63 protein-coding genes are annotated in these 44,653 nt (G+C 39.3%); 11 read left to right on the forward strand and 52 right to left on the reverse strand.

Annotated elements, in window-relative coordinates; all coding sequences use genetic code 11:
* The first annotated feature begins 132 nt into the window (after positions 1–132).
* The 3 genes from moaC to CYP05_RS02325 are packed head-to-tail and all read left to right on the forward strand — an operon-like array spanning position 133 to position 2,098.
* Positions 133–609 carry a cyclic pyranopterin monophosphate synthase MoaC gene (moaC, locus tag CYP05_RS02315; protein ID WP_180996194.1) on the forward strand — a complete coding sequence of 159 codons (477 nt, stop codon included), beginning with the start codon at positions 133–135 and terminating at the stop codon, positions 607–609.
* Entirely contained in the window at positions 584–850 is a 267-nt protein-coding gene (locus tag CYP05_RS02320) for an HP0495 family protein (RefSeq protein WP_009295275.1), read from the forward strand. Before moaC ends, CYP05_RS02320 begins: the two co-directional genes overlap by 26 nt.
* Positions 851–859: 9 nt before the next feature.
* Positions 860–2,098, forward strand: a complete 1,239-nt coding sequence (locus CYP05_RS02325) for a hypothetical protein (protein ID WP_103641877.1) — start codon at positions 860–862, stop codon at positions 2,096–2,098.
* A gap of 68 nt (positions 2,099–2,166) precedes the next feature.
* Here CYP05_RS02325 and CYP05_RS02330 read toward each other — a convergent pair whose 3' ends face one another.
* From CYP05_RS02330 to rpsJ, 43 genes are all read right to left on the reverse strand, one after another.
* Entirely contained in the window at positions 2,167–2,961 is a 795-nt protein-coding gene (locus CYP05_RS02330; RefSeq protein ID WP_002941660.1) for an undecaprenyl-diphosphate phosphatase, read from the reverse strand.
* A 57-nt stretch (positions 2,962–3,018) separates the two neighbouring features.
* Positions 3,019–4,929, reverse strand: coding sequence for a transketolase (gene tkt / locus CYP05_RS02335; protein ID WP_103641878.1), 1,911 nt, complete (start codon positions 4,927–4,929; stop codon positions 3,019–3,021).
* Between the two features lie 132 nt (positions 4,930–5,061).
* The gene (locus CYP05_RS02340) at positions 5,062–5,961 is read right to left on the reverse strand and encodes a polyprenyl synthetase family protein (RefSeq protein ID WP_103641879.1); all 900 of its coding nucleotides are present in this window, start codon (positions 5,959–5,961) and stop codon (positions 5,062–5,064) included.
* Positions 5,958–7,067, reverse strand: coding sequence for a DUF7488 domain-containing protein (locus CYP05_RS02345; RefSeq protein WP_103641880.1), 1,110 nt, complete (start codon positions 7,065–7,067; stop codon positions 5,958–5,960). Before CYP05_RS02345 ends, CYP05_RS02340 begins: the two co-directional genes overlap by 4 nt.
* Positions 7,064–7,378: a YbaB/EbfC family nucleoid-associated protein gene (locus CYP05_RS02350; protein ID WP_002941513.1), complete on the reverse strand. Its 315-nt coding sequence runs from the start codon at positions 7,376–7,378 to the stop codon at positions 7,064–7,066. The genes CYP05_RS02345 and CYP05_RS02350 overlap by 4 nt, the downstream gene beginning before the upstream one ends.
* A 3-nt stretch (positions 7,379–7,381) precedes the next feature.
* Positions 7,382–7,729 (reverse strand): aspartate 1-decarboxylase, encoded by a 348-nt coding sequence (gene panD, locus CYP05_RS02355; protein WP_002941539.1) that lies wholly within the window; start codon positions 7,727–7,729, stop codon positions 7,382–7,384.
* Positions 7,730–7,731: 2 nt separating this feature from the next.
* The gene (locus tag CYP05_RS02360) at positions 7,732–9,015 is read right to left on the reverse strand and encodes a UDP-N-acetylmuramoyl-L-alanyl-D-glutamate--2,6-diaminopimelate ligase (RefSeq protein ID WP_103641881.1); all 1,284 of its coding nucleotides are present in this window, start codon (positions 9,013–9,015) and stop codon (positions 7,732–7,734) included.
* The gene (locus tag CYP05_RS02365) at positions 8,993–9,547 is read right to left on the reverse strand and encodes a hypothetical protein (protein WP_009295268.1); all 555 of its coding nucleotides are present in this window, start codon (positions 9,545–9,547) and stop codon (positions 8,993–8,995) included. The genes CYP05_RS02360 and CYP05_RS02365 overlap by 23 nt, the downstream gene beginning before the upstream one ends.
* On the reverse strand, positions 9,534–9,809 hold the full coding sequence (locus CYP05_RS02370; RefSeq protein ID WP_009295267.1) for a NifU family protein: 276 nt from the start codon (positions 9,807–9,809) through the stop codon (positions 9,534–9,536). The genes CYP05_RS02365 and CYP05_RS02370 overlap by 14 nt, the downstream gene beginning before the upstream one ends.
* A 136-nt stretch (positions 9,810–9,945) precedes the next feature.
* Positions 9,946–10,866 (reverse strand): ABC transporter substrate-binding protein, encoded by a 921-nt coding sequence (locus tag CYP05_RS02375; RefSeq protein ID WP_103641882.1) that lies wholly within the window; start codon positions 10,864–10,866, stop codon positions 9,946–9,948.
* Between the two features lie 75 nt (positions 10,867–10,941).
* The gene (locus CYP05_RS02380; RefSeq protein ID WP_103641883.1) at positions 10,942–11,634 is read right to left on the reverse strand and encodes an ABC transporter ATP-binding protein; all 693 of its coding nucleotides are present in this window, start codon (positions 11,632–11,634) and stop codon (positions 10,942–10,944) included.
* Positions 11,631–12,380, reverse strand: coding sequence for an ABC transporter permease (locus tag CYP05_RS02385; RefSeq protein WP_103641884.1), 750 nt, complete (start codon positions 12,378–12,380; stop codon positions 11,631–11,633). The genes CYP05_RS02380 and CYP05_RS02385 overlap by 4 nt, the downstream gene beginning before the upstream one ends.
* Entirely contained in the window at positions 12,377–12,988 is a 612-nt protein-coding gene (locus CYP05_RS02390; protein ID WP_103641885.1) for a hypothetical protein, read from the reverse strand. Before CYP05_RS02390 ends, CYP05_RS02385 begins: the two co-directional genes overlap by 4 nt.
* Positions 12,989–13,091: 103 nt before the next feature.
* Entirely contained in the window at positions 13,092–14,078 is a 987-nt protein-coding gene (locus CYP05_RS02395; RefSeq protein ID WP_103641886.1) for a hypothetical protein, read from the reverse strand.
* Between the two features lie 853 nt (positions 14,079–14,931).
* Entirely contained in the window at positions 14,932–15,288 is a 357-nt protein-coding gene (gene rplQ / locus CYP05_RS02400) for a 50S ribosomal protein L17 (RefSeq protein ID WP_002941584.1), read from the reverse strand.
* Positions 15,289–15,299: 11 nt separating this feature from the next.
* Positions 15,300–16,316 (reverse strand): DNA-directed RNA polymerase subunit alpha, encoded by a 1,017-nt coding sequence (locus CYP05_RS02405; protein ID WP_002941564.1) that lies wholly within the window; start codon positions 16,314–16,316, stop codon positions 15,300–15,302.
* A 14-nt stretch (positions 16,317–16,330) separates the two neighbouring features.
* On the reverse strand, positions 16,331–16,957 hold the full coding sequence (gene rpsD, locus CYP05_RS02410; RefSeq protein WP_021084023.1) for a 30S ribosomal protein S4: 627 nt from the start codon (positions 16,955–16,957) through the stop codon (positions 16,331–16,333).
* Positions 16,958–16,982: 25 nt separating this feature from the next.
* Positions 16,983–17,375, reverse strand: coding sequence for a 30S ribosomal protein S11 (rpsK, locus tag CYP05_RS02415; protein WP_021092633.1), 393 nt, complete (start codon positions 17,373–17,375; stop codon positions 16,983–16,985).
* A 22-nt stretch (positions 17,376–17,397) separates the two neighbouring features.
* A complete protein-coding gene (gene rpsM / locus CYP05_RS02420) occupies positions 17,398–17,766 on the reverse strand; it encodes a 30S ribosomal protein S13 (RefSeq protein ID WP_012140556.1) in 369 nt (122 codons plus the stop codon).
* Positions 17,767–17,769: 3 nt separating this feature from the next.
* Positions 17,770–17,883: a 50S ribosomal protein L36 gene (rpmJ, locus tag CYP05_RS02425; protein ID WP_002941545.1), complete on the reverse strand. Its 114-nt coding sequence runs from the start codon at positions 17,881–17,883 to the stop codon at positions 17,770–17,772.
* Positions 17,884–18,072: 189 nt separating this feature from the next.
* Positions 18,073–18,291, reverse strand: a complete 219-nt coding sequence (infA, locus tag CYP05_RS02430; protein ID WP_002848031.1) for a translation initiation factor IF-1 — start codon at positions 18,289–18,291, stop codon at positions 18,073–18,075.
* 33 nt (positions 18,292–18,324) lie between these two features.
* Positions 18,325–19,083 carry a type I methionyl aminopeptidase gene (map, locus tag CYP05_RS02435; protein WP_103641887.1) on the reverse strand — a complete coding sequence of 253 codons (759 nt, stop codon included), beginning with the start codon at positions 19,081–19,083 and terminating at the stop codon, positions 18,325–18,327.
* Between the two features lies 1 nt (position 19,084).
* Positions 19,085–20,347, reverse strand: a complete 1,263-nt coding sequence (gene secY, locus CYP05_RS02440; RefSeq protein WP_009295263.1) for a preprotein translocase subunit SecY — start codon at positions 20,345–20,347, stop codon at positions 19,085–19,087.
* Complete coding sequence (gene rplO / locus CYP05_RS02445) at positions 20,347–20,748, reverse strand: 50S ribosomal protein L15 (RefSeq protein ID WP_002941506.1); 402 nt, start codon at positions 20,746–20,748, stop codon at positions 20,347–20,349. Before rplO ends, secY begins: the two co-directional genes overlap by 1 nt.
* A 15-nt stretch (positions 20,749–20,763) precedes the next feature.
* Positions 20,764–21,207: a 30S ribosomal protein S5 gene (gene rpsE / locus CYP05_RS02450; protein ID WP_002941646.1), complete on the reverse strand. Its 444-nt coding sequence runs from the start codon at positions 21,205–21,207 to the stop codon at positions 20,764–20,766.
* Positions 21,208–21,222: 15 nt separating this feature from the next.
* On the reverse strand, positions 21,223–21,579 hold the full coding sequence (gene rplR / locus CYP05_RS02455; protein ID WP_103641888.1) for a 50S ribosomal protein L18: 357 nt from the start codon (positions 21,577–21,579) through the stop codon (positions 21,223–21,225).
* 10 nt (positions 21,580–21,589) lie between these two features.
* Positions 21,590–22,126 carry a 50S ribosomal protein L6 gene (gene rplF, locus CYP05_RS02460; RefSeq protein WP_002941606.1) on the reverse strand — a complete coding sequence of 179 codons (537 nt, stop codon included), beginning with the start codon at positions 22,124–22,126 and terminating at the stop codon, positions 21,590–21,592.
* Positions 22,127–22,321: 195 nt separating this feature from the next.
* Entirely contained in the window at positions 22,322–22,717 is a 396-nt protein-coding gene (rpsH, locus tag CYP05_RS02465) for a 30S ribosomal protein S8 (protein ID WP_009295261.1), read from the reverse strand.
* Between the two features lie 9 nt (positions 22,718–22,726).
* The gene (locus tag CYP05_RS02470; protein ID WP_002941532.1) at positions 22,727–22,912 is read right to left on the reverse strand and encodes a type Z 30S ribosomal protein S14; all 186 of its coding nucleotides are present in this window, start codon (positions 22,910–22,912) and stop codon (positions 22,727–22,729) included.
* A 1-nt stretch (position 22,913) separates the two neighbouring features.
* Positions 22,914–23,459: a 50S ribosomal protein L5 gene (rplE, locus tag CYP05_RS02475; RefSeq protein WP_002941643.1), complete on the reverse strand. Its 546-nt coding sequence runs from the start codon at positions 23,457–23,459 to the stop codon at positions 22,914–22,916.
* A gap of 5 nt (positions 23,460–23,464) precedes the next feature.
* Positions 23,465–23,701 (reverse strand): 50S ribosomal protein L24, encoded by a 237-nt coding sequence (rplX, locus tag CYP05_RS02480; protein WP_103569885.1) that lies wholly within the window; start codon positions 23,699–23,701, stop codon positions 23,465–23,467.
* Entirely contained in the window at positions 23,701–24,069 is a 369-nt protein-coding gene (gene rplN, locus CYP05_RS02485; protein ID WP_002941516.1) for a 50S ribosomal protein L14, read from the reverse strand. The genes rplX and rplN overlap by 1 nt, the downstream gene beginning before the upstream one ends.
* The gene (rpsQ, locus tag CYP05_RS02490) at positions 24,069–24,320 is read right to left on the reverse strand and encodes a 30S ribosomal protein S17 (protein ID WP_103641889.1); all 252 of its coding nucleotides are present in this window, start codon (positions 24,318–24,320) and stop codon (positions 24,069–24,071) included. The genes rplN and rpsQ overlap by 1 nt, the downstream gene beginning before the upstream one ends.
* Position 24,321: 1 nt before the next feature.
* The gene (gene rpmC / locus CYP05_RS02495) at positions 24,322–24,516 is read right to left on the reverse strand and encodes a 50S ribosomal protein L29 (RefSeq protein WP_002941625.1); all 195 of its coding nucleotides are present in this window, start codon (positions 24,514–24,516) and stop codon (positions 24,322–24,324) included.
* On the reverse strand, positions 24,503–24,928 hold the full coding sequence (gene rplP, locus CYP05_RS02500) for a 50S ribosomal protein L16 (RefSeq protein WP_002941572.1): 426 nt from the start codon (positions 24,926–24,928) through the stop codon (positions 24,503–24,505). Before rplP ends, rpmC begins: the two co-directional genes overlap by 14 nt.
* A gap of 2 nt (positions 24,929–24,930) precedes the next feature.
* The gene (gene rpsC, locus CYP05_RS02505; protein WP_002941650.1) at positions 24,931–25,629 is read right to left on the reverse strand and encodes a 30S ribosomal protein S3; all 699 of its coding nucleotides are present in this window, start codon (positions 25,627–25,629) and stop codon (positions 24,931–24,933) included.
* Position 25,630: 1 nt separating this feature from the next.
* On the reverse strand, positions 25,631–25,963 hold the full coding sequence (rplV, locus tag CYP05_RS02510; protein ID WP_002941544.1) for a 50S ribosomal protein L22: 333 nt from the start codon (positions 25,961–25,963) through the stop codon (positions 25,631–25,633).
* Positions 25,964–25,974: 11 nt separating this feature from the next.
* Positions 25,975–26,256 carry a 30S ribosomal protein S19 gene (gene rpsS / locus CYP05_RS02515; protein ID WP_002941639.1) on the reverse strand — a complete coding sequence of 94 codons (282 nt, stop codon included), beginning with the start codon at positions 26,254–26,256 and terminating at the stop codon, positions 25,975–25,977.
* 2 nt (positions 26,257–26,258) lie between these two features.
* Positions 26,259–27,092 carry a 50S ribosomal protein L2 gene (gene rplB, locus CYP05_RS02520; RefSeq protein WP_002941522.1) on the reverse strand — a complete coding sequence of 278 codons (834 nt, stop codon included), beginning with the start codon at positions 27,090–27,092 and terminating at the stop codon, positions 26,259–26,261.
* A 1-nt stretch (position 27,093) separates the two neighbouring features.
* The gene (locus CYP05_RS02525; RefSeq protein ID WP_002941535.1) at positions 27,094–27,375 is read right to left on the reverse strand and encodes a 50S ribosomal protein L23; all 282 of its coding nucleotides are present in this window, start codon (positions 27,373–27,375) and stop codon (positions 27,094–27,096) included.
* Between the two features lies 1 nt (position 27,376).
* Complete coding sequence (gene rplD, locus CYP05_RS02530; protein ID WP_012140561.1) at positions 27,377–27,991, reverse strand: 50S ribosomal protein L4; 615 nt, start codon at positions 27,989–27,991, stop codon at positions 27,377–27,379.
* Positions 27,988–28,566 carry a 50S ribosomal protein L3 gene (gene rplC / locus CYP05_RS02535; RefSeq protein WP_002941563.1) on the reverse strand — a complete coding sequence of 193 codons (579 nt, stop codon included), beginning with the start codon at positions 28,564–28,566 and terminating at the stop codon, positions 27,988–27,990. Before rplC ends, rplD begins: the two co-directional genes overlap by 4 nt.
* A 20-nt stretch (positions 28,567–28,586) precedes the next feature.
* Complete coding sequence (gene rpsJ, locus CYP05_RS02540) at positions 28,587–28,895, reverse strand: 30S ribosomal protein S10 (protein ID WP_009295257.1); 309 nt, start codon at positions 28,893–28,895, stop codon at positions 28,587–28,589.
* Between the two features lie 363 nt (positions 28,896–29,258).
* Here rpsJ and CYP05_RS02545 point away from each other — a divergent pair, with 363 nt between their 5' ends.
* From CYP05_RS02545 to CYP05_RS02555, 3 genes are all read left to right on the forward strand, one after another.
* Positions 29,259–30,353, forward strand: a complete 1,095-nt coding sequence (locus tag CYP05_RS02545; RefSeq protein WP_103641890.1) for an ATP-binding protein — start codon at positions 29,259–29,261, stop codon at positions 30,351–30,353.
* An 80-nt stretch (positions 30,354–30,433) separates the two neighbouring features.
* Entirely contained in the window at positions 30,434–31,288 is an 855-nt protein-coding gene (locus CYP05_RS02550; protein WP_103641891.1) for an S-adenosylmethionine tRNA ribosyltransferase, read from the forward strand.
* The gene (locus CYP05_RS02555; protein ID WP_103641892.1) at positions 31,288–31,842 is read left to right on the forward strand and encodes a ribonuclease HII; all 555 of its coding nucleotides are present in this window, start codon (positions 31,288–31,290) and stop codon (positions 31,840–31,842) included. Before CYP05_RS02550 ends, CYP05_RS02555 begins: the two co-directional genes overlap by 1 nt.
* On the opposite strand, the gene CYP05_RS02560 is transcribed toward CYP05_RS02555, so the two are convergent.
* The 6 genes from CYP05_RS02560 to CYP05_RS02585 all read right to left on the reverse strand — a co-directional run bounded on the left by CYP05_RS02560 (position 31,834) and on the right by CYP05_RS02585 (position 36,479).
* Positions 31,834–33,411 carry a DUF4153 domain-containing protein gene (locus tag CYP05_RS02560; RefSeq protein WP_103641893.1) on the reverse strand — a complete coding sequence of 526 codons (1,578 nt, stop codon included), beginning with the start codon at positions 33,409–33,411 and terminating at the stop codon, positions 31,834–31,836. The two genes, CYP05_RS02555 and CYP05_RS02560, sit on opposite strands and share 9 nt — an antisense overlap.
* Before the next feature lie 92 nt (positions 33,412–33,503).
* A complete protein-coding gene (gene frr / locus CYP05_RS02565) occupies positions 33,504–34,061 on the reverse strand; it encodes a ribosome recycling factor (protein WP_002941557.1) in 558 nt (185 codons plus the stop codon).
* Positions 34,051–35,010, reverse strand: a complete 960-nt coding sequence (locus CYP05_RS02570) for a polysaccharide deacetylase family protein (RefSeq protein ID WP_103641894.1) — start codon at positions 35,008–35,010, stop codon at positions 34,051–34,053. The genes frr and CYP05_RS02570 overlap by 11 nt, the downstream gene beginning before the upstream one ends.
* A 2-nt stretch (positions 35,011–35,012) precedes the next feature.
* Positions 35,013–35,342 (reverse strand): preprotein translocase subunit SecG, encoded by a 330-nt coding sequence (gene secG / locus CYP05_RS02575; RefSeq protein ID WP_002941549.1) that lies wholly within the window; start codon positions 35,340–35,342, stop codon positions 35,013–35,015.
* Positions 35,343–35,404: 62 nt separating this feature from the next.
* Complete coding sequence (locus CYP05_RS02580) at positions 35,405–35,788, reverse strand: hypothetical protein (protein WP_002941503.1); 384 nt, start codon at positions 35,786–35,788, stop codon at positions 35,405–35,407.
* A complete protein-coding gene (locus CYP05_RS02585) occupies positions 35,781–36,479 on the reverse strand; it encodes a Bax inhibitor-1/YccA family protein (protein WP_002941542.1) in 699 nt (232 codons plus the stop codon). Before CYP05_RS02585 ends, CYP05_RS02580 begins: the two co-directional genes overlap by 8 nt.
* 171 nt (positions 36,480–36,650) lie before the next feature.
* Between CYP05_RS02585 and CYP05_RS02590 the strand changes: the two genes are divergently transcribed.
* From CYP05_RS02590 to CYP05_RS02605, 5 genes are all read left to right on the forward strand, one after another.
* Complete coding sequence (locus CYP05_RS02590) at positions 36,651–37,295, forward strand: carbonic anhydrase (protein WP_103641895.1); 645 nt, start codon at positions 36,651–36,653, stop codon at positions 37,293–37,295.
* Positions 37,288–39,132: a mechanosensitive ion channel family protein gene (locus tag CYP05_RS02595; protein WP_103641896.1), complete on the forward strand. Its 1,845-nt coding sequence runs from the start codon at positions 37,288–37,290 to the stop codon at positions 39,130–39,132. Before CYP05_RS02590 ends, CYP05_RS02595 begins: the two co-directional genes overlap by 8 nt.
* Positions 39,133–39,141: 9 nt before the next feature.
* Positions 39,142–39,300: a hypothetical protein gene (locus CYP05_RS09890; RefSeq protein WP_002941615.1), complete on the forward strand. Its 159-nt coding sequence runs from the start codon at positions 39,142–39,144 to the stop codon at positions 39,298–39,300.
* A gap of 45 nt (positions 39,301–39,345) precedes the next feature.
* Complete coding sequence (locus CYP05_RS02600; protein ID WP_103641897.1) at positions 39,346–40,443, forward strand: GGDEF domain-containing protein; 1,098 nt, start codon at positions 39,346–39,348, stop codon at positions 40,441–40,443.
* 79 nt (positions 40,444–40,522) lie between these two features.
* Positions 40,523–41,485, forward strand: coding sequence for a GGDEF domain-containing protein (locus CYP05_RS02605; protein WP_346311064.1), 963 nt, complete (start codon positions 40,523–40,525; stop codon positions 41,483–41,485).
* Between the two features lie 25 nt (positions 41,486–41,510).
* On the opposite strand, the gene CYP05_RS02610 is transcribed toward CYP05_RS02605, so the two are convergent.
* From CYP05_RS02610 to CYP05_RS02620, 3 genes are read right to left on the reverse strand one after another with little or no spacing between them, the layout of a single operon-like run.
* A complete protein-coding gene (locus CYP05_RS02610) occupies positions 41,511–42,794 on the reverse strand; it encodes a TRAP transporter large permease (RefSeq protein ID WP_009295244.1) in 1,284 nt (427 codons plus the stop codon).
* 10 nt (positions 42,795–42,804) lie between these two features.
* Complete coding sequence (locus CYP05_RS02615; protein ID WP_103641899.1) at positions 42,805–43,347, reverse strand: TRAP transporter small permease; 543 nt, start codon at positions 43,345–43,347, stop codon at positions 42,805–42,807.
* A complete protein-coding gene (locus tag CYP05_RS02620; RefSeq protein WP_002941552.1) occupies positions 43,347–44,339 on the reverse strand; it encodes a DctP family TRAP transporter solute-binding subunit in 993 nt (330 codons plus the stop codon). The genes CYP05_RS02615 and CYP05_RS02620 overlap by 1 nt, the downstream gene beginning before the upstream one ends.
* Positions 44,340–44,653: the final 314 nt, after the last annotated feature.

A 44,653-nucleotide genomic window follows, 5' to 3' on the forward strand; every position in this document is an offset into this window, starting at 1 on the left:
ATATTAAGAAATGAAAAATCGCTCTTGCGTTTTGAGCAAAGCTTATTTTTAGATTTTTGATATTTTTTTGCTTAAATTTACTGATAACTTAAATTTGCTTAAATAGGCTATAATCTGCCAAAAAAAGGAGAGATAATGCTAACGCATTTAGATGAAAAAGATCGTCCAAAGATGGTCGATGTAAGCCCAAAAGATCCAACTAAAAGAGTAGCAACTGCTAGCGGGATCATCAAAATGAGCAAAGATGCTTTTAAGGCGATCAAAGAAAATACCGGCAAAAAAGGCCCAGTCATCCAAACAGCCGTTGTCGCTGCGATAATGGGCGCTAAAAAGACAAGCGAGCTAATACCTATGTGCCATCCACTGGCCATTTTGGGTGTGGATTGTGACATCGAGGAGCTGCCTGAAATTTGCGCTTTTAAGCTTTATGTGAGCGTCAAGATAGAGGGCAAAACAGGCGTTGAGATGGAGGCGCTAACAGGCGTGAGCGTGGGACTTTTGACCATTTATGACATGGTAAAAGCCATAGATAAGGGCATGCAGATAGATAACATCGTGCTAGAGAGCAAAACAGGAGGCAAAAGTGGCGAATATATGCGATCTAAATAATAAAAAGGCAAAAATCGACTACCCAACACACTGGGAGTATAAAGTGATATTTGACGCTGGCGTAAATGCCGAAGAGAAGGTAAAAGAGATAGTAAAAGATAGAGAGTTTAAGCTAGTTTTTTCGAAATTTAGCAAAGATAAAAAATACGCTAGCTACGACCTAGCCGTGCTAGTTTTAAGCGAAGAAGAGAGGCTGGAGATTTTTTCAGCGCTAAAACACGAAGCAAAATACGTTTTATAAGGCAAAAATATGGATAAACTTGAGCAAAAATTACGTGATTATAAAGATAGTGAGGGGCTACTTACTAGCATAAAAGCTCTTTGCAACGACTTTTTTAAGGATGTCTCAGACAAAGACGAAAACACACTGCCTGATCTTTTAAAGCAAAAGATGAACGAGCTTTACGACAAGATGGATAAAGAGAGCCTCATAAATGCCAAAAATCTAAAAAGCGCTATGGAGGGGATAAATCAAGCTCTAGTTAGCGACGAAGAAAAGGAGCTTTATGAGCTATTTGATAAAAGAGATGAGATAAATAGAGCGATCGAAGCAAAGCGTGAAGAGATAAAAAATAGGCTAAAAATTTCATTTGAAGCGGCTGAAGAGGTCGTAAAAGATAGAAATTTTGGCGAAAAAGAGGAAATTTTAGAGCTTTTAAACAACGCGATCATTAGAGAAACGAGAATGCTTGGCATCTTAAAAGAGAGCGCTCAAATCGCCTTTTTAACAACACTTGAAGGCGCAAAAGATGTCGAAGAGACCGCTGGTGCGATAGCTAAAAACATGACCTACGCTGCGATAAGAGGCGGGGAGTTTAGCAAAGAGCGAATGTTTGAAATTTCAAAAAATATCATCAGTGCAGCTGGAAATTTAGCAAATGAGGGGCATATATTTGCAAAAGAGCTCATAAAAGGTGCGATAAATGGCACAAGAGACGGCATCTTAAGAGCTATTGAGAAGCTAAAAGATGAGGCGAAATTTGCTCCAGATGAGCTAAGGCTAAACTCACAGCTTTTAAATTTAAAAAACGTGGATGAAGAGTTTATAGCGCTTCTTAAAGAGCTTGAAAATGAATTTGATGGCGTAGCTAAAAGCGAGATCGAAAGCGTGATAAATAGCGAGCTTGACACAAATCTAGCAAAATTTAAACGCATAAGCGATCAAGCGATGGAGCAGATCAGCTCAAGGCTTGAAGAGCTAAAATCAAACGGCGTTGCAAAGCTTATGAGCGAGGCGAACAATAAATTTGAAGCTCTAAAGCAAGAGCTAAACGACAAGAGCAAAAAGCTAAAGCTAAATTTTGACGCAAACGATAAGCTTGAAGGCCTCAAACAAGATATCGCAGAGTTTGAGAAAAAGGCAAATGATAAACTTGAAGATATCAAACAGATGGATATAAAATCAGAAGCTAAGAAATTTGGCGACAGAGCCTATCAAGCCGCAAAAGACTTCATAAACGTCATAAAAAAAGATAAAAAAGAGGAGTAAATTTGCCAAACTTTTGGCAAATTTATCATTTTGGCTAGGTCTTAGCCTAGCCCTTTTATAACTTAAATTTATAAAAATAGATAGAGCAAAAACGCACCCAAGATCAAGCGGTAGATGACAAAAGGTAGCATCCTGATCCTTGAGATGATCCCCATAAATAGCTTCACACAGATATAAGCACTAACTGCACTTATGATGACGCCAAGGGCGATGTCGCTCCAAGGAAGCGCGTTTGGATCTTTTATAAGCTTGATGCTCTCAAGTCCGCCAGCTAGGATGATGACAGGTATCGAAAGTAAAAATGAGAAATTTGCACTGCCTTTGTGGCTAAATCCTAAAAAAAGTGCCGCTGTCATCGTTATGCCTGATCTTGAGACGCCAGGGATAAGCGCCACAGCCTGCGCTAAACCTATGATAAGAGCAAATTTTATGGTCATTTCGTATTCGCTTTTGTTTGTCGAGCGAAGATCAGCAAAGTAAAGTGCGATGCCAAAGATGATCGTAGTAACAGCGATCACAACGCCGCTTCTTGCGTACTCTTCGATCACGTTGTTAAACAAAAGCCCAAAGATGCCAACTGGGATAGTGGCAAATCCCACGCACCAGACAAGCAGGCTATCGCCCACCATCTTTCTTTGTGCTATCGAGGCAAAAAAGTCGCGAAGTAGCTTAAAAATCGTATCTTTAAAATAAAAAAGTATCGCGCTTAGCGTACCAACATGCACTGCCACGTCAAAAGCAAGCCCTTGATCTGGCCAGCCAAGTAGCTTTGGCACCAAGATGAGATGAGCCGAGCTAGATATCGGCAAAAACTCGCTTATGCCTTGCACCAAGGCTAAAACGATAACGTGAGAAATTTCCATAAAATGCCTTTTTGATTTTAGATTGCAGCTGGGGATTTTACTCCCCAAAGTTAAATTTTATATAAGTTCGCTAGCAAAATTTGCAAGCTTTTGCGGAGTAAATCCGAAGTGGTCAAATAGCTCATTTGCCTTGCCGCTAGCGCCAAAGCTGTTCATGCCATAAACCGCGTCAGCAAATTTATACCACTCGTAGCCAGTTGCTGCCTCAACTGCGATGATGGTTGTGTTTTTATCTAAAATTCTAGCAACATACTCAGCTGGCTGCTCGCAAAGTAGATCAAAACAAGGCGCTGATACGATGTTTGCACCGATACCTTGCTCAGCTAAAAGTGCGGCTGCTTTTACGCAGAGTGAGACCTCGCTGCCGCTTGCTATAAATGTAATCTTTGCATCTTTTGCCAAGCTTAAAAGATACGCTCCGTTGCTAACCTCGCCAAATTCGCCTTTTGCAAGTGGGTCAAGCCCTTGGCGGCTAAGCACAAATGCACTTGGAGCGTTTAAATTTAGAGCCACTTGCCAGCTAGCTGCGTTTTCGTTGCCATCAGCTGGGCGGAAAGTGTAGAAATTTGGCATCGCTCTAAATGTGCTAAGCTGCTCGATGGGCTGGTGTGTCGGACCATCTTCGCCAACGCCGATGCTATCGTGCGTGAAGACAAAAAAGTGCTTGATACCCATTAGCGCTGCTATCCTCGCACTTGGCTTTAGATAGTCGCTGAAGATGAAAAATGTCGCTGAAAATGGCAAGAAAAGGCCGTATCTGGCGATGCCGTTGTTGATAGCTGCCATGGCGTGTTCTCTGATGCCGTAGTGGATATTTTTGCCATTTGGGAAGTCGCCCATGCCCTTTAGCTCAGTCTTGTTTGAAGGAGCAAGATCTGCACTACCGCCTATAAAGCCAGGAAGTTTTTTAGCTATCTCATTTAAAATGACATGGTTTGTATCTCTTGTGGCTAGTTTTTTGTCGCTAAAGTCTGGAAATTCGATCTTGCTAAAGTCTGGGTTAAGAAGTGAGTTTAATAAATTTTTGCCTTCAATGCTTAACGCCTCAACCTTTTTGTTCCACATCGCCTCTTCAAGATCGCCCTTTTCAACTGCACCTCTAAATCTTAAAAGCACGTCCTCGTCGATAGCAAATTTCTTCTCAGGGTCAAAGCCGGCTGCGGCCTTTGCCTTTTTGATGATCTCTTCGCCAAGCGGTGCGCCGTGGCTGTGGTGGCTGCCTTCAAGCTCCATTGCGCCGCGTGCTATGTGTGTGTTTGCGATGATGAGATATGGCGACTCTTTCTCGCTTGCTTGCTCAAGTGCAAATTCGATCTGGTTGAAGTCGTGTCCGTCGATGCGTGCGACCTCCCAGCCCTGCGCCTCAAACCTCGCCTTGACATCCTCGCTAAATGCGATCGCTGTGTCGCCCTCGATCGTGATGTTGTTTGAGTCGTAGATGAGCACAAGGTTGTCTAGTCTTAAATTTCCTGCGATTGAACATGCCTCGTAGCTTATGCCCTCTTCAAGATCGCCGTCGCCGCAAAGGCAGTAAATTTTATGATCGATTATTTTATTATCTGGCTCATTTAGCACGTTTGCAGCGTATTTTTCTGCCATGGCAAGGCCAACTGCGTTTGCTACGCCTTGACCAAGTGGGCCAGTAGCCACCTCAACGCCTGGAGTGTGAATTTCTGGGTGTCCAGGGGTGTTTGAGCCAAGTTGGCGAAATTTCTTAAGCTCATCTAGGCTTAGATCGTAGCCGCATAGGTGCAAGAAGCTATAAACCAAGCTTGATGCGTGACCACCGCTAAAAACGAGCCTATCTCTGTTTAGCCATTTTGGATTTTTAGGGTTGTGTTTTAAAAAGTTGCTTAAAACCACCATGATATCGGCTAGGCCCATAGGAGCACCTGGGTGTCCGCTGTTAGCGTTTTGCACCATATCAGCGCACAAAAATCTTATAGTATCGGCTTGTTTTTTTAGCATATGATCTCCTTTTATTGCGTCAGATTATACAAAAAAGTGATTAAAACTTGCCTTGCATTTTTGCTCAAAATGTCTAAAAAGTGATATAAATTTTTTAAATTTTAGTAGTGAAAAGCTAGAAATTTCTAGCTTTTATCTAAGGTGTTTATCCGTAAGCTCTAAGATCATCTTTGCGATATTTGCATCTATCTGTTTTAGTGCCTCTTCTATCTCGCAAATTAGCTCATCTTTTTTCTTTTTTGCGCCAGATAGACCAAGTAAATTTGTAAATGAGTTTTTCGCTAGGTCGTTATGCACAGGCTTTCCAACGGCCGCCTCGTCGCTTGTAAGATCTATGATGTCATCTTGTATCTGAAAAGCAAGCCCAAGCTTTAGGCCGATATCATAAATTTTCTCACACACTATTTCGTCTAAATTTGCTATCACAGCACCCATTTTTAGGCTAGCAGCGATCAGCTTTGCGGTTTTATGGATGTGCAAAAAGACTAGCTCATCAAGGCTTAGCATCTTGCCAGAGAGACCAAATTTAGCCTTTGCCCTTTTGATATCCTCTTTGTTTGTATTTTCAAAAAAACAATCAAGCGCCTGACCTAGCACCATGCCGCTAACGCCAGCATTCTGGCTTAAAATTTCCACGCACTTTATACGAGTGTCAGCTGGCAACTTGGCACGTGAAATTTCATAAAAAGCATGCGTATTTAGCGCATCTCCTGCAAGTATGGCAGTAGTCTCGTCATATGTTACATGAAGCGTTGGCGTGCCGCGCCTTAGGCTTGCATTATCCATAGACGGCAGATCATCGTGGATAAGCGAGTATGTATGCATCATTTCAAGCCCTAAAGCCACTCTCATGGCCTTTTGCGTGAGGCTTTTATCCACGTTTTCGACCACGCCAAGAAGCAAAAGCGCCCTAAAGTGCTTGCCTCCAGCCTTTAGCATAACGCCAAGCGCCTCCTCGTAGTAAGGATGAAAGCTTGGTGCCTTTGGCAAATTTGCATTTAGAAATTTTATGAAGTCCTCAAGTAGGCTCATTTTGGCACTCTTGCAAAAAACTGAAAGTCATTTCTAGTAAATAAAAGCACGAAATTTTGTAGGTCGCTGATCTTTTCTAAAAGCTCCTCGCGGCTATTCACGCTCTCTTTGTTGTAGCCTAAAATTTTATCGCCTATCTTGATGCCAAAGATGTCGGCATTTGACTTTGGTTCGACCTTTGTAACTACTAAATTTTTATCAACCGTGATACCATAATCCACCAAAACTTTATCATCTAGCAAGCTCTCAGGCGACTTTGGCATGACGTTTAAATTTGGCAGATCAAGGCTTGAAGGAGCGTCAATGTCGAGGCTTTGGTTAAATTTCACATCCCCGCTTACTGGTACTTGAAAGAGTAGCTCTTGCCTATCACGCTTCACGATGATGTCAAGCTTTGCGCCCTTTGTAGCAAAAAGCACCATCTCATTTAGCTCTCTTAGGCTCTTTGGTTTTATGCCATTTACACTAACAAGCTCATCATCAACCATCATCATTTTGCCACGGCCCAAAGGATCAACAAGACCCACAAAAAATTTATCCTCTTTTTGTAAAAATTTCACGCCGATATCACCGTAATATACATCATCATAAGATACAAAGTGCTTTAGATAGCGATTTGGTATAAATTTATCAGCTCCAACAGCTATGCCTATCATCTTGCAACAAGGTGTGTTTATCTCGCCAGTCGCGTTATACTCGAAGCTTAACGTGTCAAAATCGCCTAAATTTTGCCCTAAAGACTTGATGTGACCCATGACGGTGTTGTTTGCATCATTTAAAATGCCAACCCAAGTGCTCTTTTTGATACGCTCTTCATTAGTCTCATCAGCCATCACGACAGGGCTTAGCTCCTTGCTAGAGCGGACTAAAAAGAGCTGCAAATATGGGTCAAATTTGACATATTCGCCAAGTGGAGCTCCCTCACTTTTTGGTACTGCGATCAAATTTTTAGTGATAGCCACACCAAAGTGTTTATTTACCGAGACGATCGAGTTTTTGTTCTTTTCAAAGCAGGCGTTAAAGTCCTCTTGCGTAGGCCTAGGATCGGCGTTTAGGCAAAGCGCTGATAGCAAAAAAGCAAGGGCAAATTTATAATTTAGTCTCATTTTATCCCCATCGAAGCAAGGCCACCAAGCATCCTTGAAGCGGTGTTTTTCTTATCGGCCTCAACTGATTTTAGCACGTCATTTACGGCGCTTATTAGCAAAATTTGCATACTCTCTTTATCTTCAAGCAAGCTATCATCTATGCTGATATCAAGTATCTCGCCGCTGCCGTTTGCTCTAACGCTCACCAGTCCGCCGCCGCTTTTTGCGCCAAATTCTTTATTTTTGCTCTCTTCTTCCATCTGCTTGGCCTGCTTTTGCACATCCTCAAGCATCTGCCCCATCTTTGAAAAGTCAAATCCCTCAAACATCGCCTACTCCTTTATGATCTCGTTTTTGTTATTTACATGCACGATGGTTGGCTTAAATTTCTTAGCCTTTTTAAATTTCATACTAGCATAAGCCACGATGATGACCACGTCGCCAACGCAGACCTTTCTAGCAGCCGCGCCGTTTAGGCAAATTTCGCCTTTTTTGCCCTTTATCACGTAGGTGGCAAATCTCTCACCGTTATTTACATCTAAAATTTCAACCTTTTGATTTTCTATCAAATTTGCAGCCTTTATAAGCTCCTCGCCGATACTGATCGAGCCAACATAGTTTAAATTTGCGTCTGTTACGACGGCTCTGTGGATCTTACTAGCTAAAATTTCTATATTCATTTTTACCTCTTTAAAAGCTCTTTTACTACTTCTTTGTCGCTAAATGGGTGCTTGACGCCCTTTATCTCCTGATATGGCTCGTCGCCTTTGCCGAGTATGACAAGCGCCCAGCCAGGCTCAAGCTTGCTAATGGCTAGCGCGATTGCCTCTTTGCGGTTGGCGTTTCTTATCAAATTTTCATTTTCGCTCATACCAGCGCAAATTTCATCGATTATGCTCTCTGGCTCTTCGCTTCTTGGATTGTCACTTGTGACTATGCAAATTCTTGCGTATTTTTGGGCTATCGCTCCCATTTTAGGGCGCTTTGTCCTATCTCTGTCGCCGCCTGCGCCAAATACTGCGATCAAATTTAGATGTCTAAGCGAGTTTAGCACCTTTTCTATGCCATCTGGCGTATGGGCAAAATCCACGATGACTAGCGGATCGGTGCTAACGACCTCCATCCTGCCACTCACGCCTTTAAATTTACTTATCGCCTTTGAAAGTGCGGCTGCGTCTGGGCGCTCTAGCAGGCAAACTGCGCCAAGTGCTGCGATTAGGTTGTAAAGATTAAACTCGCCTTGAAGGCTTGAGTCTATCTCCACATCGCCATTTGGCGTCTTGATAACTGCGTCTATGCCGTCCTTTAGCCCATAAACTATCGGTGCAAAGCTAGCTGGCTTTTTAATCGCGTATGTGTAGGCGTTTTTTGGGTTAAATTTAACTCCGCCATCGTCAATGTTTATGAGCTTTACGCTCTCATCGTCAAAAAAGCTTGATTTTACTCTCGCGTACTCCTCCATGCTCTTGTGGTAGTCGAGATGGTCTTGAGTTAAATTTGTAAAAATTTTTAGAGCAAATTTCAAGCTCTCTATGCGTTTTTGAGCGATCGCGTGCGAGCTAACCTCCATCACGAAGTACTCACAGCCATGCTCGCTGGCTGCTTTGAGGTATGAGAGCGTCTTTAAAATGGCACTTGTCGTAAGCGCCTTGTCATCTATCTGCTCGCCCTCTATAAATGCCCCTCTGGTGCCACTTAGCCCACATTTTTTACCTAAATTTCGCAAAGTTTCGTAGATAGCCGCAGCCGTTGTGGTCTTGCCATTGGTGCCTGTGATGCCAACTATTTTTAAGCTTTCATCGATCTTTAAAAGCTTTTTGCACTCTTCAAGGGTAATTATCTTAGCGCCCTTTTTTACCGCAGCTTCTGCAAATTTCGCATTTGCAGTGGTTTGCACAAAGTATGCACCCTGCTCGCACTCGTTTGAGTCATCTGTTATGAAGCTATTTTCTACTGATATTTTCATCGTTTTGTCTTTTTTGTATCTCTTTAAAAAGCTGATCTATACGCTCGTCGCCACCAAACATCACCGCCGCACTCTCAAGGTAGTTCATGCTCATGTCGATGAAGTCATTTTTTATCAAATTTCCTAAAAATTCCAAAAAATCGTCTTTGTTTGAAATCATGACCTTGGTTGAAAACATGATGTTTTCAAAGACCTTTTTAAAGCTGCCGTCCTTATAAACAGCCCTTTTAAAGTCCTCGTAGCTGATCGCGTCTTGCTCTTCAAAATACTCGCTCTCCTCGTCTCTGGACTCTAAAATTTTTAAAATTTCCTCCACGCCCTCGTCGTCTTCGCCAGCTCTTACTTTCGCCATATAGTAGTCAAACAAGAGCTTTGCCTCTTCGGCATTTTCCTCGCCAAGAGAGCAAATTTGTATCAAAAATAGTAAATTTTTCTCCTGCGTCTTTTCGTAGGCTAGTGAAAAGTAAAAGATCGCATCTTTAAATTTAGAGCGTTTGAAATATTTTATGCCTATTTTTTTATAATCTATCAATGTCAAATTCCTCGCCGATTGGGACATTTATGACCTCAAGCTCTGGATGAATGTCGATGCGAAGTTGCCTTTCGATGCCGTATTTTAGCGTGGTTGTGCTAGCAGCGCATCCGTGACAATGCCCTGTGAGTCTTACGTAAATTTTGCCGTTTTTTATGCCAAGTAGCTCCATGCCGCCGCCGTCATTTTCAAGCATAGGTAGCACCTTTTGCAGGCTCGCAGTCACTGGTTTTAAAAGCTCTTCATCACTAAATGGGATCATATTTTTTCCTTAAATTTTTTAGCTATTATAGCAGATAAAGTGCAAACAAACGTTTTCTGGGCTTTTACTGGGGGCGTTTTGGCTTTAAATTTTGGTGGTTTTTTGTGGAGAAAAAGGGCAAATTTGCCCTTTAAGTTTAGTTTAGTAGAAGTGATTTTATATCAATTTTATGCTCTATCATCTTGCTCTCAAGCATAAATTCTTGCGTAGCTTCAAGCGCTTTTATATCATCAGCCGTGATCTTTGAGCTAAAGTCATACTGAGGATACATACTCTTTACCGCCTCTATGCTAAGCCCGGTCTCTTCAGCTGTAAATTTAAGCGCCTCGTCCTCGTTTGCCTTGATGTAGGCCAAAATTTCATCCTGAGCCTTTTTAAATTTCTCAACTACATCTTTGTGCTTTTTATAAAACTCCCCGCTTGTTGCCGTGACGATAACTGGAGTGATGACGCCTTTGCCAGTTGTTACTACATTTAGGCCTGATTTTTGAGCGTTGTAGGCCGCTGGTCCTGCAAGAAGCGCTGCATCAACGCTGCCGTTTTCAAGTGCCGCTTGCGCAGCTGGAATGCCCATAGAGATGAACTCTACGTCGTTTATACCAAGTCCTCCAAGAGCTAGGTATCTCACCAAAAGCTCGTTTAGGATAGTGCCTTTTGGGCCTGCTACCTTTTTGCCTTTTAGATCTTTTGGCGACTTGATGTTTTTATCTTTAGAAAATATGACAAAGGCCTCTGGTGCCCTTGAATAGGCGCTTATGATCTTTATATCAGCCTTATTTGCCGCTGCAAGTATGACCGAAGTGCCACCCACGCAGTTTAAAAACTGGAGCGAATTTGAAGCGAGCGCTTGCGTTTGTTTCGCACCCGAGGTGATCTCGGAGTACTCGACTGGCACGCCAAAAGACTTCGCGTAAAAGCCTTTAAATTTATCGACGATCGAAGGGACGTTTAGCGGCGATTTGACGTAGGTCATGCCGATCTTATCTAAGCCCTCGCTTGCGTTTGCGACTAGACAAAGCAAAGAGGCCGCGCACAAAACCTTAAAAAACTTTCTCATACTTACTCCTTTTAAAAATTTTCAAGATTATATAATTTTTTGCTTCATTTTGGTTTTAATTATCATTTTATTTGCCTAAATTTCACTCAAAATTTTGCGTTTTATCGCTATTAGCTCCCCGCTTAGCAGATCTCTTGGCCTTGCTAAATTTGATAGCTCGTAGCTTGACTTTATCCCGCCCCTTTCAAGCAAGATGATCTCATCAGCTAAAAATAGCGCCTCGTCGATGTTGTGAGTGACGAAAAGGATAGTTTTACCAGCTTGTATTTTTAAAATTTCAGCCTGCATGCTAGCTCTAGTAAAGGCATCAAGCGCGGCAAATGGCTCGTCCATTAGGATCAAATTTGCCTCATACGCAAGCACCCTAGCAAGCGAAACGCGCGAGCTCATGCCACCAGAGAGCTGCGAAACTGCGGCAAATTTAAAGTCGCTAAGCCCTATCATCGATATCAAACTACCTATCTTTTCAGGCTCTATTTCATTCTTTTTAAGCGGGAAAACAATGTTTTCATAGACGTTTAGAAACGGCATGAGGCGGGGCTCTTGAAAGACAAAGCCGATCTTTGCTTGCTCTTTAAATTTTATCTCGCCAAGACTTACGCTCTCAAGGCCTGCTATAAGTCGCAAAAGCGTCGTTTTACCACAACCGCTTCTACCAAGTATGACGGTGATCTTATCTTTTTTTATGCTCAAATTTAGCTCTCTTAAAACGTCGATCCGCTTTTCGCCTATAAAAAAATGCTTGGATAAATTTGAAATTTCTATCATTTCTCACCTCGCAAAAGGCTAAATTTCGCTATCAAAAGCAAAAAGAGCCTATCTATGAGCACGCCGCAAATGCCTATCGTAAAAATGCCCACAAATATCCTATCCGCGCGTGAAAGCTCCTCTGCGTCAAGTATGAGATAGCCAAGACCGCTTGAAGCCGCTATCATCTCCGCTCCGATGATCGCACGCATGGCGTAGCCAAAGCCTATTCGCATACCGACAAAGATATCTTTTAGCGCGCTTTTTAAGATGATCTTGTAAAAAATTTCAAATTTACTAAAAGCAAAAATTTTGCCAACTTCGATGAGCTTTATATCGCAGCTCGTTAGCCCTTTTTGGATACTTAGAAACATCGGGAAAAACGAAGCTAGGATGATAATAATGATCTTTGGCGTCTCGTTTATACCAAACCAAAGCACCAAAATCGCGATCAAACTAAGCGGCGGGATGTTTCTAAAAAACTCCAGTATCCACTCGTAATAAACGCTGATCTTTGGCAAAAGTGCCGCTATACCGCCAAGCACGAGCGCTAAGGCAAACGAGAGACCATATCCTGCAAATATGCGCTTAAAGCTGATGATCGTATGTGTGGCAAGCTCGCCGCTTAGGCTCATGCTATACATCGTTTTTATCGTAGTTAGCGGACTTGGCAAGATATACGGCGTGAAAATTTCTAGCTCGCAAACGACCTGCCAGATGGCAAAGATCACTAGGATCAAAATACTCTTTTTAAAAACCTCCCTCACAGCCCATCTCCGTTGTGACAGCCGTTTTCGCAGTATAAAAGCTCAATGATCTGGTAGTTTTTAAGCTCGCTAAATTTATATGAAAGGGCGTTTTCTATCTTCTCTTTACTGCTAAGACTTAGTGTTTTTACGTCCAAATTTGCAAAAAATCCCGGCGGTATTGGACTTTGCTCGATGTTGCGCATCTTTAAATTTATAGCGTTTTGCTCCCTAAAGCTTCTCCATGTCAAAAATGTAGTTCGCTCCAAATTTAGCCCCCTGCCAAGCTCGGCTAAGTCCTCGCAGGGCGTCGTCACGTAAAGCCACTCATCCTCTTTTAGCTTTGCGCTAAGCTCGATGGCACTTTCTATTAAAATGGGGTTTAAATTTGAGATGAGATCGGCCTGCTCTTTGAAATTTGCCCTGATAAAATTTACAGCCCTCGGACAGCGACTATCAAAGACGAGCTCACTTTGTGCAAGAGCGTTTTTGTATGCGTTTTTTACGCTTTTAACGTGGTCTTTTTCGCACTCTAATACGCTAAAGCCTTTATCTTGCAAAATTTCTTTAAGTGCGGCAAAGTCGTAGATGTTTTTTACAACAGGATTTAACCAAACCACTTTTTTCATAAGAGCTCCCGTCAAATTTAAAAGCAAAATGTAATAATTAAAATCAAAATTGTATCACTTGAAAGTAAAAAGATGGCTTTGGAGGTTAAATTTATAAAAACAGCTAGACTTTTACGTCTAAATTTCGCTTTTTCTGGCTTTTCTCCATTAGCTTTAGTATATCTATGCCGTTTTTTTCAAGGCGCATCAGCTCCTTAAGATAGGCAAATTTCTCATCTTTATTGATATCGTAGGTCGCCAGCTTCTCGCTTCGGCCGATCACTGAGGCATAGACCTTGTTGCCGTCAAGCTTGTCCGTGTTTTGCACATTGTAAAGCGAGAGCACGCCCTCTATCACCTCTTTAAATTTCGCGCCGCTCTTCATGCCAGCCTTCATCAGCGTTAAAAATCTCTGCCTGCTCTCATCGTCAGTGAAATTTATACTTTGCATTGTCTCATATTCGATCGGTGGCTTGTTTGTGCTAGTTAGCATTGAGATAGCCTTCTTGCCTACCACCATACTCTCAACGCCGACCCTCTCGCCAAGATATTGCCTCAGCGCATAGTCCAGCCACCTATCTTTAAATTCTTCTACGCTCATGTCCTTATCAAGTATCTCAAAGCCCTCCACGTGGCTCTTGTGTCTAAGTCCGAGCAAGGTGCCGCTATCATCTTTTGATGTGTACTCTTTCGCGAAGAGATCGACGTTTGTTGGATAGTATCCGATGATCGATTCGTAAAGTCTTCCAAAACCAAGCGCCTCAGTCTGACTAACAAAACTTTTAAGCTCGTTTATCTCATCTTGGCTCATTTGCTTGTCGTATCCCATGAGTTTGCCCCAGATGCTTATCTTGCCATTGGCGGCTATGCCTGTAAGCGAGTTGTCTTTAGCAAATTTTAGTGGCTCGTCATCTTTGTTAAATTTACTCTCGCTTGTGCGACTTAAATTTATCTGCTCACTGCTTTGATTGGTGTTTTTGGCTAATTTTTGAGATGAGAAATTTAAGGAATTTTCGTCCGCACTGGGCTTACTACGGCTAGCGCTTTGCTCTCTAATGTTTTGAAAGCCGCTATATAAATTTACATTAGCTCCATTTACGCCACCTATCATCTCAAATCCTTTGTAAGATAGTTAAAACAAATATCGTCTCTTTTAGAGTAAAATTTAGAAATTTGTAGAGTTTGACTTGTAAATTTAGGCTGACTTGGGACTGGATAAATTTAGACATTTGAGAAGGCTGGAATTTAGAATTTACTTTGTAGAATTTGCATCTATCGGTTTTATTGTATCTGGTTTAGCTTTATCATATACAACTCTTTTGTCATACCATAGGCTATTTCGGATCAAATTTATCTCATCTTCTTGGCCACATTAGCCAAGCCCTTTTTGTAGTCTATTAAAATTTAGAATTTTGCAACTTTTTGGATTATAAATTTTAAATTTGTTTTTTTGAATAATTTAAATTTGAGATAGTTCGTATAGATAATTTGCCCTGCTTTTTTGCATTTTAAATATATAGCCCTTAATCCTAAAACATCGCAAATTGGCTTATAAATTTGATCCAGAAACACTCAAAATAACCCACTTAAAGCTAATATCACAAAAAAACAACGAAGTAAAATTTAAAAACTACTAGATCTAAATTTAGAAATTTATGGTGTTATCTTTGAAATTTAATAAATAAGTTGAGCTAGAACTTTAAAACCTCATTTCTGAGGTTTTTGGCATAAATAAAAAGCATCTGTTTGTTTTTTGTGCTTTAAAGCCGCTATAAATTTACTTACTCCAACTATTTTAACCTATCGCGCAGCTCATCTAAAAGCCACGAAATAAAATTTATAATGCTCCGACTTGTAAATTTGCCACAGTCCAAGATGGATAGATTTAAAACAAAATTTTTAAAAAAATAAACGTAAAAAGATAATTTTAGAAAAAAAAGAGAGCCAGATAGGCTCTCTGGAGATTATTCAGCTACTAGCTCTATATAAGCCATCTCAGCTGCGTCGCCTCTGCGAACGCGAGTTTTGATGATTCTTGTATAGCCACCGTTGCGCTCTTTAAATTTTGGAGCTACTTCAGTAACTAGCTTATTTGTAGTCTCTTTGTCTTGCAATGAAGCAAATACTGCTCTGTGAGCGTTAGAGTCGCCCTTTCTAGCTCTTGTTATCAGCTTTTCAACATAGCTTCTAAGCTCTTTTGCTTTTGGTAAAGTTGTCTCTATCTTTTCGCTTTTGATGATAGCTATCGCTAAATTCTTAAGCAATGCAGATCTATGAGATGACGTTCTACCAAGTTTGCGATATCCGTGTTTATGTCTCATCTATTGTCCTTTTATTCTTTTGCACTCATTTGTGATTTTAGCTCGGTTATTTTCTTTCTGAGTTGCTCTTTGCTATCTTTTAACACATCGACACCAACTGGATAGCCTATCTCTTCCATAACCGCTTTTATCTCTTCAAGAGATTTTTTACCTAAATTTTTAAGCTCTTTAAGCTCATTTTCGTCCATCAACGCAAGCTCACCGATAAATCTAATATCGGCCTTATCAAGGCAGTTAAAACTTCTAGCGCTTAAATTTAGATCTTCTACACTAGAAAGTAGCTTTGAGAACTCGCCGCTTGCACTTGAACTAGCAACTGGGGCGCTGACATCAATATCTAAAATTCCTTTAAATACTGACATTTGTTGATACATAGCTTCTAAACAATTTTTAAAAGCCTCTACTGGACCAACTTGACCATCTGTTGTTATCGTAAATACGATCTTCTCGTAGTCTGGGTCATCTTCAACCAAGACGTTTTGTATCTCATAAACTGCTTTTTTAACAGGTGTAAAGAAAGCGTCTAGTGCGATATACTCGTCTTCAATCTCTTCTCTGATCTCTTCACTAGGAACATATCCGATACCTTTTTGGATGATAACTGAGAAATTCAACTCAGCATCTTCGTTGATGGTTGCAAGATATGCGTCTGGATTAACGATCTCAACTAGGTCGTTATTTAGATCAGCTCCAGTTATCTCTTTTGGTCCTTTAAAGCTATACTCTATAACTTCACGCTCGCTGCCGCTTTTTAATTTAAATCTGATCTTCTTCAAATTTATAATAAAAAATGCCACGTCTTCAAGCATGCCGCGCATACTATCAAATTCGTGACTAACGCCTTTTATTTTTACACCGATAGGAGCAAAGCCTACTGTGCTTGTGTAAAGAAGACGGCGTAGTGGGTGAGCCAAAGTAACAGCATAACCTGCTTCAAAAGGATATGCTGTAATGTTAGCGACATTTTCGCTAACACTTTTAACTTCTATTTCAGTTGGCATATAAGCTGATGTAGTAATCTTTCTCATCTTTATACCCTCTATTATTTTGAGTAAAGCTCTACTATAAATCTTTCCTCAACAGGAATGATAACCTCTTCTCTTTCTGGATTTCTAGTGAAAATTCCAAATTTTTTCTCTTTTTCCACATCTACCCAAGCAACGATGCCAGTTTGAGCTGTAAGATCGATCGCGCGAATGATTTGTGGATTGTTTTTAGATTTCTCAGCAACTTCTACTTTAGAGCCTGGCTCCACTCTGTAAGATGGGATATCCACTCTCTTGCCATTTACTAAAATATGTCCGTGAGTTACAAGCTGGCGAGCAAAACGACGAGTCGTTGCAAAGCCCATTCTGTAAACAACATTGTCTAATCTTTGTTCTAATAGTTGAACCAAAAGAGCACCAGTGTTGCCCTCGCGGCGTGCTGCTTCTTGGAACAATCTTCTAAATTGTTTCTCTGAAACACCATACATAAATTTAGCTTTTTGCTTCTCGCGAAGTTGTAAGCCATATTCGCTTATTTTTGCTCTTCTTTGTCCATGTTGTCCTGGCGCATAAGGTCTTTTTTCTAAAGCACTTTTACCAGCAAGTCTTCTTTCGCCTTTTAACGCAAGAGACACACCAAGACGTCTTTCTAATTTTTCAACAGGTCCTGTATATCTAGCCATAATAATTTCTCCTAATTTTCTCTAATTATACGCGGCGGCGTTTTGGCGGTCTGCAACCATTGTGTGGTAAAGGTGTGATATCTTTGAAGAAAGTTACTTTTATACCCTCTACACCACCTACACTCTTAACAGCCGTTTCACGTCCGCTACCTGGACCTTGAACCTTAATGCCAACTTCTTTAATGCCGTGCTCTTTTGCTTTTGTTAAAGCATCTTCAACTGCTTGTTGAGCTGCGTAAGGAGTTGATTTTTTACTACCTTTAAAGCCTAAGCCACCTGCACTACTCCATGCAATAGCATTTCCCATTTCATCAGTTACAGTTACCATAGTATTGTTAAATGTTGCACTGATATAAACGATACCTTTGGCTATACTTTTTCTAACTACTTTTTTCTTAACAATTTTTCTTTTCGCCATTTATTATCCTTTAACCCTTGCCTTACTTAGTAGCTGCGCCGACAGTTTTACGTCTGCCTTTTCTGGTTCTAGCATTAGTTTTAGTCTTTTGACCACGAACAGGAAGACCTTTTCTATGGCGAAGACCTCTATAGCTTCCAAGATCCATAAGAGCTTTGATATCCATAGCAACTTGTTTTCTCAAATCACCCTCAACGACGTGGTGCTCTTGAATTTCTTTACGGATAGCTGCTGCTTCGTCTTCGCTAAGCTCATAAACTCTCTTGTCGTAAGAAATTCCAGCTGCGTCAAGAATTTGACGAGATTTGTAAAGACCTATACCATAGATATAAGTCAAACCATACTCTATTCTCTTTTTGTTTGGTAAATCTACACCTGCAATACGTGCCATGCCTTATCCTTGTCTTTGTTTATGTTTTGGATTTTCGCAGATAACACGAATTATGCCACTACGTTTGACAATTTTACATTTGTCACACATCTTCTTTACAGAAGGACGAACTTTCATTTTAGTCTCCTAAAAATTTATTCCACTTTTTTAGGGGCTGCATCAGGTCTAAAGAAATAATTTAAACCAACTATTTTCAAAATAAGTGGGGAACTTTGAAAATAATTCTTCATACAGCTTTTCGCAAAGCTTGGATTTTACCCAAAACCAGCTTTAAATTTACTTAGCATATTTGCCACAAAATCAAATTTACTTATATCTATAAGTGATCCTGCCCTTGTCTAGGCTATATGGCGTAAGTTCTACTTTTACGCGGTCGCCAGGCATTATCTTTATATAATGCATTCTCATTTTTCCGGCGATATGACATAAAATTATATGTTTGTTGTCAAGCTCAACTTTAAAAGTTGCATTTGGCAGTGCTTCAACAACATTTCCATCAATCTCAATGACATCGTCTTTTGCCACAAATTCTCCTTTCTTTAAATTTTTCTCTAAATTTCACGCTTGACTTAAAATTTCGGCTTTGCCATTGACTATCGCCATACAATGCTCATAATGGCTAGTTCTCAAACCATCTTTTGAGGTTACTTTCCAGTTATCGCTTCCTAAAACTGGCGTACCATCTTTTTGGCAGATCATCGGCTCTATACAAAAAACCATTCCCTCTTTTATCTTTGGTCCAGCTTTTGGGTTGTTTCCTTCAAGATAGTTTGGAATTTCTGGCTCTTCATGTGGCCTTTTGCCTATGCCATGACCACAATATCCGCGCAAAGGCACATAGCCTCTACCAAGAATAAATTTCTCAAGCTCATAGCAAATTTCTTTAAAATGCATACCAGCTCTTATATAGTCGATCGCAAAATATAGTGCGTCTTTTGAGCAAGCGATCAAAGCCTCGTCTTCTTTTGAAATTTTACCAACTCCAAATGTCCTAGCTGAATCACCAAAGTAACCATCTAAATTTGAACCAATATCTACACTAACGATATCGCCCTCTTTTAGCTTGTATTTATTTGGAATTCCATGGATTACCACTTCATTGACACTTATGCAAGCTGCATTTGGAAAGCCATAAAGTCCCTTAAAGGCAGGCTTTGCTCCAGCAGCTCTTATCATATCTTCACAAATTTTATCTATCTCAAGAAGTGAAATTCCAGGTTTTATGATCGTAGAAACGTGATCAAGTGTTCGAGCGACGATCTTGTTCGCCGCTCTCATTTTCTCTATCTCAGCTGGTCTTTTTAGCGTGATAGCCATTTTATAGACCTACTGCACTTAGAGTTTGGTATTTGTTTGTATAAGACTGAGCTTCTATACGTCTCATCGTATCAAGTGCTACTGAAACCACGATAAGAACTGATGTACCGCCAAAATAAAATGGTACGCCCATAGTCTTTACAAGTACCCAAGGTAATGTTGAAATGATACCCAAGTATAAAGCACCACCTAAAGTTAGCCTGCCAGCTACTTCATTTAGATAGCTAGCTGTACTCTCGCCTGGCCTAACACCTGGGATAAATCCGCCTTGTTTTTTCAAATTTTCACTTATATCTTTTGTGTTAAACACGATAGATGCGTAGAAAAACGCAAAGAAGATGATAAATAAAAATGTTAAAACGTTAAACATATAGCCATTTGGACTTAAAAAGTCGTTGATAGCCTGGATTACTGGATTTGTGCTAGCCTGCAAAATAGTACTTGGAAACATCAAAATCGCACTAGCAAATATCGGTGGGATAACGCCACTTAAATTTACTTTGATCGGTATATAGTTCATTATACGTTTGTTTTGATTTTCCATTATCACTTTTCTTGAGTAAGAAATAGGGATACGTCTTTCGCCCATCTCGACAAAGATAATAGCACCAATGGTCGCTAAAATAATTACCAAAATAGCGATGACTGTTAGGAAATTCATCTCAGAAGTATTTACCAAATTTACAGTTCCGCCGATCGCACTAGGTATGCCAGAGACGATGCCCGCAAAGATGATAAGACTTATACCGTTGCCTATACCGCGCTGTGTGATCTGCTCACCTATCCACATAAGTAGCATAGTGCCTGTTAGCATAGATACAGCAGAGATCGCGATAAATAAATTCATATCTATCATGATAGCTTGCTCGCCACCACGACCGCTTAAGCTTTGAAGTCCGATAGAGACGCCGATTGATTGTACAAGAGTGATAACGATAGTCGCATAACGTATGATTTGCATATATTTTTGCATACCGTCGCGCTCTTTTTTCATCTGACCTAACTTTGGAAATGTCGCTGCTAGAAGCTCCATGATGATCGAAGCTGTGATGTAAGGCATGATGCCTAGAGATATGATGCTTAAACGCTCAGCGGCTTTACCACTAAACATATTAAATAGACCCAAGGCGTTGCTATTGTTTGAATTGAAAAATTCTTTAATTACGTCGACATTAACACCAGGAACTGGCACATAAGCCAGTATCCTGTATGCGAACAAAAATGCCAACGTGATCAAAATCTTGTTGGTCAGTGTTTTATCCATTATTTTGTTCCGCTAACGCTAACGTTCTCGTCTTTGATCTTTGAAGCAAGAGCTTTTGCGCTTGCACCGATTAGTTTTATCTTAGTAACGCTCTTTGAAATTTTATGAACGCTAGCTATTGTTGCGATTGAAATTTCCGCAAGCTCTTTTATAGCTGCGATCTTTTCAACATTGATAACATAAGGTTTTTCAAATTTAGAAGCAAAGCCTACCTTTGGAAGACGTCTTTGAAGTGGTTGTTGTCCGCCCTCAAAGCCTCTTTTTTCATTGTAACCTTTTCTTGCTCTTTGACCTTTGTTGCCTTTGCCAGCAGTTTTGCCATTGCCACTGCCTTGACCACGACCTATTCTTTTAGTTGCATGAGTTGAACCTGCAGCAGGTGTTAATTTTTCTAATGCCATCTTAACTCCTTTCTCTTAGCTTTTTAGCAAACTAAGTGCTTTTATAGTAGCACGAACGACGTTTGCTGAGTTGTTTGAGCCAAGTGATTTAGTAAGGATATCCTTAATACCTGCAAGCTCGATAATAGGACGCGCACTACCACCAGCGATAACACCAGTACCTTCGCTAGCTGGGCGAAGTAGCATTCTACTTGCGTTGTATTTTACCTCTACATCGTGAGGGATAGTTGTGCCCTTGATCTTAACGTGAATAATATTTTTAAATGCGTCGTCAATCGCTTTTCTCATCGCATCTGGCACCTCTTTAGCTTTGCCATATCCAAAGCCAACTAGGCCATTTCTATTACCAACAACAACTAAAGCTGTAAATCTAAATCTACGACCACCTTTAACAACCTTTGTAACCCGACCGATATCGACGATTACTTCTTCAAATTCTTCTCTATTATATTTTTCCATCGATTTTCCTTTGGGTTATAGCTTGATGCCATTTTCTCTTAAAGCTTCAGCAAATGCTGCGATAACGCCATGGTATAAATAACCATTTCTATCAAAAATTGCAACATCTATCTTCTTAGCTTTCAAAGCCTTAGCAAATTCTTTAGCTAAAGTGACCGCACCTTCTTTATTTGCTTTTATGCCTATTTTTCTACCATCAACTGCAGCTAATGTAGTAGCTGTAACATCGTCAATCGCTTGAACATAAAGAGTTCTGTTTGATTTGAAAATAGAAACTCTTGGGCAAGTTGCAACACCAGAAATTTTACCTCTGATTCTTATTTTTCTCTTAATTCTAAGAGCGATTTTTCTTTTTAGTACTTTTGCTGTCATTTACCGCTCCTTACTTTTTAGATGTCTTGCCCGCTTTGCGGATGATACGTTCTTCTAGATATTTAACGCCCTTGCCCTTATATGGCTCAGGTGGTCTAAATCCTCTAACTTGAGCAGCCACTTGACCTACTACTTGTTTGTCGTCACCTTTGATAGTAATAACGTTTTTATCAACACTAGCTTCAACGCCTGCTGGTAGCTCATAGTTGATAAGGTGTGAAAAACCAAGAGAAAGCTCTAAAATTTTACCTTTTGCAGCTGCTTTATAACCAACGCCGTTGATCTCAAGCTGGCGAGTAAAGCCATGAGTGATACCAGTTACGATGTTATTCGCAAGTGCTCTATATGTTCCCCAGTAAGCTCTGCTTTGGCGATCTTCGCCCTTTGGAGCAAAAACTATATGACCATTTTCTATCTTGACATCAACGTGACCTTTTGTGTCAAGCTCTTTTAAGTGATTGCCCTTTTTAAATTTTAGGACATTATTTTCAACGCTAACGTCTACACCACTTGGGATAGCGATAGGCTGTTTTCCGATACGTGACATTTTTTTCCTTTACTTGTCTAGGGTGTTCCTACATTTACGAATAAACACCACAATGCCGTAAATTTGATCGTCAAATTTGACGAAACCTTCATTTGAATTTCTAAATTTAGCTTTGGCGAAATATAAAATTTCACCTAGCTAAAAAAATTTTAACCTTAAGCTATAAGGTCAAAATAGCGCTTTTAACGCAGTTTATTACCAAACTGTGCAAAGAACCTCGCCACCAACGCCAGCTTTACTTGCCTCAATACCGCTCATAACGCCTTTGCTTGTGCTAACGATAACTGTTCCGTAACCATTTTTAAAACGCTTAATGTCGTCTTTGCCTTGATAAACACGGCGACCAGGTTTTGAAACCCTTTTAAGCTCGTTTATAACGCTTCTGCCGTACTCATCATACTTTAAAACTACGTTTATAAATTTCTTGTTACCTTCTTCGATAACGTTGTAGCTCTCTACATAGCCTTTTGCTGCAAGGATAGAAAGAGTAGCCTCAACAACCTTAGAATGAAGCAATTTCGCAGTCTCAAGTCTTCTCATACTTGCATTTCTAATGCGTGTTAATCCATCTGATATTAAATCGTTCAACATTTCTCTTCCTTACCAACTTGCTTTTTTAAGACCAGGTATTAGGCCTTCGTTAGCCATTTTTCTTAGGCAAACACGGCAAATTCCAAAATCTTTATAAACAGAGTGCGGACGACCGCAAATTTGGCATCTAGTATAGCCGCGAACCGCAAATTTTGGCTTGCGTGCAGCTTTTGCTATCATTGATTTCTTTGCCATTTTACTTTCCTTTTGCAAACGGCACACCAAATAGCTCTAGCAATTTGAATGCCTCTTTATCGTTTTTAGCCGTAGTAGCAATCGTAATATTCATACCATGAGTTCGTAAAATTTTATCGTACTCAACCTCTGGAAACATTAGCTGCTCGCTAAGACCGAAGTTATAGTTTCCACGTCCATCAAAGCCATTTTTTGGAAGACCACGGAAGTCTTTAACTCTTGGAAGAGCAACGCTAATTAGCTTATCTAAGAAAGCATACATTTGCTCTTTTCTCAAAGTTACTTTGATACCAACAGGGAAACCTTCGCGAACTTTAAAGCCAGCAACTGATTTTTTAGCATCAGTGATAACCGCTTTTTGTCCAGCGATAAGTGAAATGGTATCAGCCATATTTTGAAGCACTTTCTGATCTTTCGCAGAGTCTCCAGCACCTACACTGATCACGATCTTCTCGAGTGCAGGGATGAGCATTGGATTTTTGATGTCAAATTCTTTTACGAGAGCTGGCTTGATAGTTTCGTTAAATTTATCTTTTAATCTACTCATATCTCTTATCCTTCAACTTTCGCGACATTTGATATGTCAATTGGCATCTCTTTATTTATGTGACCACCATTTGGAGTTTTTTCGCTTGGTTTGATAGCTTTTTTAGCTACTTTGCATCCCTCAACTATAACCTGACCTTTTTTTGCAAGAACTGCTAAAATTTTACCAGTTTTGCCTTTATCGTCACCAGCGATAATCTTAACAGTATCGCCTTTTTTGACTTTAAATTTTACATTAGCCATTATAAAACCTCCGGAGCTAGCGAAACAATCTTCATAAAGTTAGCATATCTAACTTCACGTCCAACTGGTCCAAAAATACGAGTGCCGACTGGCTCTTTTTTGCTATCAAGTATAACAGCTGCGTTCTCGTCGAAGCGGATTAGCGAACCATTATCTCTTTGAACCTCTCTTTTAGTTCTTACAACAACAGCTTTTACAACCTGTCCTTTTTTGATCTTACCATTTGGAAGAGCTTTTTTAACAGAGCAAACTATGATATCGCCAAGTGTAGCGTATCTTCTTTTGCTGCCGCCAAGAACTTTTATACACATTAACTCTTTTGCGCCGCTGTTATCAGCAACTGCAAGTCTTGTAAAACTTTGAATCATTACTCAACTCCCTTTACCAATACAGCTTTTAAGCGAAAATTCTTGCGAGCCGAAAGTGGTCTGCACTCAACTGCAACAACTGTATCGCCTGCTCTTGTCTCATTTTTCTCATCATGAACTAAATACTTTTTAAAGCGTTTTACAAATTTATGGTATCTTGGGTGCATAACACGTCTTTCTACCAAAATAGTAGCTGTCTTATCTCCAGCTTTTTGTAAAACAACACCTTGAATTTCTCTTTTTAATGCCATTTTACGCCCCTTGTCTTGTTGCACTAATTGCAGTGTTGATCTGAGCTATCTCTTTGCGAACAGCACTAATCTCATTAGGGTTGCTTAACTGCATAGTTTTTAGCTTTTGTCTCAATGTAAATAAAAGCACCTTTTTCTCTTTTAGCAACGCGTTTAATTCTGCAACGCTCTTATCTTTTAACTCAGTATATTTCATTTTCACTCTCTCGCGTTACAAATTTTGATTTGAAAGGAAGTTTGTGTAGAGCCAAAGTTAAAGCTTCACGAGCCAACTCTTCGTCAACACCAGCCATTTCAAATATTATACGACCAGGTTTAATGTTCATAACCCACTCTTCAACTCCTGCCTTACCTTTACCCATACGAGTTTGTAGAGGTTTTTTAGTAAGTGGCTTATCAGGGAAAACCCTAATCCAAATTTTAGCCTGTCTCTTTACGTGACGAGTTAGAGCTTGACGAGCAGCTTCTATTTGGCGTGAATTTACTCTACCAGCCTCAACAGCTTTAAGCGCAAATTCGCCAGTTGCTAAAGATGCTCCGCGAGTCGCATAACCACGGTTGCGACCTTTCATTTGCTTACGAAATTTCGTTCTTTTAGGCATCAACATAATTATTTACCTCTTCTTGCTCTACGTGTTTTCTTAGGTGCCTCTTCTTCAGTTTTCTCAGGTTGAACACCTTTTTGAAGAACCTCACCTTTAAAAATCCATACTTTAATACCTATGTTTCCATAAGTTGTATGAGCCTCAGCTACACCGTAATCTATCTTTGCTCTAAGAGTATGAAGCGGAACGCGACCTTCTAGATACCACTCGGTTCTTGCCATCTCAGCGCCACCTAAACGACCAGCAACTGAAATTTTGATACCTTTAGCGCCTGATTTTTGAGCACCTTGGATAACTTTTTTCATAGCACGTCTAAATGCGACACGCTTTTCAAGTTGCATAGCTACGTTTTCAGCAGCAAGTTGAGCTGAAGCTTGAGCTTTTCTTTCTTCTTTGATATTTACATTTACTTCTTTGCCGATAAGTTTGCTAACTTCGTTCTTTAGGTTTTCAACATCTTGGCCTTTTTTGCCGATGATGATACCAGGACGAGCTGCAACTACGGTTACACGAAGTTTTTTAGCCGTTCTTTCGATTAGAATTTGGCTAATTCCTGCATAGTAAAGTTTTTTCTTTAAAAATGCACGAATTTTGTAATCTTCACCGATATTTTCAGGAAGACTTTGTTTGGTTGGAAACCATCTAGATTCCCAGTTGCGGTTAATTCCTAGTCTAAGACCTATTGGATTTACTTTTTGTCCCATATTATGCTTCCTTCTTTTCAGGTTTAGATACTTCTACCATTACATGAGAAGTAGGTTTGCGAATTTTGCTCGCTGTTCCTCTTGCTCTTGGTCTAAATCTCTTTAATACAGGACCAGCATCAACGCGGCAACTAGTTACTACAACCTCTTCTGGCTCAAATCCGCCATTTGCTACTGCTGAGCTAATAGCGTTTGCTATAAATTTAGCACCACGATTTGGCATAAATTGCAAGCTTGCAAGCGCTAGCTCGGCATTCATACCTTGAACTTCTCTTGCTATAAGTCTTGCTTTTGTAGGAGAAAGTCTTACGAATTTTATAATTGCTCTACTCATATCATCTCCCCTTACTTGCCGATTTTCTTTTGCACTGAGCCTTTGTGACCCTTAAATGTGCGTGTTGGAGCAAATTCGCCAAGTTTATAGCCTATATGATTTTCTGTAACATATACAGGAATAAAGCTCTTGCCATTATGAACGTTAAATGTTAGTCCAATCATTTCAGGTACAATCGTGCTACGTCTTGACCAAGTCTTGATTGGTTTGTTATCGTTTGCATTTTTTGCGGCAATAACTTTTTTCATTACATGATCATCTACGAAAGGACCTTTTTTGAGTGATCTTGCCATCTCTATTTTCCTTTCCTTCTTGAAATTATAAGCTTATCACTAGCTTTTTTACGGCGAGTCTTAGCACCTTTAGTTGGTTTACCCCATGGAGTAACTGGGTGACGGCCTGAATTTTTCTTACCTTCACCACCGCCGTGTGGGTGATCAACTGGGTTCATAGCAGAACCACGTGTTTGTGGGCGAATACCGCGGTAGCGATTACGTCCAGCTTTACCTATAGTGATGTTAGCCCAGTCTTCGTTGCCTACTACACCGATACTTGCCATACACTCAGCTAGTACTTGTCTCATCTCACCACTTGGCATTCTTAAGATAACATACTTCTCTTCTTTACCCATTAGCTGAGCATAACCACCAGCTGAACGAGCTATCTGAGCGCCTTTGCCAGGTTTTAGCTCTACGTTATGAACGATAGTACCAACTGGGATAAATCTTAATTTCATAGCGTTGCCTGGTTTAATATCTAGTGAGCCCTCATCGATAGATGCGATAACGTCGCCAACATTTAGGCCATTTGGTCTAATGATATAGCGTTTTTCGCCATCTTTGTAAGCTATAAGAGCGATACGGCAGTTTCTGTTTGGATCGTACTCGATCGCTTCAACTTTACCTTCTATACCAAATTTACGACGTTTGAAGTCGATGATACGATAAAGTTTTTTTGCACCTGCTTCTTTATGTCTTGAAGTTATACGACCATTGTTGTTTCTACCGCCAGTTGCAGGTAGTTTAACAAGCAAGCTTCTAACGCTTGGTTTAGCTGTTATATCTTCAGAGCTTAGTCCAGTCATATATCTACGACTAGGTGTATATGGTTTATATGATTTTATAGCCATCTTACGCCTCCGTATTTTCTAGGCTTACGCCTTCAGGTAACTTAACGTAGAATTTCTTTATCTCGTCACGTTGGCCTGCTCTTCCTCTAAAACGCTTAACCTTGCCGCTAATTCTAAGTGAATTTACGCGAACAGGCGTTACTCCAAAATACTCTTGTAAAACAGCTTTTAAGCTGTTTTTTGTAACTCTTGGTGAAGTTTGGATAACAACAACGCCTTGTTCTTGAAGGCCTAGAGTTTTTTCTGTATAAATAATTGTTTTGATATCAGTTATATCCGCCATTTTAGCCCTCTTTTGTTATAGTTTTTAGTGCAGCTTTTTCAATGATAACCGAACTAAATGTAGAGACAAGATAAGCATTTACCTCATTTGCATCTACTACATAGCAGTTTGCTAAATTTCTAAAAGCAAGTAGTGTTTTATCGTCTAGTAAATCTTTAACGATAAGCGCGTCTTTTACTTTTAAATTTTTGATGATATTAGCTGCATCTTTTGTCTTTCCAGACTCGATTGAGATGCTATCTACTGCGAAAATTTTACCATCTTGTGCTTTTACTGCCAAAGCGTACTCAAGAGCTAGTCTTTTTTGTTTTTTATTGACTTTTTGAAAATAGTTTTTCTCGTTTGTTGGACCAAATGCAACTGCACCGCCTACCCAAACGTTAGTTCTAGTTGAACCCGCTCTTGCACCACCACGTCCTTTTTGTCTCCATGGTTTTTTACCACCGCCGCTTACAAAAGCACGGCTTTTAGTATGAGCCGAATTTGCTCTTATACCAGCAAGGTAAGATTTTACATAAAGATATAGGTTGTGCGGATTTACTTCAGCGTAGCTTGCAGGAAGCTCTAACTCGCCTGAATTTTCAAATTTATCGTTTAATACGTGAATTTTACTCATTTTACAATCCTTATTTTACCCATTGCACCATTGTGACCAGGAACGCAACCTTTTACAACTACGATGCCATTTTGAGCGTCAAAGCTTATTAGCTCGTTTTTAACAGTAACTTTCTCATTGCCCATGTGTCCTGCCATTTTCATGCCTGGTTGAACACGACCTGGCCATTCGCAGTTACCAATTGATCCGTGGCGTCTGTGGAAACGTGAGCCGTGGCTTTTTGGACCACCACCGAAACCATGTCTTTTTACCACACCTTGGTAGCCTCTACCTTTTGAGTTAAAGCTAACTTTTAAAATTTTAGCCTCATTTAATGGTGTAAAGTCTAGGTTTCCAACTTCGCTATTAGCTACTTCAAGCGTAGCAAATTTGTTAAATTCTGCTGTCAGATTGTATTTCTTTTGCTGACCAGCGATAGCTTTGTTGTTTGCTTTAGTGTGGGCATACGCTACGATAGCACGTTTGTTTTCGTCGATCTCACATACTTTAGCCTCAACTAGCTTAAGTAGTGTAACTGGCGTACTCTTCGTGGCAATCGTTCTACTCATGCCTATTTTTTCTACAATATATTCCATACTCTTATCCTTTTGTCCGCTTATTTCATCGCACGAACTTCGACATTAACTTCTGGAGCTAGGTCGAGTTTTGTTAGGCTATCTACAGTTTCTGGAGTAGCAGCTACGATGTCAAGCATACGAGCGTGTATTCTCATCTCAAACTGCTCACGTGAGTCTTTGTTGATGTGTGGAGATTTTAAGACTGTATAGCGTTTGATCTTTGTAGGCATTGGTACCGGGCCACGAACGTCGGCACCTGTTCGTTTGACAGCTTCTACGATTGCTGCAACAGTGCGGTCTAGAACTCTATGGTCGTAAGCTTTTAGCTTTAACCTGATTCTTTCCATGTGTTTTCCTTTAAAAAGAACTTGTCGCAAACTCGCGACCTCTTTACATCAAAATAACTCGCATAGGATCAAGCGATCGTACGAGCAAGACATAGGTCTTTCGTAAAGAGATAGGGATTTTACAAAAAAGCTATTATAGTTGTCAAGAAAAACGCTATTTTTTGTTGAATTTTGATTAATTATTTCCTTTTGATAAGGAAGGTATCTTGTAAATGGAGAATTTATTTTTCAAAAATTTTATAAATTTCTAGTCTAAAATTTTATTTTTTATTTCTAAATTTTGTTTATTTTTTAAAATTTAACACAATATTTTCCTTTTTAAAAGGAAGTGGCTATAATTTCAAAAAGCCAAAAAGGTCAAATTTGAAAAGTTTAGAAACGCTCTATCAAGCACCCATTAAAAATGCTAAATTTATCCCCAGAAAATATGAGATCATCTCGCCAAAGACGCTTATCATTGGTGCCGTATCAAGTGGCAAAACAGCCCTTGTTTATGAGTTTTTGAGCCATTATAAAAGTGAGGAGAGGCTTTATATAAATTTAGACGATCTAAGGATAGATAGAACCTCGCTTTTAACAAATTTAAAAGACTTTTTAGAAAAAAATACCCAAATAAAGGTGCTCACAGTTGAAAATTTACAAGCCGCTGATCTTGTAAATTTAGACTTTTTAAAGGGCACAACACTTGAAAATATCATCCTCACAAGCAAGGAATTTTCACTCTCGCTTGATGGCTTTGTGCGCATAAATTTAAACTATCTCGACTACGAGGAATTTATACTATTTTTTAAGAAAAATTTAGACCAAGACCTGCTTTTTAGCTACTTTTTGGCCCATGGCAACGAGATAGCAAGCGCCTTTTTGGACTCCAGCGAGGTCACAGCTCACTTGCAGCAGCTCTTAAGAGCAAATTTAAACGAGCAAAGCATCGCTATCTTAAAAGAGTGCGCGACAAAATGCCACGACACCATAAGCGCCTTTGGGGTTTATAAAAACTTAAAAGAGCAGATGAAAATTTCAAAAGATAGCGTTTATAGCGCGATAAATTTGCTAAATGAGAGCGGATACGTGGAGTTTGTGCCAAATTTAGATGAGAGTAGCACGAGCAAGAAAATTTACTTTACAAATTTCGCACTTCGTAATGCCTTGTGCCTAAAAAAGGACTTTTTGGCTGTCTTTGCAAATGTCGTTTTTTGTGAGCTGCTTAAATTTAAAGATGAAATTTACTATACAAAAGAGATCGATTTTTTCCTTAGTAAAAAGAAGCTTGCGATCATCTGCGTGCCATTTTCTGCGCCTGAGATCGTCTTTTTGAAATTTAAAAAACTCCACGCGAGCCTAAAAGAGCTAGGCGTTAGCAAACTTCAAATCATCAGCGTCGCAAACCAAGCCGAGCAAAGCATCGAGGGGATAAAGTGCGAGATCTTGCCATTTTCTAGGTGGAGCCTAGGTTTATAAATTTAAACTCTTTGTTTGATTATCATTTTAAAAGTCTAGGGATAAAATAGTTATAATCAAAAAAACTATAAAGGACGGACATGAGAGCATTTTTTGGGATCTTATTCATCGCTGCAAGCCTTTTTGGCTATGAGATAAACCACGAAAACTGGGCTAAATTTTATAAATTTAGTGGCGATGCAAATGGTGTGAAATTTGAAGTTTATATGAACTATTTTAAAGATGAATTTGAAAATTTCAAACAAAGCAAGAGCTTTAAGGTCCCGCCTAAGATAAGCGGCCACATCTTTTTTGACGGCGCTAAATACGACTACGAAAAGGGCTCTTTTGAGCAAAATGGCAGTGAAATTTCTTCATTAAATGCAGTCTCAGACAAGATAAATTTAGACGTTAAAAACGAAAACGGCGAGCTAAAAGGCAAGATAATCGTCAAAAACAAAGCCTACAACGCCACCGTAAAAGAAGAAAAAGAGTATGAGATCCTAAATATCGGCATCCAAATGACCGAGTCAAACGGCACAAGATACGAAGCGATCACTAACGACATCTTCGCTAAAGACTCCGCCAAAAAATACAAAAACAAGCTTCTTGCAGAGTTTTACGACCTAAAAAGCGAGCGCAAAAAATGGCCAAACAACCAGTATGAGAGCCTAAAAGAGATCTACTACATCAATGACGAGATAAAGAGCGTTTGCACCTATAAAAATGAAAAAACAAACTGCGAGGTGATCTCACTTGCGACGAACAAAAAGCTAAAACTAAAGCAAATTTTTAAAGATATGAATAACGAACATCTAAAAGCAGTCCTTGCGACCGCTGGCGTGAGCGATAACTTCGTGCTTTCGCCGCTTGGGCTTACATTTTTAAACGAGGAGCAGATCAGCGTGCCACTTGAGGAGCTAAGACCTTACTTTAGCGATGAAGTCGGGCTGTAATGGCTAAAATTTGCGGTATCGACGAGGCTGGACGCGGGGCGCTGGCTGGGCCACTAAGCGTGGCTGCTTGCGTGCTAAATAGTGAAATTTCTGGACTAAATGACTCCAAAAAACTAACCGCAAAAAGGCGCGAAGAGCTCTTTAAAGAGATCACAAAAAGCTCAAATTTTCTCATCGCCTACTTCTCAAACGTCCAGATAGACGAGCTTGGGCTAAGTGAGTGCCTAAGGCGCGCACTCAAACTTTTCAAGGCATATTTTGAGGGCTTTGGGATCATCTACGATGGAAATTTAGACTACGGCATTGGCATCACGACGATGATAAAGGCCGACGGCAAGGTCGCTAGCGTAAGTGCTGCTAGCATCCTAGCAAAAGTAAGCCGTGACCGCTTGATGAACGGCTGGGATAAATTTTACCCAGCATACGGCTTTGCAGGGCACAAAGGATATGGCACGAAGTCGCACCTAGATGCCATAGCTAAATTTGGCTACTCAGACTTTCACCGCAAAAGCTTTGTCATAAAGCCAAAACTAGCGCAAAGCTCGCTATTTTAGCTGCGCATCCTCCATATAAAAAAGCACGCTTGCATCATAAAATTTATAAACTCCGTTTTCTTGCACGATTTCCATAGACCTCAAAACAAAGGCGCGCTTGCCAACTTCAAGGATCAAAAGCTGCTCTTTTAGCCGCTCAAATATCTCAGCGCCAAAGTCGCCATCTGGCTTTAAATTTAGACTTGCAAGCGCCTTTTCTAGGTGCTTTTGCATATCTATGCTAACGCTTTCATGATCTAGCTGTATGACGAGCTCGTCACCATTTGTGCTGCTTGCGATGGGCGTTTTGATGGTCGCATCTTTGACGTTTATAGCGGTGCCACTAAAGTCTATGCTAAATATCTGCCACTTTTTCTGCTCAGCCACCTCAAGACCCACTATAAATTTTTTATTTTCTAACGCAAATTTATCGCCGTTTTCTACGAGATAGTCAAATTTATCTTGCAAAAAGTAGAGCTTCTCTTCGCATATCTTACTCACGTCGCCACTTAGCGAGCCACTACTATCAAGTAAATTTAGCGCTCTTAACTCTCTTAGTAAAAGCTCTTTTTGAGAATTTAGCACAAGCTGCTTCGTATCAAGGACAAAATGCGTGAAAAATATGCCAAATATCATAAAAAACGCTAGAAATTTATAAGGGAAATTTCTAAAAAATATCATCACAAAATAACTCAAATTTGCAAATATCACGCAGGCGATGAGATAGATCCTAGGCTCGCTTAGGCCGTACTCGCCGACCCTATGCAAAACGCCCCACCAGAGCAAAATGCTGGGCAAGATGACAAAAAGTGGTAAGTGCTTAAGAATTTGATCATAAATTTGGCTTTTTATAAGTAAATTTAGCCCTCTTAAAACAAAGCCAGCGATCAAGCAGGCAAGCACGATGTAGGCCACTCCGCCACGTGGCAACTCAAGCAAAACAAGCCTATAAATGCAGTATAAATTTAAAAGCGCCACGTAGATGATGAGCAGGGGATTTAGGATGAAATTTATGGCGATCTTGATAGAATTTAAGAGCCTATACTCGCTAAATTTGCTCTCAAAAAAGATAAATAGACAAGGCAGACCAAAAGAGGCCAGCGTCAAGTAGAGCCTTTGCATCCTGTGGCTAGTTAAAAGTTCTAAATCAAAAAGGTAGTTAAGCCCTGCACAAACAGCCACAATGCCAAGAAAAAATAGGTGAAAAAGGGCAAATGAGATGAGTAAATTTAAAAGTCTTGCTAGGCTCTGGCTTATAAATTTCTCATTATCTTTGGCAAAATTTAAAGAGAATAAAAGCACAAAAGCTATGAGATAAAGTGCCACAAGATCGCTGGCATGGCCGCTTAGCTTAAAGCCAAAAAAGTAAAGGCTAGCTCCAAATATCAAAAAGTATAAAGGAAGTAAAATTTGCCTTTTATTTAGGTGGATAGCGACCAAAAGTAGTGGCTCAAGCAGCCAAAAACCTCTATACTCATCCACTATCTGGCTTGGGCTAAGAAAAATGGTAGCTAGAGAAAAAGCCAAAATGGTAAGAAGCAAAATTTTTTTATCGGAAAATGCGGTTTTTAGCTCAGTGGCGATCTGCAAGGTCGTCCTTTAAAGAGTGAAATTTAGCCACATTGCATGGCTAAAAAGTAAGGGTTTAGAAATTTGCAAGGGGCGCAAATTTCTAAGTAAATTTAAATTTTTAAAAGCTCGGCTTCTTTCTCTTTTACGAGAGTATCGATCTTTGCGGTGTATGTGTCGGTTATCTTTTGAACCTCATCTTGACCCTTTTTGCTCTCGTCTTCAGTTATAGCTTTGTCTTTTTCAAGCTTTTTGACCTCGTCGTTTGCATCTTTTCTCACGTTTCTGATGCTAACTTTAGCCTTTTCGCCCATAGCTTTTGCGTGTTTTGCATTTTCTTGGCGTTGCTCGACGGTCATCGGTGGGAAAAATAGCTTAACGCTCTCGCCGTCGCTGTTTGGATTGACGCCGATATTTGCAGCTTGAATGGCTGATGAGATCGCTTTTATCATGCTCTTTTCCCAAGGTGTGATAGCGATAGTCGAAGCGTCACTCGTAAGCACGGTGGCTACTTGGTTAAGCGGAGTTGGCGAGCCATAATAATCAACCATAACGTTATCTAGGATGTTGATATTTACTTTGCCAGTTCTTAGCGTTGTAAAATCGCGTTTTAAAGAAGCGATCGCCTTTTCGCAACCCTCTTTTTGGGTATCGTAAATTTTATTTAGCATTGGTGTCCTTTATTAGAAGTTTTGTGCTTCTGTGATGATCTACTTTTAGCGACATTAACACTTTGCGTCTATCAAGCGGTGGGTTAAATTTACACTCAAAAACGCCATTTGTCATAGGTACTTTTCTAAAGCCATCAAAGCCAGTCATGAAAAAACTGCCCTCGCTTGCGTTTGTATCGGTCTTGATGATGAGTTTATCGATCGCATTGTTTTGCGGATAGCCCTCTGGAAATATCCACTGGGCATTTAAAAATTTACTATTAAAAGTTAGCGCTATCTTCGTGCCATTCATCACTGGCGTTCTGTAAAGATCATAAACGTCGCTTTTATCTGAAACTGCGCCTGAGTTTTGATTTAAAAGTGCTAAAAAGCCAAATTCTTTTGCCAAAGAGACAACTCTACTATCGATCTCGCCGTAAGGGACTGCAAAGTATTTTGGCTTATAACCCATGTGCTTTTCAAAGGTCTCAACGCCCTTTTGAAAGTCCTCTCTTAAGGCCTCATCGCTAAGTCTAGTCATCCTTGGATGAGCGTATGAGTGGTAGCCAATCTCACCGTAAGCTTCTAGCTCTTTTAGCTGATCAAATGTGAGATAGTCGCCATATTTGCCAGCGACTGCTTCGACGTATATCATCATCGCAAATGGGTAGTTATACTCTTTAAAAACTTCAAGCGCCTTGTTATAAAAGCTCTTATAGCCATCATCGATCGTTATAACGATCCAGTTATCAGGGATCGGCTCACCAGCATTTACAGCATCGACAAGTCTTGATAGCTTGACAACTTCGTAGCCATTATTTTTGAAGTATTCAAACTGAGCTCTTAAATTTTGAATAGAAATATCCGTGCTAGCGTGCCTTGGCTCGTCAAAGCGGTGATAAACTAGGATGTGAGCGTCTGCCAAAGCAAACGTTAGCGTCAAAAGTGACGCTAAAAACGTTTTTATCATTGTTATTTTGCTGGATTTTGTGGTGCGCTAGGAGCTGCTGGCACGTCGTTTGATTTTGGTATGACTAGAGATTTGCTATCGACGCTATCAACGATAGAGCGTTTTAGATCTTTATTGTAAAAATATCCAAGCGCAAGTGTGTTTAGGATAAACAAAACGCCTACCACAAAGGTAAATTTAGCTAAAAATCCAGCTGGTCCTTTTGCTCCAAAAAGGCTCTCGTTGCTTCCACTGTATGCTCCAAGACCGATAGATGAGCTCTTTTGGAGTAAAACTGCGATCGTGATAACGACAGCTAGAACAAATTGTAAGATTAAAAATATTAAACTCACGAAATTTCCTTTAAATTTTTTAAATAGTTTGCGATTATACAAGAAAAGATTTAAATTTTTAGTTAAAGTTCTTTTTCAAGCTCATAAAGCTCGTATCTTATGCTTTTAAAAAGCTCAGCTCGCTCTAAATTTATAAGCTTAAAGCACTCTTCAAGCACGCGGGCGCTCTCCTGGGCACGCTTGAAATTTGCAGTGATGATCTCGTCTAAATTTGATCTTTCTTGCTCGCTTTTTGTGCTGGTTTTTAAAACATCATTTTGTGAATTTCTAAATTTTAAAAATTCTTTTTGTGGGATCTTTGCCTTGTGGCGGAGGGACTTTATCTTATAGGCGAGCTTAGCATCGTCAAAGACATATCTTTTTATATCTTCAACGACGCGAAGCCCTTCTTTTAGCCTATTTAGATTCGCATCTATCACTCGGTATATGCGCTCGTCATTAGTCATTTCTATTAAAAATGCCTAAAATTTGTAGTAATGATGTAAATAAATTTACAAAGTCAAGATACAAAGCAACCGCGCCCTCAACTGGTGTCTCGTAGTTACCACGGATGATATTTTGTGTATCAAAAAGTATGTAAGCACTAAATAAGATCGATGAAATACTTGCGATTACAAGTTGAAACATCGTGCTTTTAACGAAAATGTTGATGATCGCTGCTACAACGATAACTATCAAAGTTATAAATAGCATCTTGCCCATCGTTGTAAAGTCGCGTTTTGTATTCATCGCAAAGACGCTTAATGCACCAAATGCAACCGTTGTTAAACCAAATGCTTGAGCTACGATACTAGCGCCACTTGGCATAGCAAGGATCGCTGAAAGTAGCGGAGTTAGCGTAAGACCGCTTACAAATGTAAATGCAAAAAGAAGTATTAAATTTAATCCCTCTTTGCGTTTAGCTGCCATTAGGCCAAAAAGCAACACAAACTCTAGTATCACAAGTCCCCAAAACAAAAATCTATTTGCTGCAAAAACGCCAGCGATGCTAATGCCTACATAAGCGCCAGCTGTAGCTGAAAGTAGTGATGCTGCAAAAAGTTGATAAGTTTGTTTTATAAAAGTGCTTAGTGAGCTTTGAGAATACGCAAGCTCTTCTTGATTTTGCTTAGCGTAGTTTCTATCATACAAACTCATTTTTTCTCCTTATGAATTTTTGTGGTGAGTTTAGCCTAAAATAATTAAACAATAAATAAAAAGAAGTTTAATAAAAAATATTAGTTTAAAGTCCGTTTTAAAGGGCATTTTTTTGATTAAATAAAAGTTGCTATAATCGCGATAAAAATATAAAAAATGGAGATAAATTTTATGGATGATTCAATACTTGAAGGTGCAGTAAAATTTATGGAAGATGGCTTTTTAGAGCACGAAGAGCTATTTAAAAGCTTGCAAAGCAAACAAGATCCGCATACGCTTTTCATATCTTGTGTGGATTCAAGGGTCGTGCCAAATTTGATAACAAACTGCCTACCAGGCGAGCTTTTCATGGTGCGTAATATCGCAAACATCGTGCCACCATATAGAGTGAGCGAAGAGTTTTTGGCGACCACTTCGGCGATTGAGTATGCGCTTGAAGTTTTAAACATAAAAAACATCATCATCTGCGGACACTCTGATTGTGGCGGATGCGCGGCACTTTATGTTGATGAAAAGAAGCTAAAAAACACCCCAAACGTTAAAAACTGGATAAAACTGATCGAGCCAATCAAGCGAGAAGTGCTTAAATTTACAAGCGACGATCCAGCCAAAATGGCGTGGCTAACCGAGAGGCTAAACGTGATAAATTCAATAGAAAATATAATGACCTATCCAAATGTAAAAGAGGAGTATGAAAGTGGCAAGCTTCAAATTTATGGCTGGCACTACATCATAGAAACTGGCGAAATTTTTAGCTACGATTTAAAAGAGGGCACGTTTAAGCTTCTAGCTGATAAAAGAGGCGAAAATGCGTAAATTTCTAGCCATTATCCTGCTTTGCTTTACCTTTGCTTTTGCGGCTGAGAGCAACAAAACTCAAGAAGAAGACATAATAAGCATAACAAATCAAATCCAAACCCTAAACAGCCAGATAAAAATTTTAAAAGCACAGCAAAAAGATGCAAATAACTCAAAGGCTGACAACTCAAATTTAGCTAGCCTCCACAAAAAAAAGAGCGATCTTTTAGAAAAGATACCAAACTATATCATGCAGATCGAATTAACCCAAAGCGATATCAATAAATTTAATCTGCAAAAAGAGGTGCTAGAGAAAAAGGTAGCTAGACTTGAAAAGCAGTCAAACAAAGATGCCTATATCCAAAGCGCCATCGAGCTTGAGAAGATGAAGGTTGATTCTGCTTATTACTCAGCGCTTGTCAGCCTTGAAGAGATCTTTAAAAAGGGGGCTAAGGCAAATTCTATAAAAGATGTGATAGATAATGGACTTTTAAATTTACAGACAAATTCTTATGTAAGTATAAAAGATCTAAAAGACTCACTAAATGACACTTCAGGTTCTTATGACAACGCCTTTTTTGACCTTGAGCTAAAAAAAGAGAGTGAAGAAGAAATTTTAACCTATCTTAAAAATAACGCCGATCTTCTAAGCTCAAGCATGCTCTTGTCTGAGCTAAATTTAGTCGATGCAGTCGAATACATAAACAAAACAACTGACATAAATTCAAGTAAATTTAACATCGGCAAGATCGTTGTTATCGTTGCGATATTTTTATTTTTCGTCTCGCTAACTAGAATTCTAGCCAAACTAACCTACTGGCTAATGTCGCTCATCGCTTCAGGCGAAGGGGTAAAAGAGGCTAAAAATCAGATCGTTGATATCGTGAAAAAGCCGATCTCAGCACTTCTTATCATCTATGCGCTAAATATCTGTATCGGCGTTGGATTTTACCCAGTGCCAGTGCCTCTAACGGTAGCAAATATCTTTTCTATCATATATATAGTCGCATTTTCATGGCTTGTTCTAACCATACTAAATGGCTACGGCATCGCTATCATCGACAAAATCGCGCAAAAAAGCAAGCGTAAAGAGGTGATAAACCTAGCACTGAAAGTCATCTACGTGATCGTGCTAATCATCACACTTTTACTGATCCTTCAAAAGCTTGGCTTTGATATCTCAGCGCTCATCGCCTCACTTGGTATCGGTGGTCTTGCCGTTGCCTTCGCTGCTAAAGACATCATCGCAAACTTCTTTGCTTCTGTTATGATGCTCTTTGACAACTCATTTTCACAAGGCGACTGGATAGTTTGTGGAGACATCGAGGGCACAGTCGTTGAGATAGGCTTTAGAAAAACAACTGTTAGAAGCTTTGATAATGCCCTTATCTTCGTGCCAAACTCAAAGCTAGCAAGCGATCCTGTTAGAAACTGGAGCAGAAGAAAGGTCGGCAGACGTATAAGAATGGTTATTGGCATCGAGTATGGACCAACTACAGAAGAGATCAAAAAATGTGTAAATGACATCAAAAATATGCTAATAAATCACCCAGATATCGCTAAAAGTGAAGATATCGCGGCTAATAAAAGAGGTCTAAAATATAGACAAAACATAGTCTCAGTTGATGACTACGCTGGATATAAGTCAAATTTATTTGTCGTGGTTGATGACTTTGCTGATAGTTCGATAAATATCCTAGTTTATTGCTTTGCAAAAACTATCGTTTGGGGCGATTTTTTAGACGTAAAACAAGATGTAATGCTAAAAATTATGGATATTTTAAAGCAAAATGGTCTAAATTTTGCATTCCCAAGCCAAAGCTTGTATATCGAAAATATCAAAGATAAAATTTAAGGAGAGAAAATGAGTGATGATTTTGACTACGAAGAGGTAGAAGAAGACTACTCTGAATTTAACGATGAGGATGAGGATAGTAGCGATAGCTATGACTATAACTACGACGAAAATGACTACAACTATGAAGATAGCGATGAGGATGAGGATAGTTACGACTCGTATTAAAATGATCTAATTAAATTTAATGGATGAAATTAACGGAGAGAATGATTGGTACAGGAATTTATAGAGCAAGATAACTATAAGGCTATCGATGACATTTACAAAACGATATTAAACGTAGCGATAGTAAGTAACTTGATTGCTATTTTAGTATTTGGTTTTTTTAGTGAAAGCCTATTGATTGTTTTTATATGTCTCTTGTTTTTTTGCATAAATATACCACTAAGGCTAAAATTTGACGTAAAAAAGAGATATCTAATATCAGCTCTTTTTCATATAAATACAACTGCTGTTGTTATTGCTGGGGTTATTAATATTGGCTGGGGCTGTGGTATTTGGATAACTCTACTTGGAGTAGCTCTTATAAATTACTTTCTATCGTTTAAACAAAAAATTATTATCTATATAGTTAGTTTAGTTGAATTGTTTGTGCTTATATGGCTATATTTTTCATATAAAGATAGTCAAACTATAGCATCAGATACTTTATTAAAGACAGTTACATTTTTAAGCATCTGCTTTACTTATTATATAGTTATAAGATTATCTTCCTTTGCTGATGCTATCACATCTAGCAACTATATACAAATTACAAATGAAAAAACAAATATAGAAGAAAATGCAAAATATGACTTTCTAACTGGTCTTTTAAATAGACGCTCAATAGAAAAGATACTAAAATACGAACTCAATGAGCTCATAGATAAGTATAATGACACAAATTTAATTATTATGCTTGGTGATATAGACAATTTTAAACAAATAAACGATACGTATGGTCATAGTGTAGGAGATGAAATTTTAAAAAATATAGCAAAAGCTCTGAAAGATACTTTTAGAGAAAATGACTATGTCTGTCGTTGGGGTGGCGAAGAATTTTTAGCTATATTACCCAATGTTAAAACGAATGATGTAAAAAAAATAGAAAATAGACTTAATGCGAGGATAGCTAAAGTAAAGCTCCCCAACCAAAGCGTTGTAACTATGACTTTTGGTCTTGTTTTTTGTGCAAATGGAGTTAGTATTGATATAAACACTGTGATAGATATAGCAGACAAAAAACTCTATAATGGTAAAAAGAATGGTAAAGATCGCATAGAATATGCCATTTTAAAAAAGGGGTATACACACTATGACAATGCCTAAACTTTCACTTTATATATCGCTAAAGATCATTATTTTCTCAGTTTTTATAGTTCATCTTTTTTATCTAATTATATTCTTCTTGTTTAGTCAAGAAATTTTAGCTGTAGCAAATATCCTTTCAGTTAGCATATATCTTTTTACTTTAAAACTACTTTTTGACAGCGATGAGAACAGCAAAATTGCAATGGTCATATTACAAGTAGAAATTTTACTTCACGCATCACTTTGTTTATATATCCTTGGATGGGGATATGGCTTTGAAATATTGTTCTTAACATCGATGGTTAGTCTCTTCTTCATATCCATTAGCTTTAAGTTTTTAAATAAAGCTATATCAATACTTCATATAGTGCTGCTTATATTTTTCTTTTTTACACTTGATACACATAGCAATAATAACGGATTTTATAAAGAAACGTTATTTGTATTTAATCTAACAATATCTTGCATATTTGCTATTATTACTTCATTTTTATTAGAAAGTTCAAATTTATTTATATTTTTAAGCATTTTGGAAGAAAAAGAAATGGCTAAAAATATCCTAAATCACGATCCGCTAACTGGTCTTTTAAATCGCGCTTCGATGCAGCAAATTTTAAACCAAAAAGAACTTTATAAAAATAAAGATTTTGCAATTGTTATGTGTGATATAGACAATTTTAAAAAAATAAACGATACTTATGGACACGGCGCAGGAGATGCTGTTTTAAAAAGTTTATCAGGCATATTCAAAAGCACCTTTAGAGATGAAGATAGAGTGGCTAGATTTGGCGGTGAAGAATTTTTAGCTGTTATTACAGGTATCAAAAAAGATGCTGCTGTAAACGTAGTAGAGCGTGTAAGAGAGACTCTTAATAAAAACATAGTTGAGTTTGAAAACATAAAAATAAATGCAACTATGACATTTGGAGTTGTTGCACATGATGGCACAGGTGAGTTTAGCTTAGAAAAGATGATCAAGCAAGCTGACGAGTTACTTTATGTCGGTAAGCGAAATGGTAAAAATATCGTTATGAGTGCGGATTACGATCCAAAAGGATAAATTTAGAGGCCTAAGCCTCTAAATTTTAATGTCCATACATTATGTTTGGCAACCAAAGTGAAATTTGCGGTATATAAGTAACCAAGATAAGGCCAAAGAACAAGGTTAGCGTCCACGGCAAGCACGCCATGATGACCTCTTTTAAGTTCATATTTGTAAGACCGCTTGCGACAAATAAATTTAGTCCAACAGGCGGGGTCACCATACCTATCTCCATATTTACAACCAAGATGATACCAAAGTGAATAGGATCGACGCCTAGTTGCGTAGCTATCGGAAGCAAGAGCGGCACCATGATCATGATAACGCTTGAAGGCTCCATAAACTGACCCATGATAAAGAGCAAGATATTTACAAATATCAAGAACCCTATCATGCCGATATTTGCATCAAGTATCATCGAAGCGATCGCTTGTGGGATCTGCTCGCTAGTTAGCAAATATGCAAAAACAACGGCGTTTGCGATGATAAAAAAAATCATAGCTGTTGTAAGGGCTGAGTCTAGGCAGATATCCCAAAGGTCTTTTATCTTTATATCTCTATATATGAAAAGTGAGATAAATAGCGCATAAACAGCACTTGCCGCAGCAGCTTCAGTCGGAGTGAATATACCTCCATAAATTCCGCCAATGACCACGACGACTATTAAAAGAGCCCAAAATGCTTTTGCAAATTTTTGCACTCTTACTTTAAATGGCTCAGCCTTAGTCGCTTTAAAGCCAAGCTTTTTTGCTCCGACATAGGTTTGCACGAGCATAAAAGCTCCAAGCATAAGACCAGGCACGACGCCCGCCATAAAGAGCTTGCCGATACTAACCTCAGCAGTTACGCCATAAACTATCATAACAACTGAAGGTGGGATCAAAATTCCAAGCGAGCCAGCCGTAGTTATGCCGCCCACTGCGTACTCTTTTGGATAGCCAGCCTCTTTTATAGCTGCAAACATAATTGAGCCAATAGCTACAACCGTCGCAGGTGAGCTTCCAGATACCGCTGCAAATATAATGCAGGCAAATATCGCACTCATAGGCAAGCCGCCTGGCAAGTGTCCGACCATAGACTTTGCAAAGTCGATGATACGTCTTGCTGAGCCACCTTTACTTAGTAAATTTCCAGCCAAGATAAACATCGGTATCGCCATTAGCGAAAATTTATTGATGCCATCAAAAATTAGCTGTGGGATCGTAGCGATGTCGATATCTGTAAAAAATATCATTGTTAAAACGGTGCTTGTGCCTAGCGAAACCGCGACTGGCACACCTATTAGCATCAGTGCAAAAAGCAGGATAAATAAAAATGCTATTGTCATCTTTTTCTCCTTAGTCTTTGACTACGCTACCATGAGCTAGCTCGTGCGCTTCGTTGCTTACGACCTTTGCTGCAGGAGTTAGAGCTACTTTGATAGCTTTTTCAGCAGAGCGGTAGCTAGCTGTGACAAAGGCTATTGGAAGCACTAGCATAGGGACCCATTGAGGTATGCCAAGGTCTATTATCATCTGCTCGATCTCGTGTAAAATTTTAAGATAATCCACCGAATAAACCGCGATAAATATCAAAAAGACAGTTGTTAAGATGTGCGAAAAGAGCAGGCACGCTTTCGCAAGCGCTGGTGGAAATTTCTCCACCAAGATAGTTACGCTCACGTGGATGCCCTTGTTAAAGCCATACGCTGCGGCAAAAAACGCCGACCAAATGAAGAGGTAGTTTGATAGCTCGCTCGCCCATGACCAGCTTTTGTCGAAAAAGTATCTGGCCACGACGTTGGCAAAGGCTAGTAGCGTTCCACTAGCTAGCCCTAAAACGGCGATATTCTTATTTAGCGATACTATCAATATATCAAGAGCGTTAATGAAATTTTTCATTATTTTGTCTCGATTGTTTTTTCTATAAGCTCTTTGCCGATGACGTCGTAAAATTTAGGATAGATAGCCTGCATAGTCTTCTCCCACTCAGCTTTTTGTGCGTCGTCTATCTTGAAAATTTCTAGCTTTTTAGTCTCTGCTATATATTTTTCAAGCTCAGCTATGACGTGAGCGTCCTCTTTAGCTGTCTCTTCTCTCTCGTAAGCTGTAGCCTCACTTAGAGCTTGTTTTACATTTGCTTTTAGATCATCTGGCAGTTTGTTCCAAAATTTATCACTCATAACGACTAGATAGCCTAGATATCCGTGGTGTGAAAGCGTAAGCGAGCTTTGAACCTCGTGAAATTTAGAGTTATAGAAATTTGATAGTGGGTTTTCAGTCGCATCAACTACGCCTTGTTGAAGTGCAGAATAAACCTCTGAAAATGGCAGAACTTGTGGGTTGCCACCGATAGCTTTGATCTGCTCTTCAAGCACTTTTGAGCTTTGGATTCTAAATTTTTGTCCTTTTGCATCTTCTGGCACAAGGATCGGTTTTTTGCTTGAGCTAAAGTGCTTAAATCCAGCATCCCAGTAATCAAGCGCTACAAAGCCTTTCTTAGTCACAAGACCTTTTAGCTCCTCGCCAACTGCGCCATCTTGAACCTTGTGAAGGTGGTCTGCATCTTTAAAGATGAAAGGCAGGTCAAATAGCTGAAACTGCGGCACGATTGGTGTAAATTTAGAAAAGCTTGGAGCTGCCATTTGAACGTTGCCAAGTTTTAATGCGCCAAAAACTCTATCATCATCAAGTAGCTGCGCTGATGGGAAGACTTGAACTTTTATCTTGCCGCCACTTAGCTCCTCAGCACGCTTTGCAAAAAAGTCAGCTGCCTTGCCCTTTGGCGTAGAAGCTGCGACAACGTGAGCAAATTTGATCGTATAGACCTTATCCGCACCAAATGCTAAGCCACTGATGGCACATGTAAAAAGTAAAGCTTGTAAGAATTTCATCTTTCATCCTTTGTAATAGTTTTGATAGATGCATTATAAATTTCAAAAATAAAAATTTAGAAATTTTGTTTCATAAATTCACATATCTTTATTTTTATATGTGTATTTTAGTAACATTTTTGATCTAAAATGTATAGTTATTACTTTGTAAATTTAACGTAAAAATTTATTTATCATTTTTATAGTCTATTTTTGTTACTTTTCTACACATATTTTTATATTATTTTTACATTTAGAGAAATTTAAATTTACTTTTCTCTCTTTTGCAAAGCCAAATTTGCTCTTTTAGGATATAAATTTTCACTCTTTTAACG

Source organism: Campylobacter concisus, assembly GCF_002913545.1.
Lineage (GTDB): Bacteria > Campylobacterota > Campylobacteria > Campylobacterales > Campylobacteraceae > Campylobacter_A > Campylobacter_A concisus_AV.

What these genes read in the sequence shown, in the direction of transcription:
- rpsH (WP_009295261.1), bottom strand. Translation starts at nt 22,717, where the DNA reads ATGTTGAACGATTTAATATCAGATGGATTAACACGCATTAGAAATGCA.
- secY (WP_009295263.1), bottom strand. Translation starts at nt 20,347, where the DNA reads ATGGATAAAACACTGACCAACAAGATTTTGATCACGTTGGCATTTTTG.
- rplF (WP_002941606.1), bottom strand. Translation starts at nt 22,126, where the DNA reads ATGTCACGTATCGGAAAACAGCCTATCGCTATCCCAAGTGGTGTAGAC.
- rpsM (WP_012140556.1), bottom strand. Translation starts at nt 17,766, where the DNA reads ATGGCACGTATTGCAGGTGTAGATTTACCAAACAAAAAGAGAATAGAG.
- CYP05_RS02610 (WP_009295244.1), bottom strand. Translation starts at nt 42,794, where the DNA reads ATGACAATAGCATTTTTATTTATCCTGCTTTTTGCACTGATGCTAATA.
- CYP05_RS02390 (WP_103641885.1), bottom strand. Translation starts at nt 12,988, where the DNA reads ATGAAAAAAGTGGTTTGGTTAAATCCTGTTGTAAAAAACATCTACGAC.
- panD (WP_002941539.1), bottom strand. Translation starts at nt 7,729, where the DNA reads ATGAATATAGAAATTTTAGCTAGTAAGATCCACAGAGCCGTCGTAACA.
- CYP05_RS02330 (WP_002941660.1), bottom strand. Translation starts at nt 2,961, where the DNA reads ATGGAAATTTCTCACGTTATCGTTTTAGCCTTGGTGCAAGGCATAAGC.
- rpmJ (WP_002941545.1), bottom strand. Translation starts at nt 17,883, where the DNA reads ATGAAAGTTCGTCCTTCTGTAAAGAAGATGTGTGACAAATGTAAAATT.
- rpsK (WP_021092633.1), bottom strand. Translation starts at nt 17,375, where the DNA reads ATGGCGAAAAGAAAAATTGTTAAGAAAAAAGTAGTTAGAAAAAGTATA.
- CYP05_RS02595 (WP_103641896.1), top strand. Translation starts at nt 37,288, where the DNA reads ATGCGTAAATTTCTAGCCATTATCCTGCTTTGCTTTACCTTTGCTTTT.
- rpsE (WP_002941646.1), bottom strand. Translation starts at nt 21,207, where the DNA reads ATGGAAAAATATAATAGAGAAGAATTTGAAGAAGTAATCGTCGATATC.
- CYP05_RS02555 (WP_103641892.1), top strand. Translation starts at nt 31,288, where the DNA reads ATGGCTAAAATTTGCGGTATCGACGAGGCTGGACGCGGGGCGCTGGCT.
- CYP05_RS02590 (WP_103641895.1), top strand. Translation starts at nt 36,651, where the DNA reads ATGGATGATTCAATACTTGAAGGTGCAGTAAAATTTATGGAAGATGGC.
- rpsS (WP_002941639.1), bottom strand. Translation starts at nt 26,256, where the DNA reads ATGGCAAGATCACTCAAAAAAGGTCCTTTCGTAGATGATCATGTAATG.
- CYP05_RS02620 (WP_002941552.1), bottom strand. Translation starts at nt 44,339, where the DNA reads ATGAAATTCTTACAAGCTTTACTTTTTACATGTGCCATCAGTGGCTTA.
- rpsQ (WP_103641889.1), bottom strand. Translation starts at nt 24,320, where the DNA reads ATGGCATTAAAAAGAGAAATTCAAGGTGTTGTTTTACAAAAAGCTGGA.
- rplR (WP_103641888.1), bottom strand. Translation starts at nt 21,579, where the DNA reads ATGACAGCAAAAGTACTAAAAAGAAAAATCGCTCTTAGAATTAAGAGA.
- CYP05_RS02615 (WP_103641899.1), bottom strand. Translation starts at nt 43,347, where the DNA reads ATGAAAAATTTCATTAACGCTCTTGATATATTGATAGTATCGCTAAAT.
- CYP05_RS02345 (WP_103641880.1), bottom strand. Translation starts at nt 7,067, where the DNA reads ATGAGACTAAATTATAAATTTGCCCTTGCTTTTTTGCTATCAGCGCTT.
- rplE (WP_002941643.1), bottom strand. Translation starts at nt 23,459, where the DNA reads ATGAGTAGATTAAAAGATAAATTTAACGAAACTATCAAGCCAGCTCTC.
- rplP (WP_002941572.1), bottom strand. Translation starts at nt 24,928, where the DNA reads ATGTTGATGCCTAAAAGAACGAAATTTCGTAAGCAAATGAAAGGTCGC.
- rpmC (WP_002941625.1), bottom strand. Translation starts at nt 24,516, where the DNA reads ATGAAATATACTGAGTTAAAAGATAAGAGCGTTGCAGAATTAAACGCG.
- CYP05_RS02370 (WP_009295267.1), bottom strand. Translation starts at nt 9,809, where the DNA reads ATGATCCCATTTAGTGATGAAGAGCTTTTAAAACCAGTGACTGCGAGC.
- CYP05_RS02395 (WP_103641886.1), bottom strand. Translation starts at nt 14,078, where the DNA reads ATGATAGGTGGCGTAAATGGAGCTAATGTAAATTTATATAGCGGCTTT.
- map (WP_103641887.1), bottom strand. Translation starts at nt 19,083, where the DNA reads ATGGCTATCACGCTAAAAAGACCAGCTGAGATAGAGAAAATGAGAGCG.
- CYP05_RS09890 (WP_002941615.1), top strand. Translation starts at nt 39,142, where the DNA reads ATGAGTGATGATTTTGACTACGAAGAGGTAGAAGAAGACTACTCTGAA.
- tkt (WP_103641878.1), bottom strand. Translation starts at nt 4,929, where the DNA reads ATGCTAAAAAAACAAGCCGATACTATAAGATTTTTGTGCGCTGATATG.
- rplV (WP_002941544.1), bottom strand. Translation starts at nt 25,963, where the DNA reads ATGAGTAGAGCAATTATAAAATTCGTAAGACTTTCTCCTACAAAAGCA.
- CYP05_RS02525 (WP_002941535.1), bottom strand. Translation starts at nt 27,375, where the DNA reads ATGGCGGATATAACTGATATCAAAACAATTATTTATACAGAAAAAACT.
- rplQ (WP_002941584.1), bottom strand. Translation starts at nt 15,288, where the DNA reads ATGAGACATAAACACGGATATCGCAAACTTGGTAGAACGTCATCTCAT.
- rpsC (WP_002941650.1), bottom strand. Translation starts at nt 25,629, where the DNA reads ATGGGACAAAAAGTAAATCCAATAGGTCTTAGACTAGGAATTAACCGC.
- CYP05_RS02340 (WP_103641879.1), bottom strand. Translation starts at nt 5,961, where the DNA reads ATGAGCCTACTTGAGGACTTCATAAAATTTCTAAATGCAAATTTGCCA.
- CYP05_RS02350 (WP_002941513.1), bottom strand. Translation starts at nt 7,378, where the DNA reads ATGTTTGAGGGATTTGACTTTTCAAAGATGGGGCAGATGCTTGAGGAT.
- CYP05_RS02580 (WP_002941503.1), bottom strand. Translation starts at nt 35,788, where the DNA reads ATGACTAATGACGAGCGCATATACCGAGTGATAGATGCGAATCTAAAT.
- CYP05_RS02360 (WP_103641881.1), bottom strand. Translation starts at nt 9,015, where the DNA reads ATGAAAATATCAGTAGAAAATAGCTTCATAACAGATGACTCAAACGAG.
- rplO (WP_002941506.1), bottom strand. Translation starts at nt 20,748, where the DNA reads ATGGCATTAGAAAAATTAACACCTGCTGCAGGTTCAACTCATGCAACT.
- rplX (WP_103569885.1), bottom strand. Translation starts at nt 23,701, where the DNA reads ATGGCTAATGTAAAATTTAAAGTCAAAAAAGGCGATACTGTTAAGATT.
- rpsJ (WP_009295257.1), bottom strand. Translation starts at nt 28,895, where the DNA reads ATGGAAAGAATCAGGTTAAAGCTAAAAGCTTACGACCATAGAGTTCTA.
- CYP05_RS02550 (WP_103641891.1), top strand. Translation starts at nt 30,434, where the DNA reads ATGAGAGCATTTTTTGGGATCTTATTCATCGCTGCAAGCCTTTTTGGC.
- CYP05_RS02585 (WP_002941542.1), bottom strand. Translation starts at nt 36,479, where the DNA reads ATGAGTTTGTATGATAGAAACTACGCTAAGCAAAATCAAGAAGAGCTT.
- CYP05_RS02570 (WP_103641894.1), bottom strand. Translation starts at nt 35,010, where the DNA reads ATGATAAAAACGTTTTTAGCGTCACTTTTGACGCTAACGTTTGCTTTG.
- CYP05_RS02375 (WP_103641882.1), bottom strand. Translation starts at nt 10,866, where the DNA reads ATGAGAAAGTTTTTTAAGGTTTTGTGCGCGGCCTCTTTGCTTTGTCTA.
- rplB (WP_002941522.1), bottom strand. Translation starts at nt 27,092, where the DNA reads ATGGCTATAAAATCATATAAACCATATACACCTAGTCGTAGATATATG.
- CYP05_RS02325 (WP_103641877.1), top strand. Translation starts at nt 860, where the DNA reads ATGGATAAACTTGAGCAAAAATTACGTGATTATAAAGATAGTGAGGGG.
- rplN (WP_002941516.1), bottom strand. Translation starts at nt 24,069, where the DNA reads ATGATTCAAAGTTTTACAAGACTTGCAGTTGCTGATAACAGCGGCGCA.
- rplD (WP_012140561.1), bottom strand. Translation starts at nt 27,991, where the DNA reads ATGAGTAAAATTCACGTATTAAACGATAAATTTGAAAATTCAGGCGAG.
- rplC (WP_002941563.1), bottom strand. Translation starts at nt 28,566, where the DNA reads ATGGAATATATTGTAGAAAAAATAGGCATGAGTAGAACGATTGCCACG.
- rpsD (WP_021084023.1), bottom strand. Translation starts at nt 16,957, where the DNA reads ATGGCTAGATATACAGGACCTGTTGAAAAATTAGAAAGACGTCTTGGT.
- frr (WP_002941557.1), bottom strand. Translation starts at nt 34,061, where the DNA reads ATGCTAAATAAAATTTACGATACCCAAAAAGAGGGTTGCGAAAAGGCG.
- CYP05_RS02405 (WP_002941564.1), bottom strand. Translation starts at nt 16,316, where the DNA reads ATGAGAAAGATTACTACATCAGCTTATATGCCAACTGAAATAGAAGTT.
- CYP05_RS02470 (WP_002941532.1), bottom strand. Translation starts at nt 22,912, where the DNA reads ATGGCAAAGAAATCAATGATAGCAAAAGCTGCACGCAAGCCAAAATTT.
- CYP05_RS02380 (WP_103641883.1), bottom strand. Translation starts at nt 11,634, where the DNA reads ATGATAGAAATTTCAAATTTATCCAAGCATTTTTTTATAGGCGAAAAG.